The sequence below is a fragment of the Ardenticatenales bacterium genome, from assembly GCA_020634515.1.
Classification (GTDB): domain Bacteria; phylum Chloroflexota; class Anaerolineae; order Promineifilales; family Promineifilaceae; genus JAGVTM01.
In genome coordinates, this window is the sequence record JACKBL010000002.1 from 519044 (window position 1) to 576714 (window position 57671).

Consider the following 57671-nt stretch of genomic DNA (forward strand, 5'->3'; position numbering starts at 1 on the left):
GCCAGGAACGCCGTTTCACCGCGAAACGGCGTTCCTTATTTCTCAAGGATAGTTACTTGCGCGCTCAGGCGGGGGGCGTGGCGGTGACGACGAACAGGATGATGAAGCTGAGGACGACGACAAAGGCTACCGGCGGAACCAGTTGCAAACGACGGTCCGTGGCGGTTGTTTCGGTCAAGTGTTTGTTGGCCGTGCCCAAATATTCGCCGACGTTGGTGGCAATCCAACTGCTGCCCAGGCTGAGGAGGGTGATCCAGAAGATGAAGGAGAGTAGATTGCCGGCATTTACCTGCGGCGTGGCAAACAGACGATTCATCAAGGGGAGGCTGATGGCGATTGTGGCCACGGCTGCCGCCAATCCGGCGCCGATCCAGTTTGCGGGCTGCCGGACCTTTGTGCCGCGCCAGGCATACCACAGGTCAATGGCCAGCAGCGGAGGCAACGCCAGCAACCAGTTACGCGCCGTCATTTCGTTGTAGTTAAAAAGCTGGATCAAACCGTAGCGCACGCCAAAGGCGAGCAGGCCGGTCAGGGTGGCCATGCCGTAGCGGCGCGTGGATTGGTTGGCGAGAATGCCCAGGAAAACGGCGATGATGGCCACCATGGCCGGGAATATCCAGATGGGGCGACTGAGGAATGCGGCGGAGAAATTGCCGGCAACCGGCGCATCCCACTCCGTCGTCATCACCTGCAAACCAACGACCAGGGCAAACGTCATCACGCCCGTAATGAAGAAGTCAGCCCCGTTGCCGCGCCAGATGGGCGCCCATTCGCGCTGGCGCATGGTGGACAACTGAATCGCCACGGCCATCACCATCAGACCGACAAAGCTGAGTACCAGCACCAGATGTGGCAGGCTCCAGGCGGTAATGTCCTCGCCGTAGATGGTGTGCCATAACGGGTCGGCGGGGACGGAAAAGAGCAAGAAGCCGCTCAGGACGACCATCGTGCCCACCACCGGCGAACTGCGAAAACGCTGTTGCAGCGTTCCCTGCCCGCGGCGCAGCAGGTAAGCCAGACCGCCGAAGGCCATCAGGGAGATCAGCGTGAAGCTGAGGTACATCATCAAGTGTGGTCGCCAGAACAAATCCTCGCCAAATGGTATGCCATAGGAACGATGCCAGACCTCGTCCCAAAACGCGCCTACGACGAGGATCGTGCCGGTCAGGCCCACGAGCGCGGCCATAAGCTGGCGCGTGGTAACGGGGAGGGCGTCTTCCTGAGGGACGCGATGGCCGGCGGGCAGCGGCTTCAGCAGCAGATACCAGTAGGCGTAGGCGAAACCGGCTACGGCGACCATGAACACGGTCACGCCAACGATGAAGAAGGGGAGTTCGCGGCGTGGGGGCATGCCGCCCCAGTAGACCATGAGCCAGAAAATGATAAGTGCCAGCGCGCCGAGCAAATATGGTTTGAGGCGGGCCGGCATCTTTTTGGGAGAAGCAGGCGAAATTGTCGATTGAGCCATCAGGCAGGCACTCCTTGTTGTGTGCGGATGGTTTGGGCAGCAACAAACAGCCAGCGCATCTAACGCGCTTACGGAATTATGATACAGAATGTCTCACAATTCGGCAATAATTTCAAAGGCGGGGCTTTGTTGAGGATGGCGCACAGGCGGCTTCATCACGCGGCGCAGTTGCACTTCCCCGCCATCATTTGTGGACATTGTCGGGGACATCGCCGACCCAAAAGGGCGCATCCGTTAATCGACGTGGAATTGACGGATGCGCTGGACGGGTTCTTGCTTGTCGGATAGTCCCAAGCTCATTTGGGGCGAACCCTATGGGCGCATCCGTTAATCGATGGGGAATTGACGGATGCGCTGGACGGGTTCTTGCTTGTCGGATAGTTCCAAGCTAATTTGGGGCGAACCCTAACTGCTGATACAAAGCATCAATTTGGGATACCATGCGCGCCGCGCCAAACTCGGCGGCGCGCGCCTGGCCCGCCGCGCCCATCCGCTGCCGCAATGCCTCGTCCGCCAGCAGTTGCGCGATGCGCTCCGCCATCGCCGCCGTATCGCCGCGTGTTACCAGGTAGCCGTTGACGCCATCGGCAATGGCTTCGGCGGAACCGTCGGCGGCGGTGGCCACAATAGGCAAGCGGGTGGCCATGGCCTGGGGCAGCACGCGCGGCAACCCTTCCCACAAGCTGCTGAGAACAAACACGTCAAAGGCGGCCATCAGTTCGGGCACGTCGCGGCGCAGGCCGGTGAGGAGGGTGCGGTCGGCGATGCCCGCCGTTTGTAGTGCGGCTTCCACGTCGGGCCGCAGGGGGCCATCTCCGACGATGACAAACCAGGCCTGGGGGCAGTGGGCTGCTGTTTGGGCGTAGGCGGCGACGAGGTGCAGCGGGGCTTTTTGCGGCGACAGGCGGGTGACGCTGCCGACGAGGGGGGCGGTGGGAGGCACGCCTAGCCGCGCGCGCATTTCCTCCGGTGACACCTGGGGGTGGCCGAAGCGGTCCAATTCCACGCCGCTGCGAATGACGACGTAATCCTGGCGGCGGCCAATTCCTTGCGCCAATCCTTTGTCAATATCGTGGGGGGAGACGACGATCATCACGTGGCCGGCCCACGCGCCCAGCTTTTCCAGGGCGACGTAGAGGCGCAGTTGCGCGGGGGACATCTGGTCATGGAAGCTCCAGCCGTGGACGGTGTGGATGATGTGGGGAATGCCGGCACTTCTTGCCGCCAACCGCCCCAACACACCCGCCTTCGAACTGTGCGTGTGCACAATATCGTAGTGCCCCTGGCGCATCATGCGGCGCAGCTTGAAGAACGCGCGCGTGTCGTGGCTGAGGCTGATCTGGCGCACCAGGTCGGGCAGGATGGTGAGGGGCACGCCGCGTGACCGGGTCTCCTCGATGAGCGAGCCTTCCGTGCCCGTCTGTGGTCCACAGACCACGTCTACGGCGTAGCGTCCCCGGTAGGTGGGGTCGTGGTTGAGCATAGCCGCCGTGAGCATGGTATTTTCTTGCGCCCCGCCAATGATCAGGCGCGTGATCGGGTGTAGTACGCGAACGAGTGTTGTCATTTGGTGTTCATTGCCCCGGATGAGAGAAGTCGGCCGGCATTTTGTTTTGGAGTAGGACGCGAACAAGCGCGGATGAATCGGGATTTTGTGGTAATATCCAGCATCATCTCAGCCGAGGAGCGTTACCGCTACGATGCAAGAACCAAGCCAGCCATTAGCCGAGGTTTTCGGTTTTCCGACCAGCAATATGTCCACATTGGCGGAAAGACACCGTGAGTTGAAGCTGTGCCCTTTCAACAATCGCGTGCCAAACTGTACGAAAGACAAAGCGTCACTGAAAAAACCGGGTTTTTCGATTGTTCATGTGTAAAAACCCGGTTTTTGACCTTTTTTCAGTAGAGTCAGTATTTTTGTTGCCGGCATAACCAACGAGGACACGCCAGAAGCTATTATTACCTGCCCTATCCGATTTCGGCAAAACTGGCTTGTTGCGGAAGCGGCCGCCGAGTTTTTCTTTGGTAAGAGGACCAGTTGGACTTCGCTTTCTGAAGTGCGATTGGTGGACGGGGAAGGTAATTCGGCCGGCAATATCGATCTTGTATTGGCTGCCTACGATGCCCGGGGGAAAATAGTTGACTTTGGCTCGTTGGAAATCCAGGCCGTTTACATATCTGGCAATGTGCGACAACCCTTTGCTTTCTATATGGAGGATCGTTCTGGTCGATCGGAGATGGATTGGAGGAGTCTGGCAAGCTACTTTCCTCGCCCGGATTTTCTTTCATCGTCGCGCAAGCGTCTGGTCCCACAAATGCTATACAAAGGGGGGATCATCCGCGCCTGGGGCAAGAAGCAGGCCGTCGCGGTGCAAAGGCAGTTTTTTTCAACCCTGCCTTCATTGCCAGAAGTGGATAGAGAGCTGGCGGATATTGCCTGGCTGCTGTTTGATCTGGAATGGCGTGATGGTCAATTTGAACTCGTTCTCTCGCAACAGGTCTATACCGCTTTCGAGCCGGCGTTGACGGCTATGACCGTTCCACAACCTGGACCCATTGAAGATTTCATAGCCAAATTGCAAAACAAACTTGACGAAAAGCAGGACGGTTATCCACCGGATGCCCCGCTGCTAACCGATTTTCTCCTGACATGACCAAACAATTGTCTTTATTTGAGCTATCCAAAACAGATGCATCTGAAACGAAAGCGCAAAAGGGTGTGAATGTTGCTTCCGTACCGTTGCGCAGCCCGTTTCGCTATCCCGGCGGCAAGACGTGGCTTGTCCCGACGGCGCGCTTGTGGCTGCAAGCCTGCGGCGGCGAGGGGAAGGTGCTGTTTGACGTGTTTGCCGGTGGGGGAATAGTCGGGCTGACGGCGATTTTTGAGAATTTGGTGGACCATCTGATCCTGGTGGAGTTGGATGACGATGTGGCGGCGGTGTGGCAGGTAATCCTGAGTGGGGACGCGGGCTGGCTGGTTGATCGCATTCTGTCGTTTGAGATGACGGTGGAAAATGCGCGGGGGGCGATTGCTGCCGCGGATTCGTCGCTGCGGGCGCGGGCGTTTGCCACGATTGTCAAGAATCGGGTGAATCGGGGCGGCATTCTGGCGGATGGGGCCAGTTTTGTGCGGCACGGGGAGAATGGCAAGGGGATTCGCTCTCGATGGTATCCAACGACGTTGCGACGTCGTATTCTGGCTATTGACCATATTCGGGAGCGGATCACGTTTGTTCATGGGGACGCTTTTGCTGTATGCCGGCATCACGCGCACGACCCCCACGCCCTTTTCTTCATCGATCCCCCCTACGTGAAAGCCGGCAGACGCCTCTATCGCCATTCCGAAATCGATCACCCGGCCCTGTTTGCCCAGGCATCCGCGCTAAAGGGCGATTTCTTGATGACATACGACGACCACCCGGAAATCCGCCAACTGGCCGCCACTCATGACTTACAGGTGGGAGAAATCAGTATGAAAACGACCCACCACGCGCAAAAGCGGGAACTGCTCATCAGCCGCGACCTGGACTGGCTGACATCGTGAGACGCCTACCGTTCCGCCAGAAATTCCCATCGGCGACACTACCAACCGTCAACTACCAACTGCCAACTATCCACCAACCACTATCCACTGTCCACTGTCCCTATTCCCCAAGAAGCCGACGATAAAGCTCTTCCGTCTGCTGCACGGTGCGTTGCAGGGTGAAGTGGGCGGCGACGGCGGCGTGAGCGGCCTGACCCAGCGCGGCGGCCCGGTCCCGGTCTTGTAGCAAGTGGATGATGGCCTGGGCTAATGCCGGCACTTCTCCCGCCCCCACCAGCATCCCCGTCTCGCCATCCACAATCACCTCCCGCGTCCCATCCACGCCCGTAGCGACCACCGGCAGCCCGGCGGCCATGGCCTCCAGCACGACGTTGGGCATGCCTTCCCACAACGATGGCAGCACGAACAGGTCCAGTCCCGCCAGTAATGCCGGCACGTCATCCCGATGCCCCAACCAATGCACCTGCCGCGCCACGCCCAGTTGCCGTGCCTCCTGCGCCAGCGCCTGCCGCAACTCTCCGTCCCCGATCATGAGGAAGTGGGCGTCAGGAATGGCCTGCAAAATGGCGGGCAGGGCTTGCAGCAGGTAGGTGTGCCCTTTTTGCGGGTGCAGCCGTCCGACGACGCCGATGAGTGGGGAAAATGCCGGCACATGCATCACCCGCCGCAGCCGCGTCCCGGCCTCCGCGCTCGCTCGCGGAAACTCCGCCAGGTCCACCCCGTTGTAAATCGTCGTCACTTTTTCCGGAGCTACGTGCCCATGCGCGATTTCCGCCGCCCGCGCCGTCTCGCACACGGCGATCACCGCGTTGTCCAACGGCAGCGTCAGCCGATTTAGCCGCTCCCGCCAGGGGCCGCCGATATTCACGTTCCGTCGCGCCGAAATGAGAATAGGAATCCCCGCCGCCCGCCCCACCAGGCGTCCTATGAGGGTGGCATGAAACATCCAGCTATGCAGGATGACCGGGCGCTCCCGCCGCCACCTTCCATAGAGAAGGGCCAGCGCATCCACGCGCCACTTGCGCGTCATGCGCAAATCCAGCACGGGCACGCCCGCCGCCCGCAGCTTGCGCCCCACCGGACCGTCTCCCCCACGCAAACATACCACGCGCGGCGTAAACAGTTCCCGGTCCAACCGCGTCACCAAACGGTACAGCGCCATTTGCGCCCCGCCGCTTTCCAAATCCGTAATCAAATGATCTACCAAGATAGGCATAGCTAACCCAGTCGCGCCTTGATGCTTCCGTGCGGAGCTATCGGCAAGATGGGAAACCGTAGGTCAATTCGCTGAATTGACCGGACAAGACAGCGTCTTGTCCTACGGCGCGTATCCATCGTTTTCTGCGTGACGGCACACGAGTGTCCTGTCGAGGATGTTTGATGGGAAACCGTAGGTCAATTCGCTGAATTGACCGGACAAGACAGCGTCTTGTCCTACGGCGTGTATCCATCGTTTTCTGCGTGACGGCACACGAGTGTCCTGTCAAGGGCGTTTGATGGGAAACCGTAGGTCAATTCGCTGAATTGACCGGACAAGACAGCGTCTTGTCCTACGGCGCGTATCCATCGTTTTCTGCGTGACGGCACACGAGTGTCCTGTCGAGGATGTTTGATGGGAAACCGTAGGTCAATTCGCTGAATTGACCGGACAAGACAGCGTCTTGTCCTACGGCGCGTATCCATCGTTTTATGCGTGACGGCACACGAGTGTCCTGTCGAGGATGTTTGATGGGAAACCGTAGGTCAATTCGCTGAATTGACCGGACAAGACAGCGTCTTGTCCTACGGCGTGTATCCATCGTTTTATGCGTGACGGCACACGAGTGTCCTGTCAAGGGCGTTTGATGGGAAACCGTAGGTCAATTCGCTGAATTGACCGGACAAGACAGCGTCTTGTCCTACGGCGTGTATCCATCGTTTTATGCTGACGATTGACCCAATTCGCTGAATTGACCGGACAAGACAGCGTCTTGTCCTACGGCGCGTATCCATCGTTTTCTGCGTGACGGCACACGAGTGTCCTGTCGAGGATGTTTGATGGGAAACCGTAGGTCAATTCGCTGAATTGACCGGACAAGACAGCGTCTTGTCCTACGGCGCGTATCCATCGTTTTATGCGTGACGGCACACCAGGGAAGGGAGGCTCCAAGAACCCGGATAGGGTTCACGAGCAGAACAAGGAGCCTCCATCTGAACCGATTACAAGTATACCAACAATTGCGCCAAATACTGGGCACATACCTGGACACAGCCAGCAGCCGTAGATTTGCGGAGATATGGCCGTGACCGGAACGGGTATTAGTTTGTGGACCTGAAATCAGACATTCTCTTCACAGTTACCCTCCGTTGATGTATTGGAACAAGCGTGGTCCGTCCTGGGCCTGTGCCGCGTCGGGATTGACCTGGATGAAGGGAGCCGGCGAGCCAATTCCTCCCCGCCTTCTTCCTGATTTCTGATAGTCCGCCACTGCGAACAGGTAATGGGCGTTGAGCAGATGTCCCCAGGCGCCGCGCCGCACGTAGCGCGGCCCGGCGATGTCTACGCCCCACTGGTCGGCGTGTGGTGCTTGCATACCCAGGCGGGCGACGATGTCGTACTCATTGCCGAAATGCTCAATCCAGGGCACAGGCTCACCGGTCGGCAGATGGGCGAAGTACGTCAGTCGGTTGGCGCAAGTGGCAAAGCAGTAGACCTCCAGCCGCGCCAGTTCATCGATGGTGAGGGGAGCAAAATCGCCCAGGCGCAGTTCTTCCTGTTCGGGGTAGATGAATTCGGGCGGCGCGTAGCGGGGCGCGGCGGCCAGCGACACGTCTTCTTCCGGCGGCTGGGTGATGGCGTACAGCAGGCGCAGGACGTTAGCGACGATAATGGTTCCCTGGGAGTGCGCGAGGATGACGACGCGGCGTTTGCCGGCATCTTTCAGCGCATCATAGATCACCGGAAATGCCTTCACGGCCGGCTCCGTCGTGCGATACCACTCCTTGCCCAGCATACATTGAATCATGTCCACCACGAAGGAGTCCGTGGAATTCTGCACCAACGTCACCGGGCGATGGAACAGGTAGGAAACGTAGGCGGCATTGATCTGCGCCACGGCGTCATTCGTCATGATGCCGTTGATCAAGAACCAGGATTCGTCAAGAAAACTGGTGTAGCTGCCGATGTGGTCGGGTCGTTGTAGGATGACGGTGGGCTGCCAGAAAAGGTCATTCAGCAGGGGCGGACCAAAGGGGGGCGGCGTGCGCGGGATGGATGGGATAGTGACGTTGAGGAGGAAGCGGATGGTGCGCCGCGGCCGCCACAGGTTGAGGATGCCAAATTCGGAGAAAGGGCGATAAGGGGGGATCCAGGTCCAGGGATGCCCCAAGATGGCGGATGCGTAGAGGGGTGGCTGGATGCGCAGGGCGTCCCAGGCGATGTGCGCCAGGTTGTCCATGCCGGCATCCATCCGTTTCCGCGGCTGGCTTGTGGTCATATCTGGCTCGGGCAGGCTCACCGCGCGCGCGGAGGCGCGGGAACCATTTCCCACAATGGGTGTACCTATTGTTTGTACCATTTTTCACCTCGCAACTGCTCAGGCAGATTGGCCCAATTTCCTTTGGTGAAAATGGCCAGGGCGCGCGCGAAATTGGTCCAATCTCCAGAGAGCGTTAATAGGTCCTTTCACTTCTCAGCTTGCGTCCCCCAGGCGCCATGCGGGACAGGTAAAGCGCCTTTTGGAAAACAGTATGTGGGGAGTGAATGCCGGCACAACTGCCAAATGCCACCAATTCCCCATGACGTCCATCACCTTTTCGCCAATGCGGGCCGCAATGTATTTCCGTGCCATTTGGCTTATAATGGAACGGTCAGAAACAGCGGCGTGAGCGTGTTTCCCTGGCGGCTGTTGATCCAACACACACGCCGCTGCGCTTGCGCCGCCAGGCATATCGTCAGCCCGCCCCAAAGCGACAATGACCAGGGGTGGCTTTCAGGAGCAAACATGATGCAATACCGACCGGTCGCCCTGTTCATTTTGGATGGATGGGGCATACGTGAAATGGAACATGGCAATGCCGTGGCGCAGGGCCACACGCCCAATTATGATCGCTGGATGCGCACGCTGGAGCGTTCGATTGTGGATGCTTCGGGCGAGGCCGTGGGATTGCCGGCGGGGCAAATGGGCAATTCCGAGGTGGGACACCTGAACCTGGGCGCGGGGCGCGTTATTTACCAGGACATTACGCGCATTGATAAGGCGATCCGCGAGAATATGTTGGGGGAAATGCCGGCACTCACCCAATCCCTACAATCACTTTCCCAAAACGGGGGCAAACTCCACCTCGTGGGCTTGCTCGGTTCCGGCGGCGTCCACAGCCATGAGCGCCACCTCCACGCCCTGCTCGACCTGGCCGTGGCCCGGGGGATTGACCCCATCGTCCACGTCATCACCGATGGGCGTGACACACCGCCACGCAGCGCCGCCGGTTTCGCCGCCAGCCTGGAGCAAAAACTGGCGCAACTGGGGCGCGGCTGCATCGCCTCCGTCAGCGGACGCTACTACACGATGGATCGAGACAAGCGGTGGCCGCGTATCCAGCTAGGCTACAACGTGATCGCCCTGCACGAGGGGACCGCCTATGCCTCCGCGGGCGAGGCGATTGCCGCCTCCTATGCCCAGAACGTGACCGATGAGTTTATCGTGCCCGTGATCGTGGAAACGGAACGAGACACGCGCATCCGTCCGGGAGATTGCGTTTTGTTTTACAATTTCCGCGCGGATCGTATGCGCCAGATTGTGCGCGCCTTTGCGTTTCCCGATTTCGATGGCTTCCCGCGCGCCTACATCCCCGACTTGCGGCTGGTGACGATGACGGCGTATGAGGCGGATTTTCCCGTGGATGTGATTTTCCCGGACGAGGGGATTACGAATCCCTTGGCGGAGGTGTTGAGTCAGCGAGGATGCCGGCAAATCCACGCCGCCGAAACGGAAAAATACGCCCACGTCACCTACTTCTTTAACGGTGGCCTGGAAACCCCCTTCCCCGGCGAGGACCGCATCCTCATCCCCTCGCCCAAAGTCGCCACCTATGACTTGCAGCCGGAAATGAGCGCCTACGAACTGACGGCGGCCATTGAGGCGCGGATCCGCGCCCACGACGACGATTTCATCCTCGTCAATTTCGCCAATCCCGACATGGTAGGCCACACCGGCGTGCTGGAAGCGGCGATCAAAGCGGTGGAAACGGTGGACGAATGCGCCGGGCGGCTGGTGGCCGCCATCAATGCCAAAGGAGGCGTGGCAATCGTCACCGCCGACCACGGCAACTGTGAGCGCATGGTGGATGAAAAAACGGGCGTGCCCCACACCTACCACACCACCAGTCCCGTTTCCCTGTTCGTCATCGGCGACCAATACTTCATGCTGCGCCCGCGCGGTATCCTGGCGGACGTGGCCCCCACGGTGCTGGACCTGATGGGTATTCCACAGCCGCCGGAGATGACGGGGCTTAGCTTGATTGACTGACCGAGATAGCTTCCTGGAAGCTCGGAAAAGGAACTGATGGGAACAATCGTCGCCGTTGAGGGCCTGGGCAAGACGTTTCAGGTGAAGCAAAAAGCACCCGGACTGCGCGGAAGCTGGCAGGCTGTGTGGAAGCCGGTCACCAAGGAGGTGGAGGCGGTGCGGGAAGTTTCGTTTGCCCTGGAGGAAGGGGAATTGCTAGGCTTCATTGGTCCCAATGGGGCGGGCAAGTCCACCACCATCAAAATCCTCACGGGCATTCTCTTCCCCAGCCAGGGAGCGGCGCATGTGCTGGGGTATGTTCCCTGGAAGCAGCGGCGGCAGCTTGCCTACCAGATCGGCTCCGTCTTCGGGCAGAAGCCGCAGCTCTGGTATCACCTGCCGCCGGAAGATACGTTTCGCCTTTTTGCCCGTATCTACGAACTGGATATGCGCGACTACCAGAAACGGCGCGATTTCCTCGTGGAAGCGTTCCAGATTCAAGATTTGCTGGCGGTTCCGGTGCGCAAGTTGAGCCTGGGGCAGCGCATGAAGTGTGAGATCGTGGCCTCGTTGCTGCACCGCCCGCGCGTGATCTTCCTGGACGAGCCGACGATTGGCCTGGATGTGGTGGCGAAGGAGCAGATTCGCCAGGCGATTCAGGATATGAATGCGCAGGACAGGACGACGATTTTTCTCACCAGCCACGACGCCGGGGATATTGAGAAGTTGTGCCGCCGCGTGATTGTGATCAATCACGGGCGCGTCATTTTTGATGACCGCACTTCGGTGTTGAAGCGGCAGTTCTTGCGACGCAAAATCATTGACGTGCGCTTCGCGGAGGCGCTGGCGGAGCCGTTGGCGCTGCCGGGCGTGACGGTGCTGAAGCAGGGGACGTATGGGGTGAAACTGGAGTTTGACAACCGCGAGCAGCCGGTGGAGGGGGTGGTGCAGGCGGTGATGGATGTGGCTCCATGCGTGGACATTAACATCTCGGACCCGCCGATGGAAGAGATTATCCGCGAGATTTATACGGTGAGTTGAACGAGATGCTGCATCGTTTGCAAATTGCCGGCACTAAATACACCGCCATCGCCCTCACCAACCTGCAAAACCAGCTTGCCTACGTGTGGGACGCCTTCAACCGCGCCTTCCTCATTCTCGTCTTCATGTTCATCTTCGCCCAGTTGTGGCGCGCCGCGTTTGCCGCCCAGGGCGTCACGGAGATCGCCGGCCTCACCCTGTCGGACACACTCTGGTACTTCCTCATCGCCGAGGTGATGCAGTTGGGGCAAATTCGCCACGACGCCAATATCACGCAGGAGGTGAAGGACGGCTCCATCGCCTACACCATGGGTAAGCCGTATAACTACCTGGCGTACCATTTTAGCAACGGGTTAGGGGAAGGGTTGTTGAAGATGGGGATGGTTTTCTTGTTGGGGGCGCCGGTGACGTGGTATTATGCCGGCATTCCCGCCATCCACCTGCGCCACCTCCCCTTCGTCCTTCTCATCCTCCTCATCGCCATGCTTGTGGACTTCTGCATTCTCAGCATCATCGGCTTGCTCGCCTTTGTCACCGAAGACACCGCCTCCTTCCGCCTCATCTATCAGAAAATCGTCTTCATCTTTGGCGGGCTGCTCATTCCTCTGGACTTTTTGCCGGCATGGTTGCAGCGGGTTGCCGCGCTGCTGCCCTTCCAATTGACCACCTACGCCCCCGCGCGCCTGTTCGTGGCCTTCAACTGGCCCCAGTTTGGCCGCCTGCTCCTCAGCGGCATCGTCTGGCTGCTCATTCTGGGCGCTCTTCTCTGGTGGCAATACCGCTGGGCGACGCGCAACCTGGCCATTAACGGCGGTTGACGCCCACGCACGTTTCCCGTTGACTGTTTTTGGGTTCGCCAGGAATTCGCGGGGAGTGGAGGCTTTAGCCGGAATATGCAGGAATTCGCGGGGAGTGGAGGCTTTAGCCGGAATATGCGCGCAAGAACCGGCTAAAGCCTCTACTCCAAACCCATATGTGGGGCAGACCCCGCGAAATCCGAAAGAGCCTTTTTATTGACTGCTGCTCGTTTTGAGCGAATGCCGGCATGAAAGAAACCAAACTGACAGCATCCCCACCTAGAAAAGCCCAGGCCAGTGGCCCACGCCGCATCTGGACGGAAGTGACCTTCGTGCGCCACCTGATCGCCGTGAACCTGGCGTCGGCGATGGAGTACCGCGTCTCCTTTATCACCCAGATTTTGGGTATGTTCCTCAATAACGGCATCTACTTCATCTTTTGGTTGCTGTTCTTTGACAAGTTCGGCACGGTGCGCGGCTACAATATCCGCGAGATTTACCTGCTATTCGGCATGGTGGCTTTGGGGCATGGGTTGGGCGCGATGTTTGCCGGCAACATCGGCTCCGCCCTGGCACAAACCATTGCTCAGGGGCGGCTGGACTACTACCTGCCACTGCCGCGTAGCTTGCTGACGCACGTCATCTTTTCGCGCATGACGATTAGCGCCATCGGCGATGTCACTTTTGGTCTGTTTGCCTATCTGTTTACGGGGCGCTTCCACCCCGTGGAGATGGTGTTGTTTTTGGTGTCGGCGGTGTTGGCTGCCGGCATTTTCGTCAGCTATGGCATTCTGGCCGGGTCACTCGCCTTCTTCATGGGCAACGCGCAGCAAATCAGTATGCAGGCCACCAATGCCATCATCACATTTGCCCTTTATCCCAACACCCTCTTTTCCGGCGCGACGCGGCTGCTCCTCTACACCCTCATCCCCGCCGCGTTTGTGGGCGCGGTTCCCGTGACCATCGTCACCGAACGGAACGGGCTGTTGCTCCTGGGGTTGGCGGCGGGCGTCGTCTTCTTCGGCGCCCTGGCGACAGGCGTCTTCTACCTGGGGCTGCGCCGCTACGAATCCGGCAGCGCCATCAACGTCAACCTGTAGATTGGCTCATTCCTGGCATCTGATTCAGTAAGCCGGCCATTGCCTGGTTGATGTCGGTGTGGTGGAATTGGAAGCCCGCCGCCAGCAGGCGTTCGGGCAGGGCGCGCTGGCCGGTGAGCAGGGTGTGCGCCAGTTCGCCTAATGTGAGTTGCAGGGCAAATGCCGGCAGCGGCAACCACGCCGGCCTTCCCAAAGCGCGCCCAATCGCCTGCCCAAACGCCTTGTTGCGCACCGGTTCCGGGGCGCACAGATTATACGCGCCGCTGGCCTCCTCCCGTGCCATCAAGAAACGAATCGCCCGCACCTCGTCCTCCATGTGAATCCAGGGCATCCACTGTCGCCCGCTGCCCATGGGGCCGCCGACAAACAGGCGAAACGGCAGCGCGGTGCGTGGCAAAACGCCCCCCTCGTTGCTCAAGACCAATCCCGTACGCAAGACCACCAGCCGCGTCCCATAATCGGTCACGCCGGCGCTGCTGGCCTCCCACTCCACGCACAATTCGGGCAGAAAGCCCGCGCCCGGCGGCGACGCTTCCGTCACGGCGCGTTCGTCGGTATGCACCTCGTAATACCCAACCGCCGATGCCTGCACCAGTAGCCGTGGTTTTTGCGCAGCGGCGGCAATCGCGGCGACGACGGCTTTGGCGGCGTTGAGGCGGCTGTCGCGCAGCAGTTGCTTGCGCGCGGCGGTCCATCGCTGGGGCAGCGCGCCATCTCCGGCAATGCCCGCGCCGGCCAGGTTGACGATGGCGTCCGCGCCATCGGCCAGGTGTCCCCAGCCGGCGGCGCTGCGGGCATCCCATTGAACGGGTTGGGCGGATGCCGGCATTCCCGCCGCCTTAGCCGGATTCCGCGTCAACACAATCACCTCATGCCCATCATCCACCAAACTGCGCGTCAAGGCGCGCCCAATCAACCCCGTACCACCTGTGATAATCACTCGCATCGTCTTTTCCCTCACATTCCCGATCTTCACGCTTCATCGGGGCACAAGAACGCGACGGCTACTTGATGTTCCGCCAGAATCTCGTGATAATCTCGCCAATCCGTATCAACGGCATTCAGAATAGGGGGATGTTCCGGGTGCGACCGCGCGACGGCGACAAATTTCCGGTCGGAACGATCAAACCCGGCCAGCCGTGGGTCAATCGGAAATTCGACGAAATCATTTTCGTCTTCTCGGTCAGGAGCCAATGTGATTGGTACATGCCGGCAACGCAACGGGTTTGCCTGATTGGTCAACACCCATTTTAGAAAAGCGTCTCCCACACCAGGCTGTCCTTCCGAGCGCAATTGCCGCGTATACTCGCGCAAAATGTGCCTGCCCTGGTCCAATACCAGGACATCCTCTCTTTGGATTGCCCGCAGGCGACGGATACAGATGAGAATGCAGTTGCGAGAAGCGGTCGTAGTGCGACCGTTAGCGACAACGGCTACATTGGTGTCTACGATGACGGGCACGTTAGGTCAACTCCATCTGCCGCTGTAACGCTGCTTCCGTCATTGCCGCAAGCTCCCCAAGCTCATCACCGAAGAAATTAACCGGCCAGTTGCGAATATTGCCATATGAATCCACATCAAGTTCTTGCAAACTTGACTGGCCCTTGTCCGAGATTCTCGTGAAATACAAGGCGGTCTGCTCTGGGAGGAGTTTTTCTTCCGCTATTCGTAGCTGCAAACGTCGCAAGAGGTGTTCGCTATGGCTTTCCAAAACGATCTGTATGTCGCGTGTCTTAATGGCATCTATAAATACATCCGCGAGACCAGCCTGAACCGCCGGATGCAGGTGGATTTCAGGTTGTTCCAAGATGAGCGTGGCCCCTTTGGGGGCATAAAAGCATAGCACCAAAACAGGCAATATCTGTGAAACGCCAAAGCCCACGTCCGTTATCAAGACCTCTGGCGATATAGCTGTGCGACGCACGCGCACCTCATATTCTTTCCGGTTTTCGGCAATGGGTTTTAAGCCAAAGCTATGAATTAACCCTAACCGCTTGAGCCACATGGCCACGCATTCTTCAACCGTCTGTTTGGGTCGTCCTCTCCCGCGATGAATGACTTTGCCAAAGCGGCGCGAGGCAAGAAGCGCCGGTACGGCTTGTTCCCCACGCGATCCGACATCCGGTGGACGTTCTCCCGCCCACAAGTAGTGACGATTTGGATACTCTCGCAACGGTCCCAGGTAGAACAGTTCCTGCAATTGCTGTTCCAGAGACAGGACAAGCTCTGAGAGAAATCCGGCGTTCTGATAGTAAGCGTTTACTTGATCAGGGAATCCATAGTTTCTTACGGGACGCGGCAGAGGCCATTTTCGCCCACGGGATCGCTTGAGTTCATAACCAGAAACGGTCAATTCGTAATCGTCTGTATTTCCGTCAGCTATTTGGCGCGCCATGCCAAATTGGTTCCCGTCAAATTGATAGGTGAAGCGGTCTACTTGCGTCACTCCGTTGATGTTCCGTAGGACTGCTTCAAACTGGAGTTTGTTTATTTGGAAAAGCCTGACGTTTTTTCGCTCCGGATCGGTGATGTGTAGCGGCGTTGTTAAGGTCCATTCCAGCGAGTACGCCAGGTCTTTTGCTTGATCATGGCCGTAGATCAGGTCGTGGAAAGTGCCTAAATCAACATAAGAACGATCGTCACCGGTGTGCAGCACGCGCGAGCGGTCCGCCGATTCCGCCGTTTGCTTTAACATAAGGAGGAATTGCAGCAGGCTCGTCTTTCCAGAACTATTGGCCCCAAACAGACCCGTCAGGGGAGCCATGCGCATGCGCTCTGTATCTTTCCATGACTTGAAGTTTTGCAAATGCAAACGGGTTATCATGATGGCCTCACCGTAATTGTTGCAGAGGAACCGATTGCCGTGTTCGTGCCGGCATTTTACCAGTTGTTCGCGGAGCAGGTCAATGAACTCGCGCGGCGTCATGGCGCGGGTGTGGGCGTCTTGTAGGGAGCCGTGACCAATTCCACCGTACTCACGCTGCCGGCATTGACCACCACCGCCGCCCGATACATTTCCCCCTGCACCGTCGCCCACACCTCATAGTTGCCCGGTCGCAAGTCGGCCAGGACGAAATTCTCCGCGAATCCCTCATCAGGATGGATGAGATGCTGCGGGTCATCAAGGTAGGTCCAGGCCGTGAGCGTGTCGGTGATTCCATCCGTCTGTTGGATTTGCACGGGATGACCCTGCCAGGGACGTCCTTCGGGATCGAGCAGTCTTCCGGCGATCACCCCGCGGGTTTCTCCTGGCGATAACCATAGTAATGGATTGCGCGTGCCGGCAAAACTGTTCTCCCCCACGCGCAGTTCAAAATGCAGATGCGGAACCACGGCCGCGCCGCCAATGCCCACCTCCGCCACCTGTTGCCCGCTCGTGACCCGGTCGCCCGGAGCCACGGAAATGTTCAGCACATGCCCATAAAGCGCGTACAGTGGCTGCCCCCGCCACGTCTGGTCCAGTTGGATAATGACCAGGTGCCCGTACCAGTCGCAGCGCCAGCCAAATAAGGCCGCCTCGTCGGATTGGGCCACGATAACCGTGCCCGCGCCCACCGCCAGAACGGGTGTGCCCATGGGCTGCGCCATGTCGCTGCCGTTGTGCAGCAGGTAGCGCCCCAGACCGTCATACCCATACGGCAAAATCTGGCTGGTGATCACCCGCCCTCCGCCGGGTAGTGGCTTCGCCAACCAAAAATGGCTCTCCGCCGCCGGATCGGGCGTTGGCCAGGGTCCGTTTGCCAGCCAGAAGTGGTTGTATTCCGGTTTGGTGGGGGCGGGATCGGGGCAGCGACGATTGACGGGGACGAGCGTGGGCAGCGGGGTTTGGGTGGCCGCTGGCGTTGGTGACGGCGTGGCTGTCGGCGTGGCTGTGGCGGTGGGGGAGGACGTGGGGGTGGGGGAAGATGCCGGCACAGCCGTCAGCGTGGGCACGGGCGTCGGAAGAACGGTGCGCGTGGCCGCCAATGGTTGGGCCGTAACGGAAGGCAGTGCCTTCGCTAAAGGCGACGTAACCACTTCCGGTTCAGTCACCCGCATTTCCGTCAATGTGCCCGGCCTTTGTGTGCCGCAACCCACCATCAACCATGTTGCCAGCAGAAATATGAACACCTTGACCCAGGTCTGTCTTTCTCTCAAGTGCGCTACCTCTCGCGGGTTGAGTAATTGTCCCAAGGCAACCATTCAGTCGCTGGTCCAAGAGACTTTTCCAGAAGCGCGATTTCAAACCCCAAGCATCTCATTATTCCCGTCATTTAGGGCTGGCGATGAAATAAGATGTGCATTGCGTCGCCCGTTTGAAGGAGCGGTAAGGAAATGACTTCGTCATCTCATTACCGCTTCCGGAAAGATGGGGGTGAATCGTTGCATCCCAGGCAAGATCGTTTCTATCCGCTTCCATTAGTGTTATAAAGCATACAAAAAACGGCTGCGACGTACCAGTATTGCCAAACCCGCCGAGTTGGCCGATAATCAGGGTAAACTAGTCGCCATTCACCATCTGTGCCAGACCGCAACCGGAATGGCGGGGGAAAATGACCGGATTCTCACGATAGCACAGCCGACCAGGCTGCGGCGCGATACTCCCAACAGCCAACAGTCGACGGCCAGTGAAATCAGAACTGGCGACAGTCAGGCAGGACCATATGCAGAAAGAACCTGTCCGCCTGGACAGGCCCGTCAGCGATGCATGAAAAGGCTTCCGATAATCGCGGATTTGTAACGGCTCAGGTACGACAGACTCTCTTCATTCGTGTGTGAAAAGAAACTTGCTTGTCGGTGCGGCACGCCGCAGGTGCGGCGCACCGCAGGTGCGGCGCACCACAAGTGCGGCGCACCTCTGGTAGTTGAGCCGTTTCACGGATTTCGTTGATGATATGGATAGCTGCGTCATCCGTGTGCATTCATGCTTATCCGCATCCTAATTTCATCCCGGAGAAAGACATGGCGAAACAGAACCCCGTAACAAAGAAGGAAGCTCAGAGCGCTAGCATGGAAACGGAAGGCGAACTGGCGCGATTGCAGGAAATTCTGTACGGTAATCAAGCGCGAGTCACGGATCGGCGTCTCAGTGACTTGGAGCAGCGTCTGGAAGCCGTGCGGCAGGAGTTGAGCGATAGCGTTAACGCCCGCTTTGGCAAGCTGGAAACAAGCACCCAGGAAAACCTGTCTAAAGCACGCAGGGCGCTCAGCGACGAAATCGAACGGCTAGGGCAGCGGCAAGGTGCCGACCTGGTTTCCACGCAGGGTGAGTTTAATGACCGCCTGACCAGGCAGGATCAGGCGCAAACGGCGCAGTTGCGCGCCGCGCAGCGTGAATTGATGGACGCGATTGATGCGCTGCGGCAGGACCTGGTGGCGCAGATTCACGCAGCCAAGACGGAGTTGAGCGAGCGCCTTGAGCGCCTGGGGGCGGATCAGACCGGCCGCCTGCTCGCGGCGCAAAATGAGGCGCGGCAGCGGGACGAGGCGCTGCGGCAGGAAATGCTGGCGCTCTCCTCCTGGCTTGACGATAAGAAGACGTCCCGTCATGACCTGGGCAAGATGCTGATGGATATGGGGCAAAATCTGCGGGGGCTAAACGACGCGACGGAAAGTGAATAGCCGCCGCGCCGACGAGGGATCTTTCCGTGCCGTTTGATCCACCAGAGAGCGATCAGCCATTGCCGTCTGATGACGAAATGGCCATTATCAAGTCGATTCTGCTTTCGGAGCAGCGATTGCAGATTGCTTCGCTGCGGCGGTTGTTGGCGGAACTCGAAGCGCGTGGCGAGGCGGCGCGGGTGGAATGGGGGGCGGAACTGGCGCAAGTTGCCGGCAAAATCGCCACCGAACTGGAACGAGAACAGGCGGAGATCGACCAGCATCGGCAACGATTGGCAGCGCTGCGCGCCGCCCTCGAGGAACTGGCCCGCCTGGTTCCCCACAGCCCGGAAGAAACCGTTGCTCAAATCAAGCCGCTGATGGGCGAACTGGTCGGACAGGCCATTCACGAACGGCGCGATGAAATGGCCGAGGCGTTGGGGCCGGTCATGGGCGAGGCGATTCGTGTACAAATCCGCGACTCGCGCCAGGAGATGGTGGAATCCCTGTATCCCGTCATCGGCAGCACTATCCAACGTGCTCTGGCTGAATTCATGCTGGAGCTGCAGCGAAATTTCGATGCGCGCCTGAACAACACCTTTGGCCCGGAGGGGGTGTTGCGCCTGGCCTGGGCGCGGCTGCGCGGCGTGAATCCCGGCGTGCTGGCGCTGCGTCAAGCGATGCCCTTTCAACTGCGCGGCCTGTTTGTCATTCAGCACGGGTCCGGTTTGCTGATGGGGCAGCATGTGCCCGTCGCCGACGATATCACCGATGCTGACCTGATCAGTGGCATGTTGACGGCCATACGTGATTTCGTGCAGGATTCGTTTGGTCGTGGTGACGAAGACGAGGAACTGGACGAGGTGCAATACGGTGATCAACGAATCATCATTGGTGATGGCCCGACTGTTTATGTGGCTGCCGTGCTGATGGGCGTTGAGCCGGAGGGGTTTCGCGCGCGCCTGCATGAACTGGTGGCCGAATTGCATGTTCGCCATGGTGCGGCGTTGCGTCGGTACATGGGTGATCCCGCGACAATGCCGGCATTAAAGCCCATGCTGGAAACCTTTCACACGACCCTGCCCGACGCCACCACCGTTGGCGCGCCTCCCCTCAGCCGCCAACAGCGGCTGGCACTGTTTGGTGGCGGCGTCATCCTCCTCCTCCTCCTCTTCGGAGCCTGTTTTTACCTATACTTCACGATCAAACTCTGGCCGTTTGCTTTTCCACAACCCACGCCAACCCTGATGCCTTCCCCTACCGTCACGGTTACGCCTTCTCCCAACCCCACGGCGACGGCCACGACAACCACCACACCAACGGCGACCAACACGCCCACCTGGACCCCCACACCATCGCCGACTCCGACACCCACGCCCACCGCCACGGCTACCAGACGGCCCACCGCCACGCGGCCACCTTCCACCAACACCCCCGTTGTTTTAGTGACGACGGGCAATGTCTGGTCTCGCACGCAGCCGAGTTTGGATGCCCCTTTGTTTCGCGCCATTCCCGTGAACACGCCCGTGACGGTTCTGGATCGCACCGAAAACTGGGCGCAACTGGAATGGTGGGACGTGGGACGTCAATGGCAGGGATGGGTTCCCGCGCAATGGTTCGGCGTGGTAACTCCCGCGATCCCGTAATAAAGATCATGAAAAATCACCAGATCGAGATGCGTTTGATCCAGAGAAAAGTCTGCCTGTTGGGAGAATATGCCGTCGGCAAGACCAGCATGGTGCGGCAATTTGTCGAAGGCCGCTTTGACGACAGGTATTTAAGTACAATTGGCGTGAAAATCTCGCGGAAGCACATGCACTGGCTCGATCAGCCTTATAACTTGATTATTTGGGACCTGGCTGATGGCGACACCTACCGTGATGCCACAAACTACCTGCGTGGTGCGGCAGGAGCGGTGGTTGTCTGCGACATCACACGGCAACAAACGCTGTCTGCCGTATTCACCTACACGGCCTACTTGCGTGCCAGTTTGCCATCGGTTTCCATTGTTGTCGCCGTGAATAAGGCTGATCTGCAAGCGCAGCAGGCGATTGACGAATCGGACTTGCGGCGGATGGGAAGTGAACTGGCTGTTCCCTGGCTCAAGACCAGCGCCAAAACAGGTCTTGGCGTGGAAATGGCCTTTACGAATCTGGTACAGTTGATGGAGTCCGCGCTTACATGACAAGCAAGATGGAAATCTCGCCGATTGAGGCCGCCACGCTGGCCGGGCGCGTCGCGGACGCGCTGCTGCGTATGCACCACGCTGCTTTTGCCGTGTTGGATGGAGAACTGGTCGTGCGCTATGTTTCGCCCGACCTTCTTGCCCTGTTGCACGCGCCGGAAATGGACCCGGCAGGCCAACCGTTGACCCACTTTCTTGATTTGTTCGTCGGCATGGAAGAGGTTTTGGAGGATGTGTTGCGTGGAGAGAGCGAGGGAGTATCCCTGGACCAGGTTAATTGGGAATTGCCCGATGGTTCGTTTCTCTACTTCTCGTTTCAATGTCTCCCGTATATGCCGGCAGAACCGCGGGCCGGGCTGCTGTTAATCGTGGAAGACACGACCGCCCTGAACCAGATGCGTCAACTCATGGTGCAGGATCGGAATGAACTGCGCCTGCTGCGAGAAGCGCTTTCGCGGACCAATGACCAACTGCGACAGGCAAATCAGACAAAATCGCTCTTCCTCTCCATGGCGGCGCATGATTTGCGTGCGCCGTTGAGCGTGATACAGGGGTACGCGGACCTGCTGGAGATGGAATTGGGGGCGATCTTGTCGGATGATCAGCACGAGTTTTTGCGCATTATCAGTAACCAGGTTGATTGGCTGGTGCAGTTGATTGCCGATTTGCTCGATCTGGATCGCATTGAGCAGGGCAATCTCATTTTGAACCAGGAACCCTGCCTGTTGGAGGAACTGGTGCAAGAAAGCGCGCGCGTCTATGCCCTGAATGCGCGCCAGAAAGGGCTATCGTTGCGACTGAATCTGGCGCCAACGGCGTCTTCCGTGAACATTGACCCGCAGCGGCTGCGGCAAGTCATGCACAATCTGCTATCCAATGCCATTAAGTTTTGTCGCGCGGGGGATACGATCACGCTGTCTACGCGCCAGGAGGGGGATGGGGTGGTTCTGGCCGTCGCGGATACGGGGCCGGGCGTGACGGCGGAGCAGGCGGGGCGGATATTTGATAAATATTATCGCACGGAGGAAACCCGGCAGAGACAGGTTCAGGGGGCGGGGTTGGGCCTGTACATTGTCAAGAGCCTGGTAGAGGCGCACGAGGGGCGGGTGCAGGTTATCAGCCAGCCTGGGTGGGGGACGCGCTTTGATGTGTGGCTGCCGCGATTTGATTGGGTGTGAGGGAATGCCGGCATTCCCCGCTCCCCAACCCCCTCATTCCACCAAATAGAGGTCTTTTCCCGCCAGCAAATCGCTGGCGAGGTAGAAGAGAAAAGTGGCGTAGAGCAGCAGAATGGCGGGAGCCAACGCCTGCGCATCGCGGAAGAAACCGGCAATAGTGGCCTCCAACACGGCGCGAAACGGCCAGAACAAGATGTTGACGAGGCGGTCGATCACGTCCGATCCGCTGCCGTGAAACCAGTTGGCCGCGCGCTGGAAGAAATCAACCAGGTTGAAGCTGCCGCGAATCAGGAGCCAGTTGGCAATGCCGGCAAACCGGTTTCCTAGCCAGTCGGTCAACTCCGCACTGTAACTTTGCAGAAAAAGAAGTACCAGCAGTGTGCCAAAAACCGTTGAGCGTGACCAGCCTACCGATACCAGATCGGAAGCGTGCAGCGCCAGCACCGCAATTAGCGTATTCAGCGCCAGCCACAGCGGCGGAATATCCAGCAGACGCCCCCATGTCAGCTCCGTGCCCCCAACCTGCCACACCACCAATGCCATCAGCACCTGCACGCCCGTGGCAAACAGCACTGAGCTGAGCAGAACGGACGTAAGATACTCCACCCGGCTGGGCAGGCGAGAGAACATGGTGTAGCTCTCCGCGCGATGCGCGCGCGTGGCGTTGGCCAGCGTCACCAGAAAAGTAAACCCGCCGCCAAACGCCCCCAGCACAAGAATGAAGTAATCCACGTCCGGCGTGCGCTGGCCGGGGGCAAACAGGACGATGTAGTAAGCCAGAGCCACCAGGAGAAAAATCAGTCCGGTTAGCGAGAAAAGCAAGCTGCGATGTAGATAGCGGCTGAGCGTGAGAATGCGTCCGATCATTGCACGGCCTCCGCGTAAATTTCCGCCAGCGTGACGCGCCGCTGGTCCACCTGGACAATGTCGTAGCCCGCACTGAGGAGTATGCTCATCACCTGGCGGCGCAGGCGAATGGCTTCGTTATTCAAAATCAGTTCCATGGGGTGCGTTTCGATGTCTGTGTGCAGGCTTTGCATCAACGGATGCAGCGGTGTCAGGTCCTGGGTGGTGCGAATGGTGGCGTGGGGACGCTCGGCCAGGGCGTTCTCCATGCTATTTTCGTAATGAATCTGTCCCTGGTTGAGAATGATCAGGTGACTGCAAACGGCGGTGACTTCGTGTAGTTGATGGGAGCTGAGGAGGATGGTTTTGCCGGCATCTCGCAAAGCGCGAATGTGCCTCTGAATATCCGCCTGGCCTTCCGGGTCTAATCCGTTGGACGGCTCGTCCAGCAGCAGGAGTGGCGGATCCCCGATTAACGCCTGCGCCAAGCCCAAACGCTGGCGCATTCCCTTCGAGCAATCCTTAATGCGCTTGTTGGCCGCCCCCAGCAGATTAACCTGCTCCAGACTGCGCCTGATTGTGCGCTCCGCGTCGGCCCCGGTGATATTGCAGAGGCCGGCAATCAGGCGCAAATACTCGGTGACCCGCATCTTGTTGGGATAGAGGAGGCGCTCAGGCTTGTAGCCCATGCCTGGCCAGACTCCATTGGCGGCCACAATCGTGCCGGCATCGGGCTGCAAAATGCCGGCAATGAGCTTAAAGAGCGTTGTCTTGCCTGCGCCATTTGGCCCCAACACCCCTAACACTTCGCCTGCGCGGACCTGAAGCGAAACACTGTTCAGTGCCGTGAGCATGTAGTACCGCTTGGTGACTTGCTGCAATTGAATCACAATTCTTCCTGCGATGTGGTGTAATAAATCCGTGCGCCGGGCAGGTTGTCTGCTTGACCATAATCATCCCGTCTGGCGCACGCTAGTTTACCACAGCCGCCGACCCTGGCAACGGTTCGCCCGTCGCGCCATTCCTGGTTATACTTGCAACCATTGCCGGGTACGCAAGAGGGCGCGAGCCAAGATGAATTCTTTGGGAAGAGGAAACCGCCTGTGTCAGATTCAGTCACGGACGTTCCGGCGCGGCTGCGTCCGCGTACGGCGACGATAATCTACAACCCGCTGGCAGGTCCATCGGAATTGATGCAAACGTTGCATGAGGCTGCCGGCATCTGGCGGGCGCGTGGGTGGCGTGTCAACGAGCAATCAACCCAATACGCGGGACATGCGCGCCAACTGGCTCGCGCCGCCGCCCGGCAAGGGGAACATCTCGTTTTTGCCGCAGGCGGCGATGGCACGTTGGGGGAGGTGGCTGATGGCCTGGTGGATAGCGAAACAATCCTGGCCCCGTTACCTGCCGGCACCGGCAACTCGCTCGCCAAAGAACTGCACATGCCCCGCCCCTCGCTTCTCAATCCCAATCACCTCCTGGAGGCCGCCGCCAGCCTGGCCGCCGGCGTCGTACACCGCATTGACGTAGGGCTGTGCGACCAGGGCCACCACTGGCTGCTTTGGGCCAGCGTCGGCGTGGATAGCTACCTGGTAGATAACATGGAACCGCGCTCCAAACTGGTGAAACGGCTGGGACCATTTGGTTACGTGGGGCAGGCGTTGCTGGCCGCGCCCGGTTACACCCAAACGCGCATTCGCGTGACGGTCGATGACCGCACGATCGAGGACGATTTCCTCATGGCCACCATTTGTAACTGCCGCCGCTACGCGGGGGGGGAACTGCTGCTCAATCCGGGGGGCAAACTGGATGATGGTCAGTTTGAGGTGTGGCTGTTTCGCGGCCAGGGATTGACCACGATGTTGTCCATGGTGATGCAGATTCGCACGGGGCAGCACTTGCTGAACCCGGCGATTCAGATGTTGACGGGAAAGCAAGTGCGGGTGGAGACGGAACAGGTTCTGGCTTTTCACACGGATGGCGACCCTGCCGGCAAATCCCCCTTCCAATGCCAGATTAAGCCGGCCGCTCTGCGCCTGCTCGTGCCCGACACCGCGCCGTTGGGCTTGTTTCAGCACGCGGGAGAACCGCTCATCTAAGCCTCGCCATCCGCGAAATCGCCCATTTCCGCCTGCGGCAGCGCCCGCCGCAAATCCTCGGATCGGATGATAACGGTCGTGCCGCGCACGCCTGAGCCAATAGACACCTCCGCGAAAGCAAAGACGCTGTTGTCCACCAGAATACGCAGCGGTCCGGGCAAACCAAACGGCGCAACCGCGCCCCGTTGGTAGCCGGTCACCCGCAATACTTCCTCCTGACTGGCCATCGAGAGACGCGACTGACCCAGATAACCCCGCAGCGCCCGCCAGGAAACCTGCCGCTCCCCGGCAATCAGCACCATGACGTACTCCGCCACCGTCACGCGAAACAGGATACTGCGCACGATCTGGTCCGGTTGCTGACCCCGCTCCGCGGCAGCCTGCGCTAATGAATGCACAGGGCCGGAATGGCGAAAGAGGCGGTGGGCTATGTCATGTTCGGTCAGGTAGAGGGAAACAGGGGGAAGCTCGGTCATAGGCTGCTTGTGGGTGGTTGCGCGAAGCAATGGCCCGAAGACGGGCACAAGCGCATGGAAAGGCGCACTGTTCCCGGAAAAGAAAATAGGGCAATGAATGCCATTGCCCTACTCTAAAGCGGGTAACGGGAATCGAACCCGTACCAACAGCTTGGGAAGCTGTTGCGCTACCTTTACGCCATACCCGCGTCATGACGACGACCAGCGTGATTATATGCGGGGTGATGGGGTGCGTCAAGTCATGATGGCCCGGTTTCCGTGGCGTGGCGCGCGCTCTCGCGGTGGGCGGCGACGACCAGTGCCAGCAGCAGCCACCAGAGAAAACCCGGCCTGGCCCCCAAGGAAATGGCGTCAATGAGGCCGAAAAGCCAACTCCCGGCCAACGCGCCGCACAAGGCCAGGATGAGGGCGCGCAGCGGCAGAGCGGTGGCGGGGGCGCGTTGCCAACTCTGCCAGAGCAGCACGCCGCTGGTCAGCCACAGGGCGAGGTAGGCCGTCATGCCCATGAAGCCCAGGTCCAGGCCCGCCTGCAAAAGTTGGTTGTGGGCGTGCCCCAGGTCAATTTCCGGGCTGATCAGGAACAGCGGGTAGAGGGTGTGCACAACGACGCGGAAGCCGTTCATGCTGATGCCCGTGAGCGGAAAATCCCGCAGCGCGTAAATCGCGCGCGTCCAGATTTCCATGCGGCCAGCCCAGGAAAGCGAGATTTCCGCTTGCTGTGCTGCTCCTTTCAGCGTGGCGTTCAGGATCACGATGAGGGTAATGGCTGCGCCGGTGAGGATAACGCCCATTAGGAGCCGACGTCTTCCGCGGATACGCCGTATTCCCTGAGATTGGATGGTGAATATCAGGAGTAGGGCCAGGGCGGCGCTGAGGATACCGGCGCGTGATCGGGTGGCGAGGAGGAGGGCGGCGGTGGCGGCCAGCGGCAGGAGGAGAATGAGCCACGGTATTCGTCGTCGCTCGTGCCAGAAGCCGATCCATAGTCCAAAGGCGAAGGGGAGCAGCCAATCCAGGATACCCGCCAGTTCATTGGGGTTGACGAGGCCGCGACTGCCGGCATTTTCCAGGCCGCCGGGGAGCCATGTTTTCAGGCGGTCCAGCGGGGCCGCTACGCCTGTCCAGTGCACGCCAAACAGCCCGAACAGAGCCATACTGCCGCCCGCGAGAAGGAAAATGCCGGCAATGCCGGCAACATAGCGTGGTCCGCGACGGGCATAACTGTCGGCAACGAAAAATAGCGTGATGCCGACGAGTAAACCGGCGATCTTGGGGAAACTGAGCGTGATGTCAAAGGTGACGGTAAAACTGAGGAGAAGGGCGAGCAGGAGTAGGAGCAGGGTGAGGTTAAAGGGCGTTGCCGGCAGGAAATCTGGCCGGTGTAGGCGGCGCAGCAGGAACAGCAGCGGCAATACGACCAGGGCGAGGCTGCTAACCGGTGTAGGAAAAAGCAGCGCCACTACCACCGGCAGCATGATCAACCCTTCCCAACGATGAACCCAGACCGCAAAGCGAACCATCATTGCCTTCCGTTAGAAGCGCGGCTTCCAAGCCGCGGGATTCCCGCCATACTATTGCCGTAACTACTAACGCTCTCTGGAGATTGGACCAATTTCGCCGGAGAAAATTGGTCCAATCTGGTTTAGCAGTTACCTGTTGCCAACGTTACTTGCGCGCTCTGCATTTATCCTTATAATTTCCCTACCGTAGACCCTATGTTAAAAAATTGGGTGAGCTAGAGCCTGATCTTACCTTTGGGTAAATGCCGGCATAAACACGTCTACCACACTTCCAACAACCGACCCTAGAGCGATCGCAAACTCGCGTAGCAGCAGCGAGAAGTGAGGCAAAACCAAAAATGCGGCAGGCACATGTCTTATTGATTGAGGGAAGACGCGCCGGAGAGAATTCTCTGGCCCTTTCCCTGCGCAAAGTTGGCTTGCAGGTGACGGTCTGCCACACTTCCACGGCGGCACTGCATGTCTTTCCCAACGACGCCCCCAATCTCATCATCTATGACGCTGCCACCATGCGCTCCAATGGTGCGCGTACCTGCCGCCGTTTGTGCCGCAAATGGGAAACCGTGCCCATCATTCACTGTCGGCTGAATGGGGAAGCGGAACCCACGGACGCCGAGGCGGACGTGTATCTGGAACAGCCCTACACGTCACGCAAACTGCTCAATCGCATTCGGGCGCTGCTACCCGTTGACCCACAGCGCGAAGAGATTGTTCGCGTGGGGCCTTTCACGCTTTATCGGCATAAACGGTCAATTAACATTGCCGGGCAGGGAGAACAGCGACTGACGCCCAAACTTGCTCACCTAATAGAAGCGTTTCTGCGACACCCTGCTGAGGTTCTGGACCGCCGCACGTTGATGGCGACGGTGTGGAAAACGGATTATATTGGCGACACACGCACCCTTGACGTGCATATTCGTTGGGTGCGGGAGCTAATTGAAACCGACCCCGCCGCACCACAATTGCTGACAACTGTTCGCGGCGTTGGTTACGTGTTCAACCCGCAAGTCTTGTTGACGACATCCGACTCCCGAACGGGCATGCCTTGATCGGGCGAGAAGAGGGTGACGCTCCCTTCGCCGCCCCTGGCAGTGATACGAACCAGGTAAAAGCGGGAAACACAAAAAACACCATTCACTGGAATGGTGTTTTTCACGTTTCGGAGGGAACAGAAGTCGCGGACGTTAGTTTGCGGCTTTGCGCGCGGTTGCCAGAGCCTGCATCAAGCGACCCTTGCGCCGGTCCGCGTTGCTTTTGTGAATAACGCCCTTGCGCGCGGCCTTGTCTAACATGCTGGCAGCGGCGCGGGACATCTGTTCCGCTTCATCCAGCCGCCCTTCGGCAATCAACTGGCGTGTCTTCTTGACATAGGTGCGGGCGGAAGCGCGAAAATGCCGATTGTAGACGCGACGGCGTTCTGAGGAACGAATTCGTTTTTTTGCGGATTTAATGTTTGCCAACTTGGTTTCTCCATAACAGTCTTATTTACACGTCACTGTTTGGGCGTGAGAGCGAATGAATGATAGCATATTCCGTGGAATTGTAAAGCGCTTTGTCACTACTAACGCTCTCTGGAAATTGGTCCAATCTGGCGGGCGCATTCGTCACGAACGGAAATTAGATAAGACAACGAAGTTGTTTCCTTACCGTTCCTTCAAACTGACGATGCCATTCCGTACTTTATTTCATTTCATCGTCAGTCCTTAGTAACCGTTCGGAGTTAACCTCGCGGAGATTGGTTCAATCTCTGCAAATCACCAAGTTGTTTTTGAACGTTTACTTAGCAGTTACCAAGTGGCAAGGATTTGCACGACGTTCCCGCCAGATTTTCACCCCGGCTAATTGACATAATCCTTGTCACGGTTTGTCCGGCCTATTGGCGCGTTCCTTTACAAGATGAGTGAATTTGGTATAATTCCTGCCCAATTGGACAGCATTCCAACATCTGCCGCTGATTTCAGCGGTTTTCCCTTTTTATGAGCGAGATTTAGATGACAACAACAAAACCTAAACCCTATCTGTTGACATCTGACGGGCTGCGTCGCCTGACCGATGAGCTAAATCGGCTGCGCACTGAAGGGCGCGAGGCCGTGGCGGAGCGTCTGCGCCGCGCATTTGCGGATGGTCAGGATGATGATTTTGTGGATAACGCGGAATTGGAAGCAGCCCGCCATGAGCAGTCATTTCTGGAAGGTCGTATTTTGGAATTGGAGCAGATTCTTTCCAATTACCAGATCATTGACCACATGGAGATGGCTCACGATAGTGTGCGCGTGGGTGACTGGGTGACTGTGGTCGAGGTGGGGACGACGGAAACTGAGCGGTATATGATCGTTGGCGCGGCGGAGGCGGACCCGGCTGCGGGGCGCATTTCCAATGAAAGCCCGTTGGGCAAATCCCTGCTAGGTAAAAAGAAAGGGGATGAGGTCGTGATTGTCGCGCCGCGTGGGCAGATGAAGTTCCGTGTGGTGGAAATCGGTTGACGCCGTTTTGCACCTGCGTAGGAGAGGTCTAGCCCGTGCCCCGCACGGGCTTTTTGTTGGAAAGAGGAGAGATTATGCTCTGGGAACCGAATACATTGGAGATACGTCGGTTGGAGAAGTTGGAGGAGTGGCGAAATGCCGGCACTAATCCCTTTCCCCTGCGCGCATCCCGAACCCACACGACGGCTGCCGCCATCGCCCAATACCTGGCCCGCGAAAACGAAAACGCCGCCGACAACGATTCCCTTCCCGCCACCCTATGCGGCCGCGTCATCAGCAGCCGTGATATGGGGAGAACGGTCTTTGCCCATATTGAAGACGGTTTAGGTCGCATCCAACTATTCCTGCGTCGCAACGACCTGGGGGATGAATCCCACCTCATGTTCCGCAAACTGGTTGACCTGGGCGACTTCGTGCAGGCCAGCGGTGAACTATTCCGCACGCGCATGGGCGAAGTCAGTCTGCGCGTCACCGATTGGACCATCTTGAGTAAAGCCATCAGCCCGCTGCCTGTTGTCAAGGAACAGGAAGTAGACGGGCAAATCGTGCGCTACAGCGCCTTCGCCGACGTTGAGGAGCGTTTCCGCCAGCGTTACGCCGACCTGGCCGTGAACGCGGAAACGCGCGATGTGTTCCGCACGCGGGCGCGCCTGATTCAAGCTCTGCGCCGCTTCCTCGATGAAAACGACTTCCTGGAAGTAGAGACACCCGTATTGCAGCCGCTGTATGGCGGCGCGGCGGCGCGTCCCTTCACCAGCTACCACAACCAGTTAAAGCAAGAGCTTTACCTGCGCATTTCCTTTGAACTCTACCTGAAGCGGTTGCTGGTGGGCGGTTATGAGCGTGTTTATGAGATCGGGCGTGATTTCCGTAACGAGGGCGTGGATGCCACGCACAATCCAGAATTCACGCAGCTTGAGTTCTATGCCGCTTACTGGGATTATCACGACGTGATGGATTTTACGGAGCGAATGCTGGCCTATGTGGCCGAGGCGATTGTGGGCAAACCGGAAGTGATGTACCAGGGGCAGGTGATTGACCTCAGGGGACCGTGGCGGCGTGTGACCATGCGTGAGGCTATTCGGGAATATGCCGGCATCGACTACATGGCTTATCCCACGGCGGCGGCCCTCGGTCCGGCAATAAAGGCGATTGGCGGGCACGCGCCCCCGGACGCCAGTTGGGGCAAACTCGTCGATGGCTTGCTGGGCGATTTTGTCCAACCCAAACTGGTTCAGCCGACGTTTGTCACCGAATATCCACGGGATATTTCCCCGCTGGCGAAGGCGATCCCCGGCGACCCAATGCATGTGGAGCGTTTTGAGTACTTTATTGCCGGCATGGAAATGGGCAACGCCTTCACCGAACTGAACGACCCCCTCGATCAGCGGCAGCGGTTCGAGGACATGCAGCGTCTCTATCGCCCCGGCGACGAAGAAGCTCATCCCATCGACGAAGACTACCTGCGCGCCATGCGCTACGGCATGCCGCCCAACGGGGGCTTCGGCACGGGCGTAGACAGACTGGCAATGCTGTTCACCGACAAGACCACCATCCGCGAAGTCCTGCTCTTTCCTCATTTGCGCCCGCGCGACGATTGACATCCGCCGCAACGGTCGCTATAATGCCCACCATCAAAGTAAAAACGCAGCGTGCGCGCTGCGCGCAAATACCTTGATGGAGACAAGTACAGCCTTTTCATTTGCAGAGAGTCAGCGGTTGGTGTGAGCTGATAATGAATAGACTGGAAATCCACTCCTGAGTAGCTTGCCGAGAAAGCGACTGTTTGACACAGTGCCGCGCAAGGCAAGTCGGGTACGCCCGTTATCGCGTTGAGAGACTGTTTGAGTTCGCGGCATCAGCGGCGGCGAGACAGTGAAACCAGGTGGCACCACGAAGCCCCTTCGTCCTGGCGATGAAGGGGCTTTTTACGTTTGTGGGCAATACACGCCGCAACGTCTCTTGGCTCGTTCACCCGTAGTCCGATTTTCCAAATCGGACAACCATCCGTAGTCCGATTTTCCAAATCGGACAACCCTTTCCTTGAGGGTTCGTGCAAAATCAACTTCGGATTATCCGACAAGCAAGAACCCTTCCGGCGCATCCGTCATTTCCAATCTTCAATACGGATGCGCCCTAATCTGATTTTCCAAATGGGAAATTCGCCCAATAAGTAATTTTGGAAGGAGAAGATGATGCTGGACATAGAATTGATACGTCAGGAAACAGAAAAAGTGAAAAAAGGCGTGGCCGACCGCAATGACAACGCCCCTATTGATGAATTGCTGGGCAATGATGAGCGGCGGCGCAAACTGATTCAGGAAGTGGAAGAACTGCGCCGGCAGCGCAATGAAAGCTCGAAGCAAATTGGTCGCTGGATGGGCAGCCTGAAGAAAATGGAGGCGGACCTGCGCCGCGCGGAAGCAGCCCAAGATGTGGAACAAGCCACCATGCTGCAAACACAGGTCAACAGCCTGCAATTTAACGCGGATGAGGCCAAAGACGAGACACGCCGCATCGGCGACCAGATTGCGGCGCTGGACGAGGAACTGCGCCAGGTGGAGGGGGAACTGCGAGAGCAGATGCTGTGGGTCCCCAATATTCCGCACGCCAGCGTCCCCGTTGGCCCGGACGAGTCGTACAACGTGCATCACGAGCCGCAAGGGGCCGCGGAACCGGCCTTTGCTTTCACGCCCCGGCCGCATTGGGACCTGGGGCCGCAGTTGGACATCATCGACTTTGAGCGTGGTGTGCGTCTCAGCGGCAGCCGCTTTTATTTGCTGAAGGGGTGGGGGGCGCGGTTGCAGCGTGGCCTGATCCAATTCATGCTAGACTATCATGTGCGGCAACATGGCTACACGGAAATCTATCCCCCGTTTATTGTGCGTTCAGCTATGTTTGAGGCCGCGGGACAACTACCCAAGTTTTATGACAACATTTACCGCGACGCGGAAGAGGATTTTATGCTGCTGGGCACGGCGGAGATCGCGCTGACGAATCTGCATCGGGATGAAATCCTGAGTGAAGAGAACCTGCCGTGTAAGTATGTGGCGTACACGCCTTGTTTCCGCCGCGAGAAGATGAGTGCCGGCAAAGATGTGCGCGGCATCAAGCGTGGACACCAGTTCGACAAGGTGGAAATGTATCAGTTCACCCGCCCGGAAGACAGCTTCGAGGCATTGGAAGACATGCTGCAACATGGCCTGGACATCTGTCGTGCCCTCGGTTTTCGTTATCGCGTGGTGGAACTGGCAACGGGTGACCTGGGCTTTGCTTCCACCAAGACGTATGACATTGAGATTTGGGCAGCCGGCTGCCAGGAGTGGCTGGAAGTTAGCTCGGCCAGCAACTGCCTCGACTTCCAGGCGCGGCGAGCGGGCGCGCGCTATCGTCAGGCGGGCAATGGTCGTGTGCAGTTCATGCACACGCTGAATGCCAGCGGGCTGGCCCTGCCCCGTGTCATGATCACCATTCTGGAGAATAACCAGCGGGAAGATGGCAGCGTAGTCATACCGGAGGCGCTGCGTCCCTACGTCGGCGCCGAGATCATTCCCGCGCCTGCCGGCAATTAACGGAGAAAGGGTAACGGCTAAACCTGTTATTAGATTGGTTCATTCTCCCAGAATGAACCAATCTTGGGAAGAGCAAAATTCTGGGCGGTTACTACAAAATGACTGACCGCTCATTCGTTGCGGGTTTAATAATGGGGGGGAGCCACGGGAACAGACCAGAGTTCTTCATAGAGGGCCAGCATCCGCTCGACGATGATGTCCCAGTCGTATTGCTGGGCGTAGGCGTGTGCCTGGATGCCCAGACGCTCACGGCATTCCGTGTCTGTGAGCAAGGTGTAGATACGTTCGGCCAGCGCTTCGGGGTCGCGGGAGGGGACGTGGAAACCTGTTTCGCCGTCGCGGACGAGGAAGGCCAGCCCACCGACTTCGGAGGCGATGACGGGCGTGCCCATGGCCATGGCCTCCAGGGCGACCATGCCGAAGCTCTCGTAGTGGGAGGGCATGACGACCATTTCGGCGGCGGCGTAGTAGTAGGGAAGTTCGTCCTGGTCTTTGGAGCCGAGGAAAGTGACCAGATCGTGGATGCCCAGTTTGTGACGTAGTTCTTGCAGGCGGGCCATTTCCGCGTCCGGCGTGTCTGCCCATGGGTCGCCGCCGATGATGGAGACGCAGACGTTGCGGACGACTTGCGGGTAGTGTCGTTGCAGCATGGCCATGGCGCAGAGGAGGGTGTCGATGCCTTTGAGGGGTTCGATTCTGCCGGCAAAAATGATATTCTTATCAGCCAGCGGAATCCCGATATGCTCTTTCGCCAGAGTTGTCGGCAGCAGCCGGAATCGCTGCAAATCCACGCCCGGCGGAATCACCCTGACTTTGTTCTTGTCCGCGTCATAGAGCCAGAAAAGCTGCGCTTCCTCTGCCGGCGTCGCCGCAACGATACGGTCGGCAATCTCCTGGATGATGCGTGTTTCGCCGTCAATTCGTGCCTGCGGCGCGCGTTCACTGTCGCTGCCGGCAATTCGGTTTTTCATATGCCCCAGCGTATGGAACATTTGCACGATGGGAATGTGCCACCCCCATGCTTGCCGCAATCCGTCTGCTACCAGCCCGGATAGCCAATAGTGGCTGTGGATGAGATCATAGGTGATGCCTTGTTCGGCGGCAAAAGCGACCACGCCGGCCACAAATTCATCCAGATAGTTGCTCACCTCAATCACGGGGATCGGTTTTTCCGGTCCGGCGGGGATGTGGATCACGCGCGCGCCGTAACCGAGATCATGCTTAATCATCGGCTGGCAGTCGTCCTGCGAGCGGGTGAACACGTCTACCAGGATGCCCTGCTGCCCCAATACGCGGCTGAAATCGCGCACGTAGACATTCATGCCGCCTGTTTTTTTGCCGCCCAGGGTTGCCAGGGGGCAGGTATGGACGCTGAGCATGGCGACGCGGCGGGGAGCGGGGGGAGGCGGCGCGGCAGGCTGGTCGGTCATCTTACTCCTTTTGCAGCACCAGGCGGTGGATTTCCGTGTCTTTGGCGCCAAAGCGGTATTTATACGCTTCATCGCCGCGCAGGAAGTCGAAGATGGCGAAGCCATCGGCAATGCTCATTTCGATGGCGCGCGCCGTCAGTACCACGCCGGCGCTGAGCCAGGCGAAATTGTCGGGATCAAGGCCGGAATTGTAGACCCAGATGCGGTCTTTGTAGGCGAAATTGAAGAGGGCGGCGGCTTTCTGGCCTTCGATAATCAGGAAGAGGAGTTGCAGTGTGCCGTTTTGCAGCGCGGCGGCGGCAACTTCGTGAAAAACGGCGCGGCGACCATCGTTGAGCCAGGCGTGTTTTTCGGGGGTGCTTTTTTGCAGCAGGTCGAGGAAGTCGTTGACTTCGGCGGCAATGTCCGCGCCGGGCTGGACGTGGTGGATGATGACTTCGGCGCCGTCCGCGCGGCGGAGTTTGCGGCGCAGTTCGTGCCGTTGTTTTTTGTCGAGGGTGTCCAGGTAGGCGTCGAAGGTGGGGGGGAGTTGGATGATGGGGCAGACTTCGTGGATGTGGGTGGAGAAGGCGAGGTTGTGGCGAGCGGCGAGTTGGGGAAGAATGGCGCGGGTGGGCGAAGATGCCGGCACATTACACAACTCCAATGTGTGCCAGGACGGAAAATCATCGCTCATCAGACAATCCATCACCGCCGTCCACACCGCTTCCGCCCGCGCGGCGGGCGCGATCAGGTCCAGGTAATCCGTCTCTTCTACGCAGCCGTTGAAATGGACCACGCCATCTATCACGTAAAAAGTGGCAATGCCCGCCAGCGCGCCCTCTTCATCGCGCGCGGCAATCGTGTGCAGGTCGCTGGGGGCGAGGTGTTGCCACCAGGCGCGTTGGTAGGCCAGCGTCTGGAAAGGTGTATCCGTCATGCTTTGCCCGACGAGCGCATCCCATTCCTCCGCCAATTGCGTGAAGGCTTGCATATTGTGCAATTGTTCAGTTTTCAACATGGTTCCGTAAATGAAAGGGCGACGCACATGGAAGATGCGTCGCCCTTTGTAGATTTTCTCTAACGGCGGCGACGTTTGGCTTTGCGCTGTCCGGCGGTGGCGCTCTGGTTCTGCTGTCCGTTGCTGCCGGCACTTGTGCCGGCAGAAGCGGCCATGTCCTGGCGCATATGACAGTTCTTGTATTTCTTGCCACTGCCGCACGGGCAGGGATCGTTGCGTCCTACTTTGGGCATTTCGCGTCGTAGTTCGACGCCGCGCCCCTTGCCGCGCTGTACCACTTCGTAGCCCGATTGATTGAGCTGCATTTTGGCGGCGGCGGCGGCTTGTTGCTGGCGGATAAATTCCTGATGCGCGGAGATTTCGCGGAAGAAGCGTTCGGCGACACCCGTGTCGATGTTGTTGCGCATATCGGCGAACATCTGGTAGGAGCGGCGCTTGTATTCGACTTTGGGGTCGCGCTGGGCAATGGCTTCCAGACCGATTTCGCGGCGCAGGTCGTCCATGGCCGTGAGGTAGTCGCGCCATTCGCGGTCGATGGCGCTGAGGAGGAGCAGGCGCTGGTAGTTGTCGTATTCCTGCGCGCCGATAATCTGCTTCCATTTATCGCGTTGCAGGGCCACATAGCTGGTGAGGGCGACGACCATCTGTTCGCTGTCCAGAGCGGAGACGCTTTCCATGAGCAGTTCGCGCAGGGCGGTGTTGATCTGGTCGCGGAAGCGTTCTTGCTGGCCACGCAGGAGTTCGGCGGTGACACCTTCGACTTTGAACTGGGCGAAGGCGTGATTGATTTTTTCCTCGGCGCGATGCCAAATGCCGGCACGATCCACCGCCTCCGTCTGTTCCGCCAGGAATTCGTCAAACAATGCGTTCACCTGCGCCAGGAAATCGACGCGCATCCGCTCCCGCGCTTCCAGATGCCCCGAACGGCGCGTCGCCAGCACACCGCCCACGTTGGGCACGGGCGGAACCAGCGGAATGAAGCGACCAATCGCCTGTAAGAATTGCAGCAGGTTGGTCCCTTCGCGGATGTTTTCTTCCGCCAATATCGTGATACGTTCCGCCAGCCGCGTCGTCCGCAGCCGCGCCAGTTCCTCACGATCCAGGTCAATGACCTGGGGCAACAGACCACGTAGACGCATGATCACGCCGTTGATGTTGGTGGAGTCCGTGGCCTCGGTGGTGTAATCGACAATCGCGCGGTCCACTTCGCCACGGACGAAGCCAACATAATCATCCAGATAATTGGCGGCGAGTTCGGCCATTTTGCCGGCAAAGGCGCTGTCCACCTTCTCTCCCAAATCATGCGCCTCGCCCATCAGAATCTCACGCCGTTCGTTGTAGATAGCCTGGCGTTGCTTATTCATCACGTCGTCGTATTCGACCACGTTCTTGCGAATGTCGAAGTTATACCCTTCGATGCGCTCCTGCGAGCTTTCGATCAGACGATCAAGCATACCGCTTTCAATGGGCACGTCTTCGGGGATGTTCGTACGTGACATGAAATTCTTCAGGCGTTCGCCGCCAAACCGCTTCATCAGGTCGTCTTCCAGAGAGAGGAAGAAGCGGGAACTGCCCGGGTCGCCCTGGCGCGCCGCGCGCCCGCGAAGCTGGTTATCAATGCGGCGGGATTCATGCCGTTCGGAGCCAATCACGTGCAGGCCGCCAAGTTGCCACACTTCTTCGCGCTCCTTTTCCGCCCGCCCCTTCACTTGCAGCACACGGTCGATCAGGTCCGGAGTCAACCCGACTACTTGTTGGACCAGCTGCCGCGCATAGGTCAGATCGTCGCTGAGGACGGTGCGTATCAACGCGGCACGTCCGTTATAATGCTCCTCGAAAGCCTGTTCGGCCAGGAATTGGGCCTGCTGTTGTGGGTCTTTGCTGGCGGCCTGGTAGCGCGTGTACAGTTCCGTGAGGCGCGTGGCGTCCTCGACCATGGACACATCTTTACCGAGGCCATCCAGATATTCGCGCGCCTGGCGCGTCTGATTTGTACGCACAAGGCGGAGAATGTTGAGTGCCTGGTTGTAATCGACGCTGTACTGGTCACGCAGGGTGCGTGCCAGGTAGCCGACAACCTGGACTTCTTCAATTTCGCCGAGGGCGGCGTCGAATTCCGCTTTGATTCTGATCAGTTCGTCGAGGAGCGCGGGATCAAGTTTGGGGTGTTTTTGCGCATAGCCGCGCGCAGATTCTTCCCCCTCCGTTAACCAGCGCACTGCCAATTGCGTCATCAGCGCCCGGTCGAACAACTCTTCTTCCAGGGTTTCCGCGGCCAGTCCTTCGGGGTTGCCGCCAAGCAAGATGTCCGTACCACGACCGGCCATGTTCGTGGAAATGGTCACGGCCCCTTTGCGACCCGCCTGAGCCACGACAAGGGCCTCCGACTGGTTGCGCTTGGCGTTGAGGACGTTATGGGGAATGCCGGCACGGCGCAAGTAGCGGTCGATGACTTCCGAATGTTCCACGGAAGTCGTGCCGACAAGAATGGGGCGCCCCATCTCGTAATAATGCTTGATTTCGGTGATGATGGCGTTATCTTTGGCGTCTACCGTGCCGTAGACCTGGTCGGGGAAGTCGGTGCGTTTGAAGAAGATGGGGGTGTCGGCGCTTTCTGGTTTCGTGTAGTAAACCTCATCGACGTTCTCCGCCTTGCGTTTGCGTTCGACCAGTCCCATGGCATTGGTGTCTACAATGTACTGCACGTTGGTGGGAAGGGCGGTGACTTCCAGATCGTAGATTTCGCCGAATTCTTCCGCATCGGTGACGGCGGTCCCGGTCATGCCGGCAAGTTTGTCATACAAACGGAAGTAATTCTGCAGCGTGATCGTGGCAATCGTCACGTTTTCCCGCCGCACCTGCACCCCTTCCTTCGCCTCAATCGCCTCGTGCAGACCATCCGAATAACGGCGTCCGGGCATGAGGCGGCCTGTGAAATCGTCAACGATAATCACTTCGCCGTTTTGCACCACATACTCGTGATCCCGGTGGAACAGATACTCCGCCTTCAGGGCATTATCCGCGTAATACGTCAACTGGTAGAAGCGCGGATCATAGAGACTGTCGCCGGCATCAACGTCAATTTCCGGGATACGGCTTTCCAGGCGGGCAATACCCAACTCCGTCAGCGTGATGCTCTTGCTCTTTTCGTCAATATCATAATCGCCGGTTGGCTCTTCCCCTTCCTCCGCCGTATTGCGGCGCAGCCCGCGCGCATATTGCGCAAAGCGCACGTATTCCTGCCCACTGGTGCTGGCCGGACCGGAGATGATCAGGGGGGTGCGCGCCTCGTCAATGAGGATGTTGTCTACTTCGTCAATGACGGCGTAATGCAGTTCACGTTGTACCAGGTCCTTTGGATCGGAGACCAGGTTGTCGCGCAGGTAGTCGAAACCGAACTCACTGCTGATGCCGTAGGTCACGTCTGCCTGGTAGGCTTCGGTGCGGGTACAGGGCCGCCAGTGTACCAGGCGCTCGTCTTCCAACTGCGTGCCCGGCGTCACGTATTCAGGATCGTACAGCGCGGAGAAATTCTGCGGGCCGATGCACCCCACGCTCAGGCCGAGCAGATGGAGGATTTTGCCCATCCAGCCGCCGTCGCGGCGGGCCAGGTATTCGTTGACCGTGACGAGATGGACGCCTTTGCCGCTGAGGGCGTTCAGGTAGAGGGGAAGCGTGGCGACGAGCGTTTTACCTTCACCCGTACGCATTTCCACGACCTGTCCCTGGTGCAGCAGATAGCCGCCAATGACCTGCACATCGTAGTGGCGCATCCCCGTCGTGCGGATCGAAGCCACGCGGACCAGCGCGAATGCTTCCGCCAGGATGTCGTCCAGCTCCTCACCGGCGGCCAGCCGTTCCTTAAAGCGAGCGGTTTGCTGCCGTAGTTCGTCGTCGCTTTGGTTGAGAAAGGTTTGTTCGAAGGTCTCCACGGCCTCCGTCATGGGCATCATGCCGTTGATAAGGCGTTTGTTGGGGTCGCCGACGATTTTGCTGACAAGTTTCTTAAACATATTTCACCTCAAAACGTCCGTTGTCGTGTGTAGCTTACGCAAATTCCGCCTCTGGCGCAACGTCAGCGGGGCGGATTTAATCTACGACCAATGACGCGGACGTTTTCGTTGTCAGGGACCTTCTGGGAAGCTCGAAGCTTCCCGGAAGATGACCTTCCAGGGAGCTATGAGCCTCCTGGAAGGTGGTTGATACCTATTCGTTAAATAATTGCCCAACGCTGCGCCCTTCGTGTGAACGCTGGATGACTTCGCCCAGCAGTTGGGCGACGCTGAGGACCGTGCAGTTGGGGAGCCGCTTTTCGGGGGGGATGGGCAGGGTGTCGGTGGTGATGTATTCTTGCACGGGCAAGTCGCGCAGCCGTTCCGTAGCCGGATCGGAAAGGACGGGGTGGGTGAAGGCGACGTAGACGTTGTTGCCGCCGTAATCCTTGACGACGTTGACGGCCTGGGCCATGGAACCGGCGGTGTCCACCAGATCGTCGATGATGATTACGTCTCGGTTGCGCACGTCCCCGATAAGTCCGAGGGCTTCCCGTTTGAGCAGGTCGTTGGCAATGCGGCGTTTTTCCACGAAGGCGATGGAGGCGTGCAGCATGTCGGCGTATTTGCGGCCCATTTTGGCGAAGCCGAGGTCTGTGGTGACGATAACGGGATCGACGAGGTTTTTCTCTTTCAGGTAGTCGGTGATGATATAGCGGGCGGTGAGGTGGTCGCCGGGGATTTTGTAGAAGCCTTGAATCTGGCCGGCGTGCAGGTCAATGGTCATCCAGCGGTCCGCGCCGGCAACTTCTATCATGTCCGCCAGCAGTCGCGCCGTGATGGGCACGCGCGGGAGCGTCTTCTGATCGCTTTGGGAATAGGCCAGATAGGGAGCAACGAGGGTGATTCTGCCGGCACTATCCCGGTTCACGCAGTCAATGGCAATCAATGTCTCCATGATGTTCGTATGCACCGGCTGCGAATGGCTCTGGATGATGAACACATCCTGCCCGCGCACACTTTCCTTCAGTTGTATCCAGATATTCTTGTTCGGAAACTGGATGATGTCCCAATCCCCCAGCGTCAGGCCCAGGTAGTTGGCAATCCGCCGCGCCAGCTCCGGGCAACCGGAGCCGGCCAGCAACTTGATTTCGCCATACGTACGTGTTGTCATGGTATGGATTCCTGTCGGACACAAACGAATGATGTCGCGGATAAAGCGCTTCGGGATGAAACGGGCGGCTCACACTAGGTGTTCAGGTGTGCGTAGAGCCGCGCTACGGCAGCATAGGGGTCGATTTCGCGGGCGGCAATGGCGGCAATAAGCTGCTGCCGCTGCGATTCGGGCACAACGGCGGCCAGATGGGCCATGAAGCGGGCTTGCAGCAGTTGGTCCACTTCCTGGCGGCTGCGTTCCTGCTCGCGCACGCGCCATTCGCCGCTGCTGCGCAGGTAGGCCCGGTGTTGCTGAATGCCATCAACGAGATGCGAGATGCCGGCACCTTCCGTGGCGACGGTTTCAAAGAGCGTTGTTTCCCAGCGGTGGCGCTCTGTTTCGGGGCCATTGTGGTTTGGTCCGGGCACGGTCATGCGTTGGCCGTGGTGGCGGATTTCGTAGGTGGCGCGGGTGCCGGTGGGGTTGAGGTGCAGCATCATGCGCAGCGCCTTGACGGTACTTTCCTTGCTGGGGCGGTCGGCTTTGTTGACAACGAGGATGTCGGCGATTTCCAGGATGCCGGCTTTGATGGTCTGGATTTCGTCGCCCATGCCGGGGGCTTCGATGACGAGGACGGTGTGGGCGGTGCTGGCGATGTCTACTTCGGCCTGTCCCGCACCGACGGTTTCCACGAGGATGATGTCGAAGCCGGCGGCGTCGAGGACTTTGACGACGGCGGCGGTGGCTTCGGCCAGCCCGCCCAGTTGTCCACGGGAGGCCATGCTGCGGATGAAAATGCCGGCATCTCCCGCCAAATCCCTCATGCGCACCCGGTCGCCCAGCAGCGCCCCACCCGTGAACGGGCTGCTGGGGTCAACGGCAACGATACCCACTTGCAGCGGCTGTCCTGCGTCACTTTGGCGCGCGCGAAACGTTTTCGCCAGTTCGTTGACGAGCGTGCTTTTCCCGGAGCCGGGGGAACCGGTGATGCCCACGATGTGGGCGCGCCCCGTGTGCGTGTAGAGGGCGCGGACGGCGGCTTCGGCTCCTTCTCGGCTGCGTTCCACGAGGGTGATGGCGCGGGCAAGGGCGCGACGGTTGCCCTGGCGCACACCGGCGATGAGCGCGTCGTTGATTTGATTATCCTTCACCGAGTACACGCTCCCGAATGGTCCGCACGATGTCTTCGGTGCTGGCTCCTGGACCAAAAATGTCCGCGACGCCCTGTTCGTGCATCAAGGGCCAATCGTCGTTGGGGATGATGCCGCCGAGAAAGACGGGGACGTCTTCCATGTCGTTGGCGCGCAGCAGGTCCATGATGGCGGGCACGAGCGTTATGTGCGCGCCGGACAACATGCTCAGACCGATCACGTCTACGTCTTCTTGCAAGGCGGCTTCGACGACCATCTGCGGTGTTTGGCGCAGACCGGTGTAGATAACTTCCATGCCGGCATCGCGCAGCGCCCGCGCAATCACTTTTGCGCCACGATCATGTCCGTCCAGGCCAGGCTTGGCGATCAGGACACGGATTTTACGTTCTTCCATACACTTAACCCTCTTCCAGTTATGCATTGCTGTTGGGAAATGGATCCGCAACCGTGGCGTTGCCGCCAGCGCGGACGCCTCATTATACCGATTGTAGGAGGGTTTTACGAGTTAGAAGCGTGTTGGAAAATGGGGAGATTGGCGAGGATTTTAGGAAGGGGGGGCGGAAATGCCGGCATTCACCAACACGCGCGTCATCTTCACCACATCCCTGCTGCGCATCAACGTCTCCCCCACCAGCACCGCATCCACCCCCATATCCCGCATCGTGCGCACATCGTCCGCCGTCTTCAGCCCACTTTCCGCCACCACCGCAACCGCCGGCGGAATCATCTTTCGCAAACGCGCCGTGTTGTCGAAATCCACCGCGAACGTCTGCAAATTTCGATTATTGACGCCGATGATCCGCGGCTCCCATTGTAGCGCCCGCGCCAGTTCCGCTTCCGTATGCACCTCCACGAGCGCCTCCATCCCCAATTCGCGCGCCAATTGCAGCAGCGATCCCAGATCGCCCCCCTCCAACACGGCGGCAATCAGCAGCACCGCATCCGCCCCCGCCGCCCGCGCCTCATACAGTTGATACGGATGAAAAATAAAGTCCTTCCGCAGCACGGGAATCCCCCGCGCCCGCCGAGGGTCTTTCTTATCGGGAATCAGCCGCCCCGGCGCGCGCAACGCTTCTTTGACCGCGCTCAAATCGGCCAATGAACCCTGGAAATGCCGGCCATCCGTCAGCACGGAAATCGCCCGCGCCCCGCCGCGCACATACGTTTCCGCGATCTCCGCCGCGTCATAACGCGGTGCAATCAACCCTCTGCTCGGCGAAGCCTTCTTGCACTCGGCAATCAGCGACACCCCCGGCGCCTTCACCGCCGCCAGGAAATCCAGCGGCGGCGTGGCCAGCCCCACCACCGCCCGCAAGTCCGCCAGTGGCACTTCCCGCATCGTCTTCGGCAATTGCTGCCGATGGTACATCATGATCTCGTCGAGGATCGTTCCCCGTCGTTTAGCCTGATTACTCACACTCATCAAAGCAGTTCCTTTGGAAATAGTGGTTAGTGGGAAGTGAAAAGTGGACAGAAACGCCACTTCAGCGGGCTACCGCTGAAGCCGACACGCCAACCATCGTCATTACCCATTCACCAATTCACAATGGGTGTCACTGAAAAAACCGGGTTTTTCGATTGTCCGACTGAAATTACCAGAGTGGTTCACGTGTAAAAACCCGGTTTTTGGCCTTTTTTCAGTAGAGTCATTGTTTGCTGGAATTCGCCGAATTGTCCTCCGCCGTGAAGGGACAATTTAGGCAAATTGTCCTACGGCGCAGGCAGCCTGAGCAACCTATTTGAAACACACCCATTCACAATTCAACAATTAATTACTGGACTCTGGCGTTTTTGGCGTGGAGGCTTCAGCCGGTCCACATATGGGGGTTGACCCGGCTAAAGCCTCGACTCCGATCACCCTATGTGGAATTCGCCAAACCCCAGTTAATTATTATTCCTCCGTTCCAGGACATAAATGCGCGGGCGCAGATTGCCGCGCCGCAGGGGAATACGCCGCAAGACCCGCCATGAATTTTCCTGCTGCGCCAGCGTTTGTTCCGTCACCTGCACCATATGCGTGATCAGCACGAAACGCGCGCCGGGGCGCGCCAGACGCGCGGCGGAGGCGAATACGCGCTCGTAAAGCGTGGGCAGGTTCGCCGCTTCACCGACCAATTGCCCCCAGGGCAGGTCGGCGACGATGGCGTCAAACGCGCCCGCCGCCAGTGCGGCGGCGCCGTCATCCTGCCGCATCAGCGAAGCGTACGCGCCCGCCGCCGCCAAATTCGCCCGCGCCAGTTGCAAATGCGCCGCGTCCAGGTCCGTGCCCACCGCCAGCGCCGCCGGCGCAGTCAGCAATCGTTCCACCAGCAACGTGCCGGAGCCGCAGGTGAGGTTAAGGAACCGGTCTGTGGCTTGCGGCTGCGTCAGGTCTACCATCAGCGCCGCCACCGGACCGCCGAGCGCCCCTTCCATGTCGCGTACGCGCCAGAATCGCGTACTGAGCGGGCGCGGCGTCAACCGCACCAGCATGTCCCAGCCGCCCACCGCGCTTGCCGCCGGTCGCAGGCGCAGCCACAGATCGCCCGCCGTCTCGTCCAGCGTTAGCCCGGTGTCCGCCGCCAGTTGCTGCTGCAATCGTCGCAAGATGGTTGACTGTCGCCCCGCCGCACTGACGTGACAGGTGCGAAAGGCGCGCGGCGGATGCAGGGCGCGCACCGCGGCAATGAGGCGCAACAGTTTGTGCCAATGCTGATGCCCCAACAGCGCTTTGGGGCGAGGGATAGGGAAATGGGCCGCCAGATAGACCGCATTGACCAGCCGTAAATCCTGGCAGCGCCGCCAATCGCCGCCATAGGCGAAGCGGATCGCCTCGGCATCCTGGTCGGGTAGCAGGCGCATGGACGCGCCCAACCGCCGCCGCAGTTCCGCCTCGGCGAATGGCTTCATCCCGTGCATGACTTCCGCTTCGAAAACGGCTGTTTCCGCCTCGCCGCTGCTTGACGTGGACGCGCGTTTAGCCGCGGAAGCTGTTCGTTTTGGCAATCCACTGCTCCAGTTTGGCGATGGCCGCGCCGCTGTCAATCGCCGCGCGCGCTTCTGCCAGACCCGCCTCCCAATCGTTGCATTCCAGGCTGAGGGCAGCGGCGGCGTTGAGCAGCACAATGTCGCGGCGGGGTCCCTGGTCTTTGCCGCTGAGGATGTCGCGCGTGATCTGGGCGTTGTCCGCCGGCGTACCGCCTACCAGGTCGGCAATCGTGGCGCGCGGCAAGCCAAACTGCGTCAGGGGGTCCAGGGTGAAGGTGGTCACTTCCCCTTGCCAGAGGCGGCTGACGCGGTTGGGACCGGTGTTGGAGAGTTCATCCAGGCCATCCGCGCCATGCACGACGAAGGCGGCCTTTGTGCCCAGTTCCCCCAACACGCGGGCCAGCGGCTCTGTCCAGCGCGGGTCAAACACACCGATGACCTGGTGCGTGGCTCCCGCCGGATTGGTGAGGGGGCCCAGCAGGTTGAAGATGGTGCGCTGCCCCAGTTCGCGTCTGGGTCCGATGGCGTGGCGCATGGCCGGGTGGTGTTTGATGGCGTAGAGAAAGCCGATACCGACTTCGGCCATACACGCGGCGACTTGCGTGGCGTTCAGGTCCAGGTTGCCGCCCAATGCCATGAGGACATCGGCGGAGCCGCTGCGGCTGCTGGCGGCGCGGTTGCCGTGCTTGGCGACTCTGACGCCGTGGGCGGCGACGACGAAAGCGGCGGTGGTGGAGATGTTGAAGGTGTGTTTGCCGTCGCCGCCTGTGCCGCAGGTGTCCACGATCATCTCATCGGGGTTGTGGTGGAGAGGGACGCTGACGACGTGGGCGCGCATGGCGGCGGCGCTGCCGGCAATTTCCGCCACCGTTTCCCCCTTCATCCGCAGCGCCGTGAGGTAACTGCCAATCTGCGCCGCCGTCGCCTCCCCGTCCATGATCACGTTCATGGCCGCTTCCGCTTCCGCGAAGCTCAAATCCTCTCCATTGATGACGCTGGCAATAGCTGATTTCAAGGGCATGTCAAACTCCATTCTAGTCTAGTGGCGGATAAGATTGGGCACGGATGCCGCGGATTTCGACGATGGCGGGGGCCTGAATCCGCTTCCTATTATAGACGCCCGTCGAGGAAGTTTTGCAGGATGCGCTTGCCGTGTTCCGTGAGAATGCTCTCCGGGTGGAATTGGACGCCGACGACGGGGTACTGTTTGTGCCGCAGCCCCATGATTTCGCCGTCGCGGGTGAAGGCGGTGACTTCCAGCACGTCGGGGATGGGTTCTTCCACGATGAGTGAATGGTAGCGGGTGGCTTTGAAGGGGCTGGGCACACCGTTGAAGAGGCCGCGTCCTTTGTGGTAGATGGAGGATGTTTTGCCGTGCATGAGGCGGGGGGCGCGGGCGACGGTTCCGCCATAAACGGCGCCCATGCACTGGTGGCCGAGGCAGACGCCCAGGATGGGTGTGTGGGGGCCGAACTGGTGGATGACCTGGTTGGAAATGCCGGCATCATCCGGGTCGCCCGGTCCAGGACTGATGACTATTTGCGTGGGAGAGAGGGCGGTAATCTCCTCCAGCGTTATCTGGTCGTTGCGGGCTACGTGGATCTCCGCGCCCAGTTCGCCCAGATATTGCACCAGGTTATAGGTGAAGGAATCGTAGTTGTCGATGACGAGGATCATGTGTCACCTCTTGGAGAGTGGCGAGTGGCGAGTGGCGAGTGGCGAGTGGCGGGGGGCGAGTGGCGAGGGGGTGCGCCGTTTGGTTGCCTCTTGAATGATGGGACGTGCGGTTTTGTATGCATCCGCGTTTTTCCGCGTCCTATACTTTTGGAGGGAGGACGAGGCCCATGATGCGCTTCATTTCCGCCAGTTTGGGCATGGCGATGGCGCGCGCCTGTTCCGCGCCGCGTAGCAGCAGCCGATCCAGTTCGGCGGGATCGCGCATCAGCTCGTGATAACGCTGTTGGATGGGGGCCAGGGTGTCCACGACGACTTCCGCCACCTGCTTCTTCAGGTCGCCGTAGCCGCGCGCATGGGCAAAGTCGGCCAGCACGTCCGCCTCGCTCTTTCCCGTGATCGCTTTGTAGATGCCGAGCAGATTGTTGACGCCTGCCTTTTCCGGGTCATCGGAGAAGGCGATTTCGTTGCCCGAATCGGTCACGGCGCGCTTGATGGAGCGCGTGATTTCCTTCGGATCGTCCAGCAGGCGCACGGCATGGCCGCGCACGTGGGCGTAGCTTTTGGACATCTTCACACCGGGGTCGTCTAGCCCCATCACGCGCGCGCCCACCTCCGGTATTTTTGGCTCGGGCACGACGAAGAACTCCTCTTCGTAGAAGCTGTTGAATCGCTGGGCGATGTCGCGGGCCAGTTCGACATGCTGCTTCTGGTCGTCGCCGACGGGGACTTCGTGCGCGTCGTAGAGGAGGATGTCGCCGGCCATGAGGACGGGGTAATCGAGGAGGCCGGTGAGGACGCTTTCCTGCCGCGCCGATTTGTCTTTATACTGGGTCATGCGTTGCAGCCAGCCCAGCGGGGTGACGCAGTTGAGGAGCCAACAGGCTTCGGCGTGGGCGGTGACGTGGCTTTGGATGAAGAGGGTGCTTTGGTCGGGGTTAATGCCGGCAGCCAGCAGGACTGCTGCCAGAGATCGTGTCTGAAAACGCAGCTCCGCCGGGTCCTGCGGCACGGTCAGGCTGTGCAAATCCACCACGCAGAAGAAGTTGACCTTTTCCCCCTGCTGCCGCACCCAATTACGCACCGCGCCCAGGTAGTTGCCCAGATGGATATTTCCCGTTGGTTGAATTCCGCTAAAAACGATTTTTTTGTTCATGGCTTTTTTAGTTGATAGTTGACGGTTGATAGTTGGTGGTTGGTGGCGTCACTTGCCACTTGCCCCTCGCCCCTCACAACAGCCCGCTTTCGGCGCGCTCGATGGCGACGGCGAGGGCGCGGGCTTTGTTCAGGCATTCCTGGTGCTCGCGCGCCGGGTTGCTGTCGGCGACGATGCCGGCACCGGCCTGGATGTAGACGGCGTCCCCTTGCATGACCATCGTGCGAATGGCGATACAGGTGTCCATGCTGCCATCGTAGCCGAAGTAGCCGACCGCGCCGGCGTAGAGGCCGCGCCTTTCCCCTTCCAGCGTCTCGATGATCTCCATTGCCTTGACTTTGGGCGCGCCGCTGACCGTGCCGGCAGGAAACGTAGCCCGCATCAAGTCATACGCATTCATGCCCGCCTTTAGCCGTCCTTCCACGTGGCTGACGATGTGCATCACGTGGCTGTACCGTTCAATCGTCATCAAGTCCCGTACCCGCACCGACCCGTACTCGCTGACGCGCCCCAGGTCGTTGCGGCCCAGGTCCACCAGCATCACGTGTTCCGCCCGTTCTTTTTCGTCCGCGAGGAGTTCCGCCGCCAGCGCCGCGTCTTCCTCCTCCGTCTGGCCGCGCCAGCGCGTGCCGGCAATGGGCCGCACACTCGCCACCCCATCCTCCAGACGCACGTGCATTTCCGGAGACGAACCGATCACCTGCATCTCGTGCGCGCCGAAGTCGAAGTAAAACATGTAGGGCGACGGGTTGAGCATGCGCAGGGCGCGGTAGATGGCGAACGGATGCGCCCCGGTGCGCCGCGTCAGGCGCTGGCTGAGGACGACCTGGAAGATGTCGCCGGCGCGGATGTGTTCCTGCGCCTGGCGCACAATCGCCTCGTACCGCTCCCGCCCCATGTTGGAGACCAGAGGCGCGCCGTCGTGTTGGTGCAGGCCGATGCCCCAACGACGATGGGGCACGGCGGGCAGGGGGCGCAGCAGTTTTTCGCTGACGCGCTCAATCCGTTCGATGGCCTCTATGTAGCTCGCTTCCGGGTCGTCGCCGACGTGGGCGTTTGCCAGGATGAGGAGGCGGTGGCGGGCGTGGTCGAAGACGACGAGGGTGTCGGCGAGGAGGAAGATGGCGTCGGGGATGTTGAGGGCGTGGGTGGCGGAGGCGGGTAGTTTCTCGAAATACCGCACCACGTCATACCCCAGATACCCCACGCCGCCGCCAATAAAACGGGGCAGTCCGGGGACGTCGGCGGGTGTAAATCGCTCAATCTCCGCCCGCAAAACGTGCAGCATGTCCTCGCCCGCCGCCAATTCGCGGCTGTAGGCGGCATCGGCCTGGGAGACGGTCACGGTGTTGCCTTGCAGGGAGATCATGCCGCGCGGATTGACGCCTACGAAGGAGTAGCGCCCCACGCGCTCGCCGCCTTCGACCGATTCCAGCAGAAAGGAGGGGCCGCTGTCCTGCATCAGCTTCAGGTAGACGGAGACGGGCGTTTCCAGGTCGGCGGCGAATTCGCGGTAGACGGGGATCAGGTTGGCGGAACCGGCGGCAAGCTGGCGGAAGGCGGCCAGGTCCGGTGCATAAATGCGTGATTTTGGGGTTGCTGTTTCCTGTTTCATCATTTTCGATGCAATCCTCCGCAGCCTGTCAGTTGGTGGTGGGTAGTGGGTGAGATGCCGGCATAAACAAAAACGCCCTCATCCCGATCAGGGACGAGAGCGTGAATTCCCGTGGTGCCACCCTGGTTAGGTTGCCCGGGATCAAAAATCGCGCCCGTGATGGCGCGAATCAAAACCCCAGCCAGCCTCACTCTTGTTGGTCCAGTCCGCGGACGAGACCTCAGCCCTGTAACGGGAGCGACCCGGCCTGGGCTACTTGTCTTCGCCCAGGCAACTCCCTGGTCCATTCACCGACGGCGCTGTTGTTGGTCTTCCAGCCTACGAACCAACTCTCTGGAACCCGCTTTGCCGATTACTCTTCCAGTTCCGTGTTGTTGCTTTATAAAGTTGGGCAAAATATAGCATGGAGTCGCGTCCTTGTCAAAAGCGGGGTGTCTGGTCGGTGGGGGGACAGGCAGGGCAATATCTCCGCCGGGTTATTCCAAACTATAAACGCGGGGGTGCGCGGGGTTTTTGTTGACACCGTCATTTTTGTGGGGCGAATACTGTTCCGCGCCAGGGCGCTGCGCGCCCCGCCCTCGACTCGGGCGGAAACAACTTGTGTTCCCCGTATTTCTGTGAGAGGCAATGGGCTTATGGGTTATCAACAAAAGTTCCGCGCAGCCTAAACGCGGAAGCCCATTGACAAACGGGGATAAATAGGCGTATTATGTAGGCGATTACAGTCCATAGTGCCCCAGATGCACAAGGGACTGGCAGCACAAAGAGGCGGTCTTTGAGTTTCCACTAGTGTGCCCGCTTGCTTTCGATGTCGAGGGAAGCACCCGATCGAAGCCAACTTCTGTCATCGGCCACCAAGAAACTCCCCTACATACAATCGCCTGCTTTGCTGCCACGAAGGTTCCTTGTCCCCATCTGGGGCTTTTTTGTTTGCCCTGCCGTGTAGGATGCTTTTCACCTGCGGCCATTTCTTACAACATTTCCGTTGCGCCCGCCAAAGTGGGCCGTTCCTCCCGCCTGATGGTTTATTCTTCCGGCAGGACGCGGGCGAAAAGCAGGGTGTCGCGCAGGCTGCCATCAACGGCGCGCTCATGGCAGCGCAAGGTGGCTTCCAGTTCGTAGCCGGCGCGGTAGGCGACGGCGGCGCTGGCTTTGTTACGCGCGTCGCAGCGAATCTCCACGCGCCTGGCTCCTAAAACGCCAAAAGCAAAGTCGGTGATGGCGTTGACGGCTTCCGTGACGTATCCCTGCCCCTCAAACTGCGTGCGCACCCAGTAACCAATTTCAAATCGAGGGATGGTCCAGTTAACGCGGTGCAGACCGCTGCCGGCAACATACACATCCGTGCCGCGCAAAAAGCAGAGCAGTTGCAGGTCCCTGCGCTCCACAAAGGCGGCATGGGAGCGGCGAACGAACGTTTCCGTCTCCGCCACCGTATGTGGATGGGGCGACTGCGCCCAATCCATCCACACCTGCAATCTCGGCCACGACTCCACGATGGCCGCATTCACCGCTGTGCCATCTCCCGGACGCGGGGCGCGAATTGTCAATCGTTCCGTTTCTATCTGATCAGGAAAATCACGCAAAATGTCAGGTGTCACGATTCGTCTCCGAAGGGGAAGGGGTGATAATGGACTCAGGCGTAGCAGACAGGCTGAAAACGCGCGAGCCAGTTTGACGGCGCGGTGCGCGGAAAAGGCGCATCCGTTAATAAAGGCTTCGCTCGGGAATTGACGGATGCGCGGGAAGGGTTCTGATGTATTGGAAAGTCCAAAGCTTGTTCCGAGCGAACCCTAAGGACTGACGATGAAATAAAGTACGGAATGGCATCGTCAGTTTGCAGGAACGGTCAGGAAACAACGTCGTTGTCTTATTTGATTTCCGTTACTAAGGACAGCCGCAGTTAGTGGCGGTCCGTAATGAAGTTCGCGGAAACGCGCGGATAGTGACTATCCATGATAGCTTATCAGCAACCGTCCGCAAAAAGTGGGCGTGCCTCGAACCCATGCGAGAGAAGGCGTTTTAATTGCCGCCGGTCACCAGTGGCAGGAAGGCGCCGGGGACCAGGTTGGAGGGCGCGACGGTTTGCGTCACCGCATCGCTGACGTTATTGGCCCGGTCGCGGGCAGTGAGGGTGAACGTGTAGCTGGCCTGCGGGTCGCCCGTGTACATGGCGGACGTATCTGTGGTGTCTTGCAGCCACAATTGGGGCGCGCCATCGTTTTCGGCCACCAGTATCACGTAATCCTGCACGCCGCTGCCCAGGTTGTCATCTCCCGACCAGCTTAGGTTAATGGTGGCGCCTACGCGGGAGATGGACAGAGAAACCACCGGGGCGCGGCGGTCCGTCTCGATGACGATAAGGGGACGTCCGCCAATGGGGTAGAGGGCGGGGTCCCAATCGGCCGGCTTGTTCTGGTTGGTGGCGGCGGGCAAGGTGAGCGTGTAAAAGCCATCAACGGCGGTGAGCATCTGCGTGACACCGTCTGGTGTGATTAGCAGGGCGCTGTCGGCGGCGGCGGGCAGTTGGGCCACTTCCGTTTCGCCGAAGCGTGCCCAGAGGCCGACGATGCGCTCGCCGCTGCTGGGGCGGTAGAAGGCAATCCACTCTTGCGGACCGTTGTATGGGTCTTCGCTGCCGGGGCGTTCGCGCCACAAGGGTTCCACGTCTTGCACATAGGTGGTGAGAATGCGATAGGTGGCGTTATTTTGGCGCGGCGATTCGGGGGTGGGGTGCTGCGTGAAACAGGCGGCGTCCGTGGGGTTGCTGAAGAGGCCGTTGGCGTCCCCGGCGCATGGTTTGGTGGGGTCGCTGATTAACATGCCGTTGGCGTCGCACAATTCGCCGTTGTGGGGCGGGAAATCGGTGCCGCGCGGCTGGTTGCCGCAGCCATCGTAAAGCTGGAAGTGGAAGATGGCGTCCGCGCCGGCATACATGGCGTAGAAGGCGCTCTGGATGATGAAGTCGGCTTGCTCGCTGAGGGTGGCGCGGTAGGGGCTGGTTTGGTCCCAGACGGGGCCGGGGTAGTCGTTCCAGGCGGGGACGCCTGTTTCGTTGAGCCAGATGGGTTTGTTCAGGCCGTGCGCGCCGAGGGAATTGCCGGCACGAAATACATGATACCACGACTGCCAGGCGTAATAATAGCTATGCGTCGCCAGGATGTCGTGGAAATAACCGTTGTTCGCCGCCAGCGGGTCCGCGTCGTAGATGTCCAGCACATTTTCGTAGAAATTCAGCAAATCCCCGGAGAAATTGTTCGCCAGCCCGCCAAACAACACCTGCGCCGAGTCGTCCACCGTCTTGGCTGCCAGATAGCCGACTTTGAGCAGGCGGGCATAGTCCGCCACGCTGCCGTCCCAGAAGCTGGGCAGGTCTGGTTCGTTCCACATTTCCCAATGGGTGATGCCGACGCCGTCCGGCCAGCCGTTGGCCTGCGCCAGAATGCCATCCGGTTTGTATCGTTTGATGGCGGCGGAGACGAAGTTGGCCCATTTGTTGTCGGGGTTGATGGTTTTGCCCGGTCCGGGGATGTCCGTGCCGTCGGTGAAGATGGGTTCGTAGAGGCCGACGGGGGTGGCGGTTTGGGGCGCGGTGAGGGAGAGGGGACCTGCCGGCATTTCCGCCGGTGATGGCGTCAACGGAAAAGTAGCGAGGCCGCCCGTGAGGTAAAAACCGGGGGTTCCGAGGAGAATAGCGTCGATTTGCAGCCCATGGGCCAGGTCGGCGATGATGGTGGCGTCTTGCGCGCTCCAGTTGAATTGCCCCGGATTTTGTTCGATATTGTACCAGTAAAGGGGCCACCGGTTCCAGCGCGCGCCGGTAGAGAGGGCGTTGGCGTATTGCTGGTCGTCGGCGGGGTCTTCGGCGGAACTCATGAAGTTGACGCCGTAGAGGGGGCCGGTGCTGTCGGTGGTGGCGGGGAGGAATTGGGCGGGAGATGCCGGCATTTCCGCCACACCCCCGCCGCCTACCCATCGCGCCCCACTGCTGCCCCGCGCCCCACTCACCCGCCCCGCGCCCCACGTTGCTCCCAGGAGCGTGACACCCAGAATGAACCACAGCACTATTCTTTTCATCGTTATTTCCTCGTAACTGCTAAGCCCGATTGGTCCAATCTCCAGAGCGCGTTAGTAGTTGCATTTCCTCGTTTTATAACGAGAGACTACAGCCTGCATCATCCCAGAATAGCGTTGACTTCCTCCAACTCCGCGGACGTTAACGCCCAATCGGCTGCCCCCGCATTTTGCCGTATCTGCGACACCTTTGTCGCGCCGGAAATCACCGAACTCACTTGTGGTTGCGCCAGCAGCCAGGCGTGCGCCAATGCCCCCATGGTCCGCCCGCGACTCTCCGCCCACGCCGTCAGCTTCTCCACGGCCGTGTAATTGGCGTCCGTCATGTACCCCTGGACGTAGGCGCTCCCTTCGCCGCGAGAGCCGGCGGGCGCGGGTTCGTCGCGCTTGTATTTGCCCGTCAGGAAACCGCCCGCCAGGGGGAAGTAGGGGAGAATGCCCACCCCGTATGCGTTGCAGTACGGGATCATTTCCTTCTCTAGCTCTCGCTCCAGCATGTGGTAGTGGGGTTGAATGGTGACGAAGGGGGACCAGCCGCGCATTTCGGCCAACAGGTTGGCCCGCGCCAGTTGCCAGGCGGCGAACCCGGACGCGCCCACGTAGCGCACTTTGCCGGCACGCACCAGATCGTCCAGCGCGCGCAAGGTTTCTTCAATGGGCGTGCCGGCATCCCAGCGATGAATCTGGTACAGATCAATGTGGTCGCTTTGCAGGCGGCGCAAACTGTCCTCAACCGCGTTAAAGATGTGATAGCGGGACGCACCGCGATCGTTCGGACCTTCGCCCATTTTGCCGAATACTTTGGTTGCCAGGACAACCTGCTGCCACCGCCCCTTGAGGGCTACACCCAGCGTTTCTTCCGAGCGTCCTTTTTGATACACGTCGGCGGTGTCAATGAAGTTGACGCCCATATCCAGCGCCGCATCGATGATGTCGTTGACGCCCTGCTGGTCTACTTTGCCGCCAAACTGGTTTGTGCCCAAACCGATGACGGATACAAGGACGCCGGAGTTGCCTAAGGGACGATAATTCATGAGGGTCTCCTGGTGGGGCGAGTTTCTAACTCACGTGAAAAAAGTTGATAGACGGACGGTTACTGCCAAGCATTTCAAGATAGCCGCTATCCAAGATAGCCGCTGCCCGCACGTTTCCGCTAGTTCAATTGCGGACGGTCACTTAAGACTGACGATGGTATAGAGTACGGAATGGCATCGTCAGTTTGAAGGAACGGAAAGGAGACAACTTCGTTGTCTTATTTGATTTCCGTTCCTTAGTCGGCGGGGTGTGGCTCGGCGTGGAGGGCCTGAAGCTGGCGGAACAGGGCGCGTTCGGCTTCGCTGAGGTGCTGTGGAAGTTCGACCTGGATGGTGACGTACAGGTTGCCGCGTTGGTCGGGGTGATTGAGGACGGGCATACCCTGCCCGGTGATGCGGAAGACGCGCCCGTTTTGGGTTTCGGCGGGGATGGTGAGCGTGCCGACATGGTCCAGGGTGGGCACTTCCACTTTGCCGCCGAGGATGGCCGTATACAGACTGACGTTGACCACTTCGTAGAGATCGTCGCCGCGCCGTTCAAACTGGGCATGGGGGAGTTCCTGGATATTGATGTAGAGATTGCCGGCAGGGCCGCCGCCCGCGCCCGGCGCACCGCCCCCCTTCACACGAATGCGGGAACCGGTTTTTACCCCTCGCGGAATCTTCACCTGGGCGGTCGTGCCGTCCATCTTCTTCACCTGGCGCGTCGTGCCATTCTGTGCTTCTTCCAGGGTCACTTCCACAGTCACTTCCACATTTTGGCCTCGTTGCGGACGTGCCTGAAAACCGCCCCGTTGCTGTCCACCCAGGTTGCCAAACAGGAAGTCAAAAAAGCTGGAGTTTCCGCTGTCCTGGCCACCAAAGCCGCGTAAAATGCTCTCCAGGTCCTCCATATTCACCCGCGTGCCGCCCTGGCGGGCATACTGCGACCAGAAATCATCGGGTCGCCCGCCCATGCGTTGGAACTGCTGCCACTGCGAGCCAAACTGGTCGTACTTCTGCCGCTTCTCCGGGTCGGAGAGGACTTCATAGGCTTCGTTGATTTGCTTGAAGCGTTCTTCCGCCGACTTGTTGTCCGGGTTGACATCAGGGTGATACTGGCGCGCCAGTTTGCGGTACGCCTTTTTGATTTCGTCCTGGCTGGCTGTCTTGCTCACGCCCAATGCCTGATAGTAATCACGATATTCCATGCAACTGCTCCATACTTTGTCTTTTCGCTGGCCTTTGGTGGTCGTGTACGCAATATGGCATCAACGGCACCCTATCAGGCCACACCATATTAGAATAACACAGTTCCGTATCAAAACTATTAGAATACGATTTACGCGTGGCGATGTTAAAAGACGGGCGCAGTTTTCACAACTGCGGTGGTTTGGCAAGTGCGTCGCTCCCATGGGAACTCTGGAAATGAAAACCGCGGACCCAAAGGTCCGCGGTTGGCGTTATTGTGATGATCCGTCGAACAGGGCGCCGACCGGTGTGCATTATGCCTGTTGGAACTCGCCTTCGATGACGTCTTCGTCGTTTCCTTCGCCACCGGTCTGCCCGGTGAAGCCATAGCCTTCATTGCCGCCCTGGGTCTGGTAAAGCTGCTGGCTGAGGGCGTAGCTCATTTGCTCCAGTTTCTGGCTCAGATTGCGAATGCGCCCGGCGTCATCGCTGCCCAGGGATTGCCGCAGTTCCGTGATGCTGGCTTCAATGCGGCTGCGTTCGGCGGCGGGAACCTTATCCCCTAGCTCCCGCAGGCTTTTCTCCGTGGTGTAGATGAGGGAGTCGGCGCTGTTGCGGGCGTCCACCAGGTCGCGGCGACGTTGGTCTTCCGCCTCGTGGCGTCGTGCCTCATTGACCATGCGGTCCACATCTGCTTCGCTCAGGTTGGTGGTAGCCGTAATCTGGATGCTTTGCTCTTTCCCGGTGGCCTTGTCCTGTGCTCTCACGTGCAGGATGCCGTTGGCGTCGATGTCAAAGGTGACTTCGATTTGGGGGACGCCACGCGGCGCGGGGGGGATGCCGTCCAGGCGGAATCGGCCCAGGGGTTTGTTGTCCTCGGCCATGGGGCGTTCGCCTTGCAGCACCTGTACGTCTACGCCGGGCTGGCCGTCCTCGGCCGTGGTGAAGATTTGTGACTTGCGCGTGGGGATGGTGGTGTTGCGCGGGATGAGGGGCGTCATGACGCCACCCATCGTCTCAATGCCCAGGCTCAATGGGGTGACGTCCAGCAGGAGGACATCTTTAACCTCGCCGCCCAGCACGCCGGCCTGGATAGCCGCGCCCACGGCGACGACCTGATCCGGGTTGACGCTTTTGTTGGGTTCCTTGCCGGTTAGTTCGCGCACCAGGTCCTGGACCATGGGCATACGGGTGGAACCACCCACCAGGACCACTTCGCGCAGTTCGGCGGAGGACATGCCGGCATCTTGCAAAGCCTGTTCAAACGGATGCCGGCAGCGCTGCACCAAATCCTGCGTCAAATTCTCAAACCTGGCACGGCTCAAACGTATCTGCAAATGCTTCGGTCCGGCGGCATCCGCCGTCACAAACGGCAGGTTAATCTCCGTCTCCATCAGCGTGGATAGTTCGATTTTCGCCTTCTCCGCGGCCTCACGCAGCCGCTGCAATGCCTGGCGGTCATTCGCCAGATTAATGCCCTGGTCTTTCTTGAATTCCTCAACCAGCCAGTGAACGATCCGCTCATCCCAGTCATCGCCGCCCAGATGCGTGTCACCGTTGGTGGCCTTCACCTCAATGACGCCATCACCCACTTCCAGCACGGACACGTCAAACGTGCCGCCACCCAGGTCAAAGACGAGGATGGTCTGGTCCTGTTTTTTGTCCAACCCGTACGCCAGCGCCGCCGCCGTTGGTTCATTGATAATGCGCATCACTTCCAGACCGGCAATCTGGCCGGCGTCTTTGGTTGCCTGCCGTTGGCTGTCGTTAAAATAGGCAGGCACGGTGATCACGGCTTTGGACACCGGCTCGCCCAGATACGCTTCCGCGTCTCGCTTCAGTTTTTGCAGCACAAACGCGGAGATTTCCTGGGGCGT

At 59.3% G+C, this 57671-nt stretch carries 46 protein-coding genes, 1 tRNA gene, 3 pseudogenes and 2 other annotated features (1 of these 52 cut by a window edge); of the genes and pseudogenes, 16 read left to right on the forward strand and 34 right to left on the reverse strand.

Annotated elements, in window-relative coordinates:
* Nucleotides 1–64 precede the first annotated feature (64 nt).
* Nucleotides 65–1468, reverse strand: a complete 1404-nt coding sequence (locus H6650_06670) for a hypothetical protein (protein ID MCB8951683.1) — start codon at nt 1466–1468, stop codon at nt 65–67.
* Between the two features lie 388 nt (nt 1469–1856).
* Entirely contained in the window at nt 1857–3035 is a 1179-nt protein-coding gene (locus H6650_06675) for a glycosyltransferase family 4 protein (GenBank protein MCB8951684.1), read from the reverse strand.
* Between the two features lie 133 nt (nt 3036–3168).
* Here H6650_06675 and H6650_06680 point away from each other — a divergent pair.
* Both H6650_06680 and H6650_06685 read left to right on the forward strand, forming a co-directional pair.
* A pseudogene (locus tag H6650_06680) lies at nt 3169–4122 on the forward strand (hypothetical protein).
* Nucleotides 4123–4187: 65 nt separating this feature from the next.
* Entirely contained in the window at nt 4188–5012 is an 825-nt protein-coding gene (locus H6650_06685) for a DNA adenine methylase (protein MCB8951685.1), read from the forward strand.
* Between the two features lie 100 nt (nt 5013–5112).
* Here the strand turns inward: H6650_06685 and H6650_06690 are convergent, their stop codons facing one another.
* From H6650_06690 to H6650_06700, 3 genes are all read right to left on the reverse strand, one after another.
* Nucleotides 5113–6228: a glycosyltransferase gene (locus H6650_06690; protein ID MCB8951686.1), complete on the reverse strand. Its 1116-nt coding sequence runs from the start codon at nt 6226–6228 to the stop codon at nt 5113–5115.
* Between the two features lie 1120 nt (nt 6229–7348).
* Entirely contained in the window at nt 7349–8569 is a 1221-nt protein-coding gene (locus H6650_06695) for a hypothetical protein (GenBank protein ID MCB8951687.1), read from the reverse strand.
* Between the two features lie 278 nt (nt 8570–8847).
* Nucleotides 8848–8997 (reverse strand): hypothetical protein, encoded by a 150-nt coding sequence (locus tag H6650_06700; GenBank protein MCB8951688.1) that lies wholly within the window; start codon nt 8995–8997, stop codon nt 8848–8850.
* A 1-nt stretch (nt 8998) separates the two neighbouring features.
* On the opposite strand from H6650_06700, the gene H6650_06705 reads away from it, so the two are divergent.
* The 4 genes from H6650_06705 to H6650_06720 all read left to right on the forward strand — a co-directional run bounded on the left by H6650_06705 (nt 8999) and on the right by H6650_06720 (nt 13436).
* Nucleotides 8999–10519: a 2,3-bisphosphoglycerate-independent phosphoglycerate mutase gene (locus H6650_06705; GenBank protein ID MCB8951689.1), complete on the forward strand. Its 1521-nt coding sequence runs from the start codon at nt 8999–9001 to the stop codon at nt 10517–10519.
* Between the two features lie 36 nt (nt 10520–10555).
* Nucleotides 10556–11539: an ATP-binding cassette domain-containing protein gene (locus H6650_06710; GenBank protein MCB8951690.1), complete on the forward strand. Its 984-nt coding sequence runs from the start codon at nt 10556–10558 to the stop codon at nt 11537–11539.
* A gap of 5 nt (nt 11540–11544) precedes the next feature.
* A complete protein-coding gene (locus H6650_06715) occupies nt 11545–12357 on the forward strand; it encodes an ABC transporter permease (protein ID MCB8951691.1) in 813 nt (270 codons plus the stop codon).
* 227 nt (nt 12358–12584) lie between these two features.
* A complete protein-coding gene (locus H6650_06720; GenBank protein MCB8951692.1) occupies nt 12585–13436 on the forward strand; it encodes an ABC-2 family transporter protein in 852 nt (283 codons plus the stop codon).
* Here the strand turns inward: H6650_06720 and H6650_06725 are convergent.
* Genes H6650_06725 through H6650_06735 form a run of 3 tightly spaced genes read right to left on the reverse strand, consistent with a single transcriptional unit; the run spans nt 13426 to nt 16260 of the window.
* Nucleotides 13426–14382 carry a TIGR01777 family protein gene (locus H6650_06725; GenBank protein ID MCB8951693.1) on the reverse strand — a complete coding sequence of 319 codons (957 nt, stop codon included), beginning with the start codon at nt 14380–14382 and terminating at the stop codon, nt 13426–13428. The genes H6650_06720 and H6650_06725 overlap by 11 nt on opposite strands.
* A 26-nt stretch (nt 14383–14408) precedes the next feature.
* A complete protein-coding gene (locus H6650_06730) occupies nt 14409–14897 on the reverse strand; it encodes a hypothetical protein (GenBank protein ID MCB8951694.1) in 489 nt (162 codons plus the stop codon).
* Nucleotide 14898: 1 nt separating this feature from the next.
* Nucleotides 14899–16260, reverse strand: a complete 1362-nt coding sequence (locus H6650_06735; protein MCB8951695.1) for a DUF3696 domain-containing protein — start codon at nt 16258–16260, stop codon at nt 14899–14901.
* Between H6650_06735 and H6650_06740 the strand changes: the two genes are divergently transcribed.
* Nucleotides 16243–16386, forward strand: coding sequence for a hypothetical protein (locus tag H6650_06740; GenBank protein MCB8951696.1), 144 nt, complete (start codon nt 16243–16245; stop codon nt 16384–16386). The two genes, H6650_06735 and H6650_06740, sit on opposite strands and share 18 nt — an antisense overlap.
* Here the strand turns inward: H6650_06740 and H6650_06745 are convergent.
* Nucleotides 16359–17573, reverse strand: a complete 1215-nt coding sequence (locus H6650_06745) for a M23 family metallopeptidase (protein ID MCB8951697.1) — start codon at nt 17571–17573, stop codon at nt 16359–16361. The genes H6650_06740 and H6650_06745 overlap by 28 nt on opposite strands.
* 852 nt (nt 17574–18425) lie before the next feature.
* Between H6650_06745 and H6650_06750 the strand changes: the two genes are divergently transcribed.
* From H6650_06750 to H6650_06765, 4 genes are read left to right on the forward strand one after another with little or no spacing between them, the layout of a single operon-like run.
* On the forward strand, nt 18426–19037 hold the full coding sequence (locus H6650_06750; GenBank protein MCB8951698.1) for a hypothetical protein: 612 nt from the start codon (nt 18426–18428) through the stop codon (nt 19035–19037).
* Between the two features lie 26 nt (nt 19038–19063).
* A complete protein-coding gene (locus H6650_06755; GenBank protein MCB8951699.1) occupies nt 19064–20662 on the forward strand; it encodes a hypothetical protein in 1599 nt (532 codons plus the stop codon).
* 8 nt (nt 20663–20670) lie between these two features.
* Complete coding sequence (locus H6650_06760) at nt 20671–21201, forward strand: GTP-binding protein (GenBank protein MCB8951700.1); 531 nt, start codon at nt 20671–20673, stop codon at nt 21199–21201.
* Nucleotides 21198–22379, forward strand: coding sequence for a HAMP domain-containing histidine kinase (locus tag H6650_06765; GenBank protein ID MCB8951701.1), 1182 nt, complete (start codon nt 21198–21200; stop codon nt 22377–22379). The genes H6650_06760 and H6650_06765 overlap by 4 nt, the downstream gene beginning before the upstream one ends.
* Before the next feature lie 33 nt (nt 22380–22412).
* Here H6650_06765 and H6650_06770 read toward each other — a convergent pair whose 3' ends face one another.
* Nucleotides 22413–23246, reverse strand: a complete 834-nt coding sequence (locus H6650_06770; GenBank protein ID MCB8951702.1) for a hypothetical protein — start codon at nt 23244–23246, stop codon at nt 22413–22415.
* Nucleotides 23243–24115: an ABC transporter ATP-binding protein gene (locus tag H6650_06775; GenBank protein MCB8951703.1), complete on the reverse strand. Its 873-nt coding sequence runs from the start codon at nt 24113–24115 to the stop codon at nt 23243–23245. Before H6650_06775 ends, H6650_06770 begins: the two co-directional genes overlap by 4 nt.
* A gap of 213 nt (nt 24116–24328) precedes the next feature.
* Between H6650_06775 and H6650_06780 the strand changes: the two genes are divergently transcribed.
* The gene (locus H6650_06780; protein ID MCB8951704.1) at nt 24329–25324 is read left to right on the forward strand and encodes a diacylglycerol kinase family lipid kinase; all 996 of its coding nucleotides are present in this window, start codon (nt 24329–24331) and stop codon (nt 25322–25324) included.
* Here H6650_06780 and H6650_06785 read toward each other — a convergent pair.
* The 3 genes from H6650_06785 to H6650_06795 form a co-directional block, all read right to left on the reverse strand.
* Nucleotides 25321–25800 (reverse strand): YbaK/EbsC family protein, encoded by a 480-nt coding sequence (locus H6650_06785; GenBank protein MCB8951705.1) that lies wholly within the window; start codon nt 25798–25800, stop codon nt 25321–25323. The two genes, H6650_06780 and H6650_06785, sit on opposite strands and share 4 nt — an antisense overlap.
* A gap of 117 nt (nt 25801–25917) precedes the next feature.
* A tRNA-Gly gene (locus H6650_06790) sits at nt 25918–25988 on the reverse strand.
* Between the two features lie 51 nt (nt 25989–26039).
* Nucleotides 26040–27323: an O-antigen ligase family protein gene (locus tag H6650_06795; GenBank protein ID MCB8951706.1), complete on the reverse strand. Its 1284-nt coding sequence runs from the start codon at nt 27321–27323 to the stop codon at nt 26040–26042.
* Between the two features lie 335 nt (nt 27324–27658).
* Here H6650_06795 and H6650_06800 point away from each other — a divergent pair, with 335 nt between their 5' ends.
* The gene (locus H6650_06800; protein ID MCB8951707.1) at nt 27659–28369 is read left to right on the forward strand and encodes a response regulator transcription factor; all 711 of its coding nucleotides are present in this window, start codon (nt 27659–27661) and stop codon (nt 28367–28369) included.
* A 135-nt stretch (nt 28370–28504) separates the two neighbouring features.
* Here the strand turns inward: H6650_06800 and H6650_06805 are convergent, their stop codons facing one another.
* Nucleotides 28505–28780, reverse strand: a complete 276-nt coding sequence (locus tag H6650_06805) for a 30S ribosomal protein S20 (GenBank protein MCB8951708.1) — start codon at nt 28778–28780, stop codon at nt 28505–28507.
* A 531-nt stretch (nt 28781–29311) separates the two neighbouring features.
* On the opposite strand from H6650_06805, the gene greA reads away from it, so the two are divergent.
* The 3 genes from greA to serS all read left to right on the forward strand — a co-directional run bounded on the left by greA (nt 29312) and on the right by serS (nt 33375).
* On the forward strand, nt 29312–29803 hold the full coding sequence (greA, locus tag H6650_06810; protein ID MCB8951709.1) for a transcription elongation factor GreA: 492 nt from the start codon (nt 29312–29314) through the stop codon (nt 29801–29803).
* A 74-nt stretch (nt 29804–29877) separates the two neighbouring features.
* The gene (lysS, locus tag H6650_06815; protein MCB8951710.1) at nt 29878–31404 is read left to right on the forward strand and encodes a lysine--tRNA ligase; all 1527 of its coding nucleotides are present in this window, start codon (nt 29878–29880) and stop codon (nt 31402–31404) included.
* Between the two features lie 64 nt (nt 31405–31468).
* Nucleotides 31469–31718 (forward strand) — a binding site (T-box leader).
* A gap of 280 nt (nt 31719–31998) precedes the next feature.
* A complete protein-coding gene (gene serS, locus H6650_06820; protein MCB8951711.1) occupies nt 31999–33375 on the forward strand; it encodes a serine--tRNA ligase in 1377 nt (458 codons plus the stop codon).
* 125 nt (nt 33376–33500) lie between these two features.
* Here the strand turns inward: serS and H6650_06825 are convergent, their stop codons facing one another.
* The 19 genes and pseudogenes from H6650_06825 to dnaK all read right to left on the reverse strand — a co-directional run.
* Nucleotides 33501–34754, reverse strand: coding sequence for a glycosyltransferase (locus tag H6650_06825; protein MCB8951712.1), 1254 nt, complete (start codon nt 34752–34754; stop codon nt 33501–33503).
* A 52-nt stretch (nt 34755–34806) separates the two neighbouring features.
* Nucleotides 34807–35805 carry a GNAT family N-acetyltransferase gene (locus H6650_06830; protein MCB8951713.1) on the reverse strand — a complete coding sequence of 333 codons (999 nt, stop codon included), beginning with the start codon at nt 35803–35805 and terminating at the stop codon, nt 34807–34809.
* 59 nt (nt 35806–35864) lie between these two features.
* A complete protein-coding gene (locus H6650_06835; GenBank protein ID MCB8951714.1) occupies nt 35865–36224 on the reverse strand; it encodes an SEC-C domain-containing protein in 360 nt (119 codons plus the stop codon).
* A gap of 864 nt (nt 36225–37088) precedes the next feature.
* A pseudogene (locus H6650_06840) lies at nt 37089–38132 on the reverse strand (hypothetical protein).
* Nucleotides 38133–38510: 378 nt separating this feature from the next.
* Nucleotides 38511–39818, reverse strand: a pseudogene (locus tag H6650_06845) (preprotein translocase subunit SecA).
* Nucleotides 39819–40011: 193 nt separating this feature from the next.
* Nucleotides 40012–40971 (reverse strand): ribose-phosphate diphosphokinase, encoded by a 960-nt coding sequence (locus tag H6650_06850; protein ID MCB8951715.1) that lies wholly within the window; start codon nt 40969–40971, stop codon nt 40012–40014.
* A gap of 74 nt (nt 40972–41045) precedes the next feature.
* The gene (gene meaB, locus H6650_06855) at nt 41046–42089 is read right to left on the reverse strand and encodes a methylmalonyl Co-A mutase-associated GTPase MeaB (GenBank protein MCB8951716.1); all 1044 of its coding nucleotides are present in this window, start codon (nt 42087–42089) and stop codon (nt 41046–41048) included.
* 4 nt (nt 42090–42093) lie between these two features.
* The gene (locus tag H6650_06860) at nt 42094–42498 is read right to left on the reverse strand and encodes a cobalamin B12-binding domain-containing protein (protein ID MCB8951717.1); all 405 of its coding nucleotides are present in this window, start codon (nt 42496–42498) and stop codon (nt 42094–42096) included.
* A 150-nt stretch (nt 42499–42648) separates the two neighbouring features.
* Nucleotides 42649–43527, reverse strand: coding sequence for an indole-3-glycerol phosphate synthase TrpC (gene trpC, locus H6650_06865; GenBank protein ID MCB8951718.1), 879 nt, complete (start codon nt 43525–43527; stop codon nt 42649–42651).
* A gap of 461 nt (nt 43528–43988) precedes the next feature.
* Nucleotides 43989–45089 (reverse strand): methyltransferase, encoded by a 1101-nt coding sequence (locus H6650_06870; GenBank protein MCB8951719.1) that lies wholly within the window; start codon nt 45087–45089, stop codon nt 43989–43991.
* On the reverse strand, nt 45061–46092 hold the full coding sequence (trpD, locus tag H6650_06875; protein MCB8951720.1) for an anthranilate phosphoribosyltransferase: 1032 nt from the start codon (nt 46090–46092) through the stop codon (nt 45061–45063). The genes H6650_06870 and trpD overlap by 29 nt, the downstream gene beginning before the upstream one ends.
* A gap of 89 nt (nt 46093–46181) precedes the next feature.
* Nucleotides 46182–46748 carry an aminodeoxychorismate/anthranilate synthase component II gene (locus tag H6650_06880; protein ID MCB8951721.1) on the reverse strand — a complete coding sequence of 189 codons (567 nt, stop codon included), beginning with the start codon at nt 46746–46748 and terminating at the stop codon, nt 46182–46184.
* A gap of 139 nt (nt 46749–46887) precedes the next feature.
* Nucleotides 46888–47901: a tryptophan--tRNA ligase gene (gene trpS / locus H6650_06885; GenBank protein MCB8951722.1), complete on the reverse strand. Its 1014-nt coding sequence runs from the start codon at nt 47899–47901 to the stop codon at nt 46888–46890.
* A 73-nt stretch (nt 47902–47974) separates the two neighbouring features.
* Entirely contained in the window at nt 47975–49483 is a 1509-nt protein-coding gene (gene trpE / locus H6650_06890) for an anthranilate synthase component I (protein MCB8951723.1), read from the reverse strand.
* A gap of 119 nt (nt 49484–49602) precedes the next feature.
* Nucleotides 49603–49894, reverse strand: a binding site (T-box leader).
* A 647-nt stretch (nt 49895–50541) separates the two neighbouring features.
* Complete coding sequence (locus H6650_06895) at nt 50542–51117, reverse strand: GNAT family N-acetyltransferase (GenBank protein MCB8951724.1); 576 nt, start codon at nt 51115–51117, stop codon at nt 50542–50544.
* A 421-nt stretch (nt 51118–51538) separates the two neighbouring features.
* Entirely contained in the window at nt 51539–53593 is a 2055-nt protein-coding gene (locus H6650_06900; GenBank protein MCB8951725.1) for a hypothetical protein, read from the reverse strand.
* A gap of 98 nt (nt 53594–53691) precedes the next feature.
* A complete protein-coding gene (locus tag H6650_06905; GenBank protein MCB8951726.1) occupies nt 53692–54624 on the reverse strand; it encodes an aldo/keto reductase in 933 nt (310 codons plus the stop codon).
* 236 nt (nt 54625–54860) lie between these two features.
* On the reverse strand, nt 54861–55814 hold the full coding sequence (locus H6650_06910; protein MCB8951727.1) for a J domain-containing protein: 954 nt from the start codon (nt 55812–55814) through the stop codon (nt 54861–54863).
* Between the two features lie 294 nt (nt 55815–56108).
* Nucleotides 56109–57671: the 3' portion of a molecular chaperone DnaK gene (gene dnaK / locus H6650_06915; protein MCB8951728.1), read on the reverse strand. Its footprint extends 336 nt past the window's final position; only the last 1563 of its 1899 coding nucleotides appear in the window; the start codon falls outside the window, past its right edge — the gene reads right to left on this strand; it ends in the stop codon at nt 56109–56111.

Bases quoted from the DNA above. Each gene is read 5' to 3' on its own strand.
- H6650_06670 (MCB8951683.1), bottom strand. From the start codon at position 1,468: ATGGCTCAATCGACAATTTCGCCTGCTTCTCCCAAAAAGATGCCGGCC.
- H6650_06675 (MCB8951684.1), bottom strand. From the start codon at position 3,035: ATGACAACACTCGTTCGCGTACTACACCCGATCACGCGCCTGATCATT.
- H6650_06690 (MCB8951686.1), bottom strand. From the start codon at position 6,228: ATGCCTATCTTGGTAGATCATTTGATTACGGATTTGGAAAGCGGCGGG.
- H6650_06695 (MCB8951687.1), bottom strand. From the start codon at position 8,569: ATGGTACAAACAATAGGTACACCCATTGTGGGAAATGGTTCCCGCGCC.
- H6650_06700 (MCB8951688.1), bottom strand. From the start codon at position 8,997: ATGTTTGCTCCTGAAAGCCACCCCTGGTCATTGTCGCTTTGGGGCGGG.
- H6650_06705 (MCB8951689.1), top strand. From the start codon at position 8,999: ATGCAATACCGACCGGTCGCCCTGTTCATTTTGGATGGATGGGGCATA.
- H6650_06710 (MCB8951690.1), top strand. From the start codon at position 10,556: ATGGGAACAATCGTCGCCGTTGAGGGCCTGGGCAAGACGTTTCAGGTG.
- H6650_06715 (MCB8951691.1), top strand. From the start codon at position 11,545: ATGCTGCATCGTTTGCAAATTGCCGGCACTAAATACACCGCCATCGCC.
- H6650_06720 (MCB8951692.1), top strand. From the start codon at position 12,585: ATGAAAGAAACCAAACTGACAGCATCCCCACCTAGAAAAGCCCAGGCC.
- H6650_06725 (MCB8951693.1), bottom strand. From the start codon at position 14,382: ATGCGAGTGATTATCACAGGTGGTACGGGGTTGATTGGGCGCGCCTTG.
- H6650_06740 (MCB8951696.1), top strand. From the start codon at position 16,243: ATGCAAACGGGTTATCATGATGGCCTCACCGTAATTGTTGCAGAGGAA.
- H6650_06735 (MCB8951695.1), bottom strand. From the start codon at position 16,260: ATGATAACCCGTTTGCATTTGCAAAACTTCAAGTCATGGAAAGATACA.
- H6650_06750 (MCB8951698.1), top strand. From the start codon at position 18,426: ATGGAAACGGAAGGCGAACTGGCGCGATTGCAGGAAATTCTGTACGGT.
- H6650_06760 (MCB8951700.1), top strand. From the start codon at position 20,671: ATGAAAAATCACCAGATCGAGATGCGTTTGATCCAGAGAAAAGTCTGC.
- H6650_06765 (MCB8951701.1), top strand. From the start codon at position 21,198: ATGACAAGCAAGATGGAAATCTCGCCGATTGAGGCCGCCACGCTGGCC.
- H6650_06770 (MCB8951702.1), bottom strand. From the start codon at position 23,246: ATGATCGGACGCATTCTCACGCTCAGCCGCTATCTACATCGCAGCTTG.
- H6650_06785 (MCB8951705.1), bottom strand. From the start codon at position 25,800: ATGACCGAGCTTCCCCCTGTTTCCCTCTACCTGACCGAACATGACATA.
- H6650_06795 (MCB8951706.1), bottom strand. From the start codon at position 27,323: ATGATGGTTCGCTTTGCGGTCTGGGTTCATCGTTGGGAAGGGTTGATC.
- H6650_06800 (MCB8951707.1), top strand. From the start codon at position 27,659: ATGCGGCAGGCACATGTCTTATTGATTGAGGGAAGACGCGCCGGAGAG.
- greA (MCB8951709.1), top strand. From the start codon at position 29,312: ATGACAACAACAAAACCTAAACCCTATCTGTTGACATCTGACGGGCTG.
- lysS (MCB8951710.1), top strand. From the start codon at position 29,878: ATGCTCTGGGAACCGAATACATTGGAGATACGTCGGTTGGAGAAGTTG.
- serS (MCB8951711.1), top strand. From the start codon at position 31,999: ATGCTGGACATAGAATTGATACGTCAGGAAACAGAAAAAGTGAAAAAA.
- H6650_06825 (MCB8951712.1), bottom strand. From the start codon at position 34,754: ATGCTCAGCGTCCATACCTGCCCCCTGGCAACCCTGGGCGGCAAAAAA.
- H6650_06830 (MCB8951713.1), bottom strand. From the start codon at position 35,805: ATGTTGAAAACTGAACAATTGCACAATATGCAAGCCTTCACGCAATTG.
- H6650_06835 (MCB8951714.1), bottom strand. From the start codon at position 36,224: ATGTTCGCCGATATGCGCAACAACATCGACACGGGTGTCGCCGAACGC.
- H6650_06850 (MCB8951715.1), bottom strand. From the start codon at position 40,971: ATGACAACACGTACGTATGGCGAAATCAAGTTGCTGGCCGGCTCCGGT.
- H6650_06860 (MCB8951717.1), bottom strand. From the start codon at position 42,498: ATGGAAGAACGTAAAATCCGTGTCCTGATCGCCAAGCCTGGCCTGGAC.
- trpC (MCB8951718.1), bottom strand. From the start codon at position 43,527: ATGAGTGTGAGTAATCAGGCTAAACGACGGGGAACGATCCTCGACGAG.
- trpD (MCB8951720.1), bottom strand. From the start codon at position 46,092: ATGCCCTTGAAATCAGCTATTGCCAGCGTCATCAATGGAGAGGATTTG.
- H6650_06880 (MCB8951721.1), bottom strand. From the start codon at position 46,748: ATGATCCTCGTCATCGACAACTACGATTCCTTCACCTATAACCTGGTG.
- trpS (MCB8951722.1), bottom strand. From the start codon at position 47,901: ATGAACAAAAAAATCGTTTTTAGCGGAATTCAACCAACGGGAAATATC.
- H6650_06900 (MCB8951725.1), bottom strand. From the start codon at position 53,593: ATGAAAAGAATAGTGCTGTGGTTCATTCTGGGTGTCACGCTCCTGGGA.
- H6650_06905 (MCB8951726.1), bottom strand. From the start codon at position 54,624: ATGAATTATCGTCCCTTAGGCAACTCCGGCGTCCTTGTATCCGTCATC.
- H6650_06910 (MCB8951727.1), bottom strand. From the start codon at position 55,814: ATGGAATATCGTGATTACTATCAGGCATTGGGCGTGAGCAAGACAGCC.